This is a genomic window from Paraburkholderia sp. RL17-380-BIE-A, from assembly GCF_046028085.1.
Taxonomy (GTDB): domain Bacteria; phylum Pseudomonadota; class Gammaproteobacteria; order Burkholderiales; family Burkholderiaceae; genus Paraburkholderia.
Genome location: NZ_JARESQ010000008.1, coordinates 1 through 57671, shown reverse-complemented (window position 1 = coordinate 57671; position 57671 = coordinate 1). Strand labels below are relative to the sequence as shown.

General features: G+C 61.5%; 50 protein-coding genes and 1 pseudogene (1 of these 51 running past the window's edge). 17 read left to right on the top strand and 34 right to left on the bottom strand.

The genetic code is table 11. The features are described from left to right. From P0D68_RS15350 to P0D68_RS15330, 5 genes are all read right to left on the bottom strand, one after another. A protein-coding gene (locus P0D68_RS15350; RefSeq protein WP_408297813.1) for an efflux RND transporter permease subunit crosses the window boundary here: on the bottom strand, positions 1–133 show its beginning. It extends 3131 nt beyond the left edge of the window; 133 of the gene's 3264 nt are visible here — the first part of the coding sequence; it begins with the start codon at positions 131–133; the stop codon falls past the left edge of the window. A 367-nt stretch (positions 134–500) separates the two neighbouring features. Continuing rightward, the gene (locus tag P0D68_RS15345) at positions 501–671 is read right to left on the bottom strand and encodes a hypothetical protein (protein ID WP_408183885.1); all 171 of its coding nucleotides are present in this window, start codon (positions 669–671) and stop codon (positions 501–503) included. A 130-nt stretch (positions 672–801) separates the two neighbouring features. Further along, positions 802–1947 (bottom strand): substrate-binding domain-containing protein, encoded by a 1146-nt coding sequence (locus tag P0D68_RS15340; protein WP_091808417.1) that lies wholly within the window; start codon positions 1945–1947, stop codon positions 802–804. An 82-nt stretch (positions 1948–2029) separates the two neighbouring features. After that, positions 2030–3031: an ABC transporter permease gene (locus P0D68_RS15335; RefSeq protein WP_408297816.1), complete on the bottom strand. Its 1002-nt coding sequence runs from the start codon at positions 3029–3031 to the stop codon at positions 2030–2032. Further along, positions 3028–4647, bottom strand: a complete 1620-nt coding sequence (locus P0D68_RS15330) for a sugar ABC transporter ATP-binding protein (protein WP_408297818.1) — start codon at positions 4645–4647, stop codon at positions 3028–3030. The genes P0D68_RS15335 and P0D68_RS15330 overlap by 4 nt, the downstream gene beginning before the upstream one ends. 252 nt (positions 4648–4899) lie before the next feature. On the opposite strand from P0D68_RS15330, the gene deoC reads away from it, so the two are divergent. The 7 genes from deoC to P0D68_RS15295 all read left to right on the top strand — a co-directional run bounded on the left by deoC (position 4900) and on the right by P0D68_RS15295 (position 14352). Beyond that, positions 4900–5910, top strand: a complete 1011-nt coding sequence (gene deoC, locus P0D68_RS15325) for a deoxyribose-phosphate aldolase (protein ID WP_408297820.1) — start codon at positions 4900–4902, stop codon at positions 5908–5910. 16 nt (positions 5911–5926) lie between these two features. Continuing rightward, positions 5927–8317, top strand: a complete 2391-nt coding sequence (locus tag P0D68_RS15320) for an aldehyde dehydrogenase family protein (RefSeq protein WP_408297822.1) — start codon at positions 5927–5929, stop codon at positions 8315–8317. 168 nt (positions 8318–8485) lie between these two features. After that, the gene (rbsK, locus tag P0D68_RS15315) at positions 8486–9466 is read left to right on the top strand and encodes a ribokinase (RefSeq protein ID WP_408297824.1); all 981 of its coding nucleotides are present in this window, start codon (positions 8486–8488) and stop codon (positions 9464–9466) included. A 34-nt stretch (positions 9467–9500) separates the two neighbouring features. Then, the gene (locus P0D68_RS15310; RefSeq protein WP_408297826.1) at positions 9501–10550 is read left to right on the top strand and encodes an ABC transporter permease; all 1050 of its coding nucleotides are present in this window, start codon (positions 9501–9503) and stop codon (positions 10548–10550) included. A gap of 97 nt (positions 10551–10647) precedes the next feature. Then, positions 10648–11652 (top strand): autoinducer 2 ABC transporter substrate-binding protein, encoded by a 1005-nt coding sequence (locus P0D68_RS15305; RefSeq protein WP_091808430.1) that lies wholly within the window; start codon positions 10648–10650, stop codon positions 11650–11652. 66 nt (positions 11653–11718) lie between these two features. After that, the gene (locus P0D68_RS15300) at positions 11719–13278 is read left to right on the top strand and encodes a sugar ABC transporter ATP-binding protein (protein ID WP_408297828.1); all 1560 of its coding nucleotides are present in this window, start codon (positions 11719–11721) and stop codon (positions 13276–13278) included. A 15-nt stretch (positions 13279–13293) separates the two neighbouring features. Continuing rightward, positions 13294–14352, top strand: coding sequence for an ABC transporter permease (locus P0D68_RS15295; protein ID WP_091808433.1), 1059 nt, complete (start codon positions 13294–13296; stop codon positions 14350–14352). Between the two features lie 63 nt (positions 14353–14415). On the opposite strand, the gene P0D68_RS15290 is transcribed toward P0D68_RS15295, so the two are convergent. The 5 genes from P0D68_RS15290 to P0D68_RS15270 all read right to left on the bottom strand — a co-directional run bounded on the left by P0D68_RS15290 (position 14416) and on the right by P0D68_RS15270 (position 19394). After that, the gene (locus P0D68_RS15290) at positions 14416–15141 is read right to left on the bottom strand and encodes a DeoR/GlpR family DNA-binding transcription regulator (protein ID WP_408183878.1); all 726 of its coding nucleotides are present in this window, start codon (positions 15139–15141) and stop codon (positions 14416–14418) included. A gap of 146 nt (positions 15142–15287) precedes the next feature. After that, complete coding sequence (locus P0D68_RS15285; RefSeq protein WP_408297831.1) at positions 15288–15617, bottom strand: antibiotic biosynthesis monooxygenase family protein; 330 nt, start codon at positions 15615–15617, stop codon at positions 15288–15290. 202 nt (positions 15618–15819) lie between these two features. Continuing rightward, a complete protein-coding gene (locus tag P0D68_RS15280; protein ID WP_408297833.1) occupies positions 15820–17259 on the bottom strand; it encodes an MFS transporter in 1440 nt (479 codons plus the stop codon). Positions 17260–17290: 31 nt separating this feature from the next. Further along, positions 17291–18439: a CaiB/BaiF CoA transferase family protein gene (locus tag P0D68_RS15275; RefSeq protein ID WP_408297906.1), complete on the bottom strand. Its 1149-nt coding sequence runs from the start codon at positions 18437–18439 to the stop codon at positions 17291–17293. 7 nt (positions 18440–18446) lie between these two features. Continuing rightward, complete coding sequence (locus P0D68_RS15270; protein WP_408297835.1) at positions 18447–19394, bottom strand: hydroxymethylglutaryl-CoA lyase; 948 nt, start codon at positions 19392–19394, stop codon at positions 18447–18449. A gap of 137 nt (positions 19395–19531) precedes the next feature. Between P0D68_RS15270 and P0D68_RS15265 the strand changes: the two genes are divergently transcribed. Next, the gene (locus P0D68_RS15265; RefSeq protein WP_408297837.1) at positions 19532–20443 is read left to right on the top strand and encodes a LysR family transcriptional regulator; all 912 of its coding nucleotides are present in this window, start codon (positions 19532–19534) and stop codon (positions 20441–20443) included. Between the two features lie 179 nt (positions 20444–20622). Here P0D68_RS15265 and P0D68_RS15260 read toward each other — a convergent pair whose 3' ends face one another. The 9 genes from P0D68_RS15260 to P0D68_RS15220 all read right to left on the bottom strand — a co-directional run bounded on the left by P0D68_RS15260 (position 20623) and on the right by P0D68_RS15220 (position 29461). Beyond that, positions 20623–21054, bottom strand: coding sequence for a cupin domain-containing protein (locus tag P0D68_RS15260; protein ID WP_408297839.1), 432 nt, complete (start codon positions 21052–21054; stop codon positions 20623–20625). Positions 21055–21165: 111 nt separating this feature from the next. Then, positions 21166–21843 (bottom strand): FMN-dependent NADH-azoreductase, encoded by a 678-nt coding sequence (locus tag P0D68_RS15255; protein ID WP_408297908.1) that lies wholly within the window; start codon positions 21841–21843, stop codon positions 21166–21168. 60 nt (positions 21844–21903) lie between these two features. Beyond that, a complete protein-coding gene (locus tag P0D68_RS15250) occupies positions 21904–22341 on the bottom strand; it encodes a carboxymuconolactone decarboxylase family protein (RefSeq protein WP_091808452.1) in 438 nt (145 codons plus the stop codon). 473 nt (positions 22342–22814) lie between these two features. Continuing rightward, positions 22815–23108 carry a hypothetical protein gene (locus P0D68_RS15245; protein ID WP_408183872.1) on the bottom strand — a complete coding sequence of 98 codons (294 nt, stop codon included), beginning with the start codon at positions 23106–23108 and terminating at the stop codon, positions 22815–22817. A gap of 123 nt (positions 23109–23231) precedes the next feature. Then, positions 23232–23420, bottom strand: coding sequence for a hypothetical protein (locus tag P0D68_RS15240; RefSeq protein WP_408297841.1), 189 nt, complete (start codon positions 23418–23420; stop codon positions 23232–23234). A gap of 894 nt (positions 23421–24314) precedes the next feature. Next, complete coding sequence (locus P0D68_RS15235) at positions 24315–25040, bottom strand: aspartate/glutamate racemase family protein (RefSeq protein WP_091808458.1); 726 nt, start codon at positions 25038–25040, stop codon at positions 24315–24317. Then, positions 25037–26254 carry an S-methyl thiohydantoin desulfurase domain-containing protein gene (locus P0D68_RS15230; RefSeq protein ID WP_408297844.1) on the bottom strand — a complete coding sequence of 406 codons (1218 nt, stop codon included), beginning with the start codon at positions 26252–26254 and terminating at the stop codon, positions 25037–25039. Before P0D68_RS15230 ends, P0D68_RS15235 begins: the two co-directional genes overlap by 4 nt. Further along, complete coding sequence (locus tag P0D68_RS15225; RefSeq protein ID WP_408297846.1) at positions 26244–28562, bottom strand: sigma 54-interacting transcriptional regulator; 2319 nt, start codon at positions 28560–28562, stop codon at positions 26244–26246. Before P0D68_RS15225 ends, P0D68_RS15230 begins: the two co-directional genes overlap by 11 nt. Before the next feature lie 569 nt (positions 28563–29131). Continuing rightward, positions 29132–29461 carry a recombinase family protein gene (locus P0D68_RS15220; protein WP_408297848.1) on the bottom strand — a complete coding sequence of 110 codons (330 nt, stop codon included), beginning with the start codon at positions 29459–29461 and terminating at the stop codon, positions 29132–29134. 165 nt (positions 29462–29626) lie between these two features. Between P0D68_RS15220 and P0D68_RS15215 the strand changes: the two genes are divergently transcribed. Next, positions 29627–30220: an SOS response-associated peptidase family protein gene (locus tag P0D68_RS15215; protein WP_408297910.1), complete on the top strand. Its 594-nt coding sequence runs from the start codon at positions 29627–29629 to the stop codon at positions 30218–30220. 92 nt (positions 30221–30312) lie between these two features. Here the strand turns inward: P0D68_RS15215 and P0D68_RS15210 are convergent, their stop codons facing one another. Further along, positions 30313–30879: a TetR family transcriptional regulator gene (locus P0D68_RS15210; protein WP_408297850.1), complete on the bottom strand. Its 567-nt coding sequence runs from the start codon at positions 30877–30879 to the stop codon at positions 30313–30315. Between the two features lie 82 nt (positions 30880–30961). Here P0D68_RS15210 and P0D68_RS15205 point away from each other — a divergent pair, with 82 nt between their 5' ends. Beyond that, positions 30962–31855, top strand: a complete 894-nt coding sequence (locus P0D68_RS15205) for an SDR family oxidoreductase (RefSeq protein WP_408297852.1) — start codon at positions 30962–30964, stop codon at positions 31853–31855. 107 nt (positions 31856–31962) lie between these two features. On the opposite strand, the gene P0D68_RS15200 is transcribed toward P0D68_RS15205, so the two are convergent. Further along, positions 31963–32673 carry a YoaK family protein gene (locus tag P0D68_RS15200; RefSeq protein WP_408297854.1) on the bottom strand — a complete coding sequence of 237 codons (711 nt, stop codon included), beginning with the start codon at positions 32671–32673 and terminating at the stop codon, positions 31963–31965. Between the two features lie 53 nt (positions 32674–32726). Then, positions 32727–33134, bottom strand: a complete 408-nt coding sequence (locus P0D68_RS15195; RefSeq protein WP_408297856.1) for a DoxX family protein — start codon at positions 33132–33134, stop codon at positions 32727–32729. Between the two features lie 1362 nt (positions 33135–34496). On the opposite strand from P0D68_RS15195, the gene P0D68_RS15190 reads away from it, so the two are divergent. The 3 genes and pseudogenes from P0D68_RS15190 to P0D68_RS15180 form a co-directional block, all read left to right on the top strand. Further along, entirely contained in the window at positions 34497–34781 is a 285-nt protein-coding gene (locus tag P0D68_RS15190) for a hypothetical protein (protein WP_408297858.1), read from the top strand. 645 nt (positions 34782–35426) lie between these two features. Then, complete coding sequence (locus tag P0D68_RS15185; RefSeq protein WP_408468618.1) at positions 35427–35675, top strand: hypothetical protein; 249 nt, start codon at positions 35427–35429, stop codon at positions 35673–35675. A gap of 18 nt (positions 35676–35693) precedes the next feature. Beyond that, positions 35694–36182: pseudogene (locus tag P0D68_RS15180) on the top strand (transporter); the annotation flags it as partial. 1510 nt (positions 36183–37692) lie between these two features. On the opposite strand, the gene P0D68_RS15175 reads toward P0D68_RS15180, so the two are convergent. From P0D68_RS15175 to P0D68_RS15150, 6 genes are all read right to left on the bottom strand, one after another. Further along, the gene (locus tag P0D68_RS15175) at positions 37693–38553 is read right to left on the bottom strand and encodes a DUF2092 domain-containing protein (RefSeq protein WP_408183845.1); all 861 of its coding nucleotides are present in this window, start codon (positions 38551–38553) and stop codon (positions 37693–37695) included. A 111-nt stretch (positions 38554–38664) separates the two neighbouring features. Beyond that, positions 38665–40134 (bottom strand): patatin-like phospholipase family protein, encoded by a 1470-nt coding sequence (locus P0D68_RS15170; protein ID WP_408297862.1) that lies wholly within the window; start codon positions 40132–40134, stop codon positions 38665–38667. A gap of 151 nt (positions 40135–40285) precedes the next feature. After that, entirely contained in the window at positions 40286–42235 is a 1950-nt protein-coding gene (locus P0D68_RS15165) for a DUF3604 domain-containing protein (protein ID WP_408297864.1), read from the bottom strand. Between the two features lie 42 nt (positions 42236–42277). Continuing rightward, positions 42278–43306, bottom strand: coding sequence for a HupE/UreJ family protein (locus P0D68_RS15160; protein WP_408468616.1), 1029 nt, complete (start codon positions 43304–43306; stop codon positions 42278–42280). Continuing rightward, complete coding sequence (locus P0D68_RS15155; protein ID WP_408297868.1) at positions 43303–44208, bottom strand: peptidylprolyl isomerase; 906 nt, start codon at positions 44206–44208, stop codon at positions 43303–43305. The genes P0D68_RS15160 and P0D68_RS15155 overlap by 4 nt, the downstream gene beginning before the upstream one ends. 383 nt (positions 44209–44591) lie before the next feature. Further along, entirely contained in the window at positions 44592–45266 is a 675-nt protein-coding gene (locus P0D68_RS15150) for a hypothetical protein (protein ID WP_408468614.1), read from the bottom strand. Positions 45267–45998: 732 nt separating this feature from the next. Between P0D68_RS15150 and P0D68_RS15145 the strand changes: the two genes are divergently transcribed. Then, complete coding sequence (locus P0D68_RS15145; protein ID WP_408297872.1) at positions 45999–46487, top strand: PliI family lysozyme inhibitor of I-type lysozyme; 489 nt, start codon at positions 45999–46001, stop codon at positions 46485–46487. Positions 46488–47088: 601 nt separating this feature from the next. On the opposite strand, the gene P0D68_RS15140 is transcribed toward P0D68_RS15145, so the two are convergent. Continuing rightward, the gene (locus tag P0D68_RS15140) at positions 47089–48237 is read right to left on the bottom strand and encodes an NADH-dependent flavin oxidoreductase (RefSeq protein WP_408297874.1); all 1149 of its coding nucleotides are present in this window, start codon (positions 48235–48237) and stop codon (positions 47089–47091) included. Positions 48238–48308: 71 nt separating this feature from the next. After that, positions 48309–49295: an aldo/keto reductase gene (locus P0D68_RS15135; protein ID WP_408297912.1), complete on the bottom strand. Its 987-nt coding sequence runs from the start codon at positions 49293–49295 to the stop codon at positions 48309–48311. Positions 49296–49608: 313 nt separating this feature from the next. On the opposite strand from P0D68_RS15135, the gene P0D68_RS15130 reads away from it, so the two are divergent. After that, the gene (locus tag P0D68_RS15130) at positions 49609–50523 is read left to right on the top strand and encodes a LysR family transcriptional regulator (protein WP_408297876.1); all 915 of its coding nucleotides are present in this window, start codon (positions 49609–49611) and stop codon (positions 50521–50523) included. A 333-nt stretch (positions 50524–50856) separates the two neighbouring features. On the opposite strand, the gene P0D68_RS15125 is transcribed toward P0D68_RS15130, so the two are convergent. Then, on the bottom strand, positions 50857–51774 hold the full coding sequence (locus P0D68_RS15125; protein WP_091808509.1) for an AraC family transcriptional regulator: 918 nt from the start codon (positions 51772–51774) through the stop codon (positions 50857–50859). 103 nt (positions 51775–51877) lie between these two features. Between P0D68_RS15125 and P0D68_RS15120 the strand changes: the two genes are divergently transcribed. Then, complete coding sequence (locus tag P0D68_RS15120) at positions 51878–52627, top strand: SDR family oxidoreductase (RefSeq protein ID WP_408297878.1); 750 nt, start codon at positions 51878–51880, stop codon at positions 52625–52627. Positions 52628–52823: 196 nt separating this feature from the next. Next, the gene (locus P0D68_RS15115; RefSeq protein WP_408297880.1) at positions 52824–53006 is read left to right on the top strand and encodes an aldehyde dehydrogenase family protein; all 183 of its coding nucleotides are present in this window, start codon (positions 52824–52826) and stop codon (positions 53004–53006) included. Between the two features lie 407 nt (positions 53007–53413). On the opposite strand, the gene P0D68_RS15110 is transcribed toward P0D68_RS15115, so the two are convergent. The 3 genes from P0D68_RS15110 to P0D68_RS15100 all read right to left on the bottom strand — a co-directional run. Beyond that, a complete protein-coding gene (locus P0D68_RS15110) occupies positions 53414–55132 on the bottom strand; it encodes a tannase/feruloyl esterase family alpha/beta hydrolase (RefSeq protein ID WP_408297884.1) in 1719 nt (572 codons plus the stop codon). A gap of 171 nt (positions 55133–55303) precedes the next feature. Then, positions 55304–56614 (bottom strand): MFS transporter, encoded by a 1311-nt coding sequence (locus P0D68_RS15105; protein ID WP_091808516.1) that lies wholly within the window; start codon positions 56612–56614, stop codon positions 55304–55306. Between the two features lie 620 nt (positions 56615–57234). Further along, positions 57235–57671 (bottom strand): 3-hydroxyacyl-CoA dehydrogenase family protein (locus tag P0D68_RS15100; RefSeq protein WP_408297888.1); only part of this gene is annotated, 437 nt, incomplete at its 5' end.

Genomic DNA, 57671 nt, shown 5'->3' with positions numbered 1-57671 from the left:
CCACCGGGATATTGATGTTCGGAAAAATATCGGTCGGTGTGCGCAGTATCGCGAGCGGGCCGGCGATAAAGATCAGCACGGCGAGGACCACGAAGGTATAAGGGCGGCGCAGCGCGAGCCTGACGATCCACATGACGGGTTCCTGAAAAGAGGCCGATGGCGGTACGCGTCATTGCGGTGCGGCTGAGGCCGTGACGCGGGCTTCATGAGTCAGGAGTGTGGCGGGGCGGCGCTGACGGGCTGCCGTCGGTTAGATTACCGTTCTGTTATCGGCGGGCGGGTTCCCGGTGACGGCGATATGGCGCGGCCTCACGCGGGGTTCTGACGGGCAGCCGTCGACGGCGAACCGCCGACGGCTGCGGAAGTGCAGCGGAATCGGGAAATCCATGCGATTGAGCACGACACGGATGATGGCGGCGCGGTTCGCATGGCGCGCTTCGCATCGCGGGGCCGGCGCCGGTGCGGGTTGCCCGGCGCGGACGGCAGGGAAGGCGCCGGTGCTATGAACGGTCGCGACTGCGAGCCCGTGTCGCACCGGTAATCACCGCGACGCCGAGCAGGATCACGGCGACGATGGCAATCGTATGTTGAGCGACGTGCATCGCCATCAAGCCCCAGGCCACGCCGCCGATCAGAATGATCCAGCCAGCCAGATAAATGAGCAGGGTCATCTTTTCTCCTTGTTCGAATCGACTTGGTAGGTCTATCGAGTAGCACGATTCGCGCCCGACGCCGGCCAGCCTCGCCGGCGCACGGACGCTCAAGGAGAACAGCGCGATGCTGCGGTGCGGTTCGCCCCGCTCAGCCGCAAGCCGGCTTGGCCTTCTTGCAGGCGTCGGCAAGCTGGGGCGGCGGATCTTTCTTGAATACCGTCTTATACGACTCGAGCACGTTCGACTGAACCACCGGCAAAGACTGCACGCCGATCCACGCCGGCGGGGTCTGGCCAATGAGCGCCTTCATCATCGCCAGCGCTTCGGCTACGCCCTGGTCGTACGGACGTTGCGAGCCGGTGGCCTTAAGCGGCCCGCCCTTGGCGATCTCGATCGCGGATTGCAGGCCGAGGTCGACCGTCGTCACGGGAATCGTCACGCCTTGTGCGCGCATCGAGGTGAGCGTGTCCAGTGCCGGTTGGTCCCAGACAGCGAAGAGCCCCTTCACGTCCGGATTGCCGGTCAGGAAGTCGCCCGCGATCTGCCCGACTTTCGACGGGTCCGTGAAAGCGACCTGCTTGATCTTGATGTCCGGACGGTTCTTCTTCAGCCAGTCGTTGACGGCCTTGGTGCGCTCGGTCGTGCTGAAGTAGTCCACGCCGAAATTCACGAGCCCGACCGTCGCGCCTTGCGGCACGCACGAGGCGAGCACTTTCGCCGCGATCTGGCCGTTGCCTTCGCTGTCCGCCGAGATCATCGCGGCGTATTGCTCGGGATGCTTCAGGCCGGTCGGCACGTTGTCCATGAACACGAGTTTGATGCCGGCCGCGGACACCTTCTTGTAGGTGGCGGCCGTTGCCGTGCCGTCCACCGGAATCGAGATGATGCCGTCCGGGTGGCGCTGGATCGTGTTCTCGATATCGGCGATCTGCTTGTCGACCTGATACTCAGCGGAGGCCGTACCGATCACTTCCACGCCGTATTTTTTCAGCGTATCGGTAATGCCTTGCACCTGCAGTTGCGACCAGTCGAGATTCATGGTCTGCATGGAAATGCCGACCTTGAATTTGCCGGCTTTGATTTTGGCGATGTCGGCGTCGGTCAGCTTCACGGCATCCACCGACGCGGCTTTTTCGCCGTTCGGCCCTTGCCCCACGATCGTCTTCGGTCCGATCGATCCGGTGGGCAGGCTGGTCACACACTGCGCGTAAGCGCCCGAGGAAGCCAGACATGCGACGGCCGCCGCCGCCATGACACTGGCTAACGCTTTGCTTGAACCACGATGTTGTTTCATGTCTCTCCTCCGTTGGTCTTCACGTCCGAACTACGTCTGCTCGCGAGCGGCCGCCGTGACGGCATTACTGCGCTACCGCTCGCTATTTCCTGGTAAACGCAACCGCCGCGACGATGATCACGCCCTTGATCACCAGTTGCAGCGACGAACTGACGCCGAGCAGCACCAGTCCGTTATTGAGCGTGCCGATGATCAGACTGCCAAGCAGCGTCCCCAGCACGAAGCCGCGGCCGCCGAACAGACTGCAGCCGCCGAGCGTGACGGAGGCGATCACATCCAGTTCCATGCCTTGCACCACATCGGGCCGCGCCGCATGCGAGCGGGCGGAAAGCACGAGCGCGGCGAGCCCGGCCAGCATGCCGGTGAGAATGAAGGCGAGGGTGGTTACGCGCCGCGTGTTGATGCCCGAATAGAGCGCGGCGGTCGGATTGCCGCCCGCCGCATAGATCTGCCGTCCGAACACGCTGTAGTGCAGCAGCAGAATGCCCGCGATCACGGCGAGCAGCGTCCAGATGATCGGCACCGGCACGCCGAAAATGTCGCCTTCGCCGAAGATCGCGATAAACGAGTCGTTGTCGATGATCACGGGCTTGGTGGTCGTGACCATCAGCGCGAGTCCGCGCGTGGCGCTCAATGTGCCGAGCGTGACCAGAAACGAAGGAATGTTGACCCGCGTGGTCACGATCCCATTGATCGCGCCGACAATCGCGCCGGTGCCGATCCCGGCGATCGCGCCGATCACCCAGTTGTTGCCCAGATAGGTCATGGCGAGCGCGGCGGACATGCCCGAGAGCGCCAACGTGGATCCCACCGACAGATCGATCTGCCGCGCAATGATCACGAAGGTCATGCCGATCGCGATGATCGAGACGAGCGCGGTTTGCCGGCCGATATTCAGGAAGTTGTCGATAGACAGGAACCATGGCGACGCGAAGCTGAACACCACCAGCAGAATCGCGAACGCAGCATAGAGCGCATAGGGCCGGTCGCCTTGCAGCAGGGCTCGCGCGATGCGCCGCATACGGCTTTTCTGCGGCGGCGATGCCTGCCGTTCGGACGTCAGCGGCGAGACGGATTCGTTCATATTGCTTGCGCCTCGATGGAAGAACGGGACAGTTGGATCAGGTGATGCAACGCTTCGGCGTTGGCGAGTTCGGCGCGCTCGACGGTCTTGACGATCGAGCCGTCCGCAACAATCGAGATCCGGTCGCACAGGCGCAAGAGTTCATCCAGGTCCGACGACACGACGAGCACGCCGGTTCCGGCCCGGGCGGCGTCATTCACCACGCCGTAGATTTCCTCGCGCGCGCCCACGTCCACGCCGACCGTTGGTTCGTCGAGTAGAAGGACCCGCGGGCGCGGGTGATTCCACTTCGCGAACACCACTTTCTGCTGATTGCCGCCGGATAGAAACTTGACCGCGGTGGAAGGGCCGGGCGCCTTGACGGACAGCTCCTTCATGGAGCGCTTTGCCTGCTGCACAGCCGCCTGACTGCGCAACCATCCCCAGCGGGAAAAATGCGGCAGGCGCGGCAGCGTCAGATTGCGTTCGATCGAATGATCGAGCACGAGCCCTTCGAGATGACGGTCCTCCGGCACCAGTGCCACGCCGAGTTGAATGGCTTCGGCGGGCGTGATGCGCGAACGCGCGCGACCGTCGATCTCGATGGCGCCGGCGTCGACCGTGCGAAGGCCAAAGATGGTTTGCAGAATCTCGGTGCGCCCGCTGCCGATCAGCCCCGCGAGCCCGTGGATTTCGCCGCGGCGAAGCAATAGATCGACGTGACGCAGCCGGTCGTTGCTGACGTTCGATAGCTTGAGCACGGGCGCGGCGGTGGCATCGGCTGCTTCGTCGTGTACCGCCGACGCGCTGGCCGGTTCCGCGGCAATCGCGCCATCGCCCACGGCGGTCTTCTGCCGTGCCTGCAACGCGGCATGACCGGAGCCGACGATCGCCGCCACCAGTTGCTTCATATCCGTTTTCGAAGTCTCGAACGTGCCGGCATTGGCGCCGTCACGGAACACGGTAACGCGCTGCGAAATCCGGAACACCTCGTTCAACCGGTGCGTCACATAGATCACGCCCACGCCGCGCGCCGTGACCGCGCGAATCGCGTCGAACAGAATCTGCTCTTCGCCGCCGGTCAATGCGGAAGTGGGTTCGTCGAGAATCAGGACCCGCACTTCGCCCATCAAGGCTTTGCAGATCTCCGTCATTTGCCGGTAGGGGAAGGGCAGCGCGCCGACCTGTGTCTTCGGATCGAGCGGGATGCCATGCGAGCGCAAGAATTCGCCCACCGTGGCCATGAGCTGGCGGTTCTTCACAAAGCCAAGGCGTGTGCGGGGCTCGCGGCCCAACATGAGATTGGCGCCGACGGAAAGCGATTCGACGAGACTCAGGTCCTGATAGACCACGGCGACACCCGCATCGCGCGATTGCGCCGGCGAGTCGAACGCGACTTTCTGTCCGGCGATTTCGATCACGCCGTCGTCATACGCATGCACGCCGCTGAGGATCTTGATCAGCGTGGACTTGCCCGCGCCGTTTTCGCCGAGCAGCGCATGGACTTCGCCGGGAAACACTTCGAGGTTGACGCCGCGCAGCGCTTGCACGCCGCCAAATCGCTTGGTGACGCCCGCAACACGGATCAATGGAACCCGAGGCGATGACGCGGCCGCGACCGCAACCGGCTCACTCATCTGGCATGTCTCCTTCGTCCACGCGACGACATTCTTTTCTTTATCTAACGCTAGCCGGCCGACAACCGTGTTGTGATCTTCGCATCATGAATATGGTGCGTCAATAACATTGGCGGGCACCAAGCGCGTTTATCCGCTTGTTGATGTCATGATTGCTCGCAAAGCTTGTTATGATTCTATCAATCGTTGTAGCATAAGTGCGAACAAATTGCCGGCGGCTGTTGTGCGTCGCATCATATTTTCGGATGTCTTATGCCAGAAGCTCCATTGCAGTCTTCCTCGGTCGTCGCGCTGCGCGGCACACCGCTCGTCCATCCGGTGCGCAATCCCGGCATGCCGTTCGACGCCTCGTGGCTCGACGGCCTGCGCGTCAATCAGTCGGCCGTGGAACGGCGCACCGCCACACTCGGCACGCGTCGCAGCGTCAAGAAAGATGCACAGGCGGCGTGGCTGCTGAAGGCCATCACCTGCATCGACCTCACCACGCTCAACGGTGACGACACCGAGGGGCGCGTGCGCCGCCTCTGCGCGAAAGCGCGCCAACCGGTGCGCGCCGATCTGCTCGAAGCGCTCGGCATTGCGCCGCAAGGCATCACGACGGGCGCGGTGTGTGTCTATCACCGCTTCGTTGCGGCGGCAGTCGATGCGCTGCACGGCAGCGGCATTCCGGTTGCGGCGGTCTCCACGGGTTTCCCCGCCGGGCTGATTCCGCATCCACTGAAGCTGAAAGAGATCGAAGCCTCGGTCGCGGACGGCGCGCGGGAAATCGATATCGTCGTTACGCGTGAATATGTGCTGACCGGCAACTGGCAGGCGCTCTACGACGAAGTGCGGGACTTCCGCGCGGCCTGCGGTCCGGCGCATCTGAAGGCGATTCTCGCCACCGGCGACATTCGCACGCTCTCGAATGTGGCGCGCGCCTCGATGGTCTGCATGATGGCCGGCGCCGACTTCATCAAGACCTCCACCGGCAAGGAAGGCGTCAATGCGACGCTGGATGTGTCGCTCGTCATGGTGCGCATGATCCGCGAGTACCAGGAGCGCACCGGCGTGCTGATCGGCTTCAAGCCGGCGGGCGGCGTGTCGACGGCGAAGTCGGTGCTGTCGTATCAGATCCTGATGAAAGAAGAACTCGGCCGTGCGTGGCTCGAACCGGAACTCTTCCGGATCGGCGCATCGAGCCTGCTGGCCGATATCGAACGCCAGCTCGAACATTACGTGAGCGGCCGTTACTCCGCTTTCAACCGTCACCCCGTAGCCTGAACAGAAGACCGATCCCATGAGCGTAGCCGAGTATTTTTCATCGATGGAGTACGGTCCCGCACCCGAGGACGATCAACCCGCGCGCGCCTGGCTGGCGCAGCATGAGGGCAGTTTCGGGCATTTCATCGGCGGTGCGTGGCATGCGCCCGCAACCGATGAGCGCTTCGCCTCGCACGCACCCGCCACGGGCGAGCAGCTCGCGGATATTGCCCAGGGCGATGCGGCCGATATCGACGCCGCAGTCGCCGCCGCGCGCGCCGCACAGCCTGGCTGGTTCGCGTTGGGCGGCGCGGGACGCGCGCGCCATCTGTATGCGCTCGCGCGCATGGTGCAGCGTCACAGCCGGCTGTTCGCCGTGCTCGAAGCGCTCGATAACGGCAAGCCGATCCGCGAAACGCGCGATATCGACGTGCCGCTCGTCGCGCGCCACTTTCTGCATCACGCGGGTTGGGCCCAGTTGCAGGAGAGCGAGTTCGCCGACCAGGCGCCGCTCGGCGTAATCGGGCAAATCGTGCCGTGGAATTTTCCGCTGCTCATGCTTGCGTGGAAGATCGCACCGGCCATCGCCATGGGCAATTGCGTGGTCCTGAAGCCAGCCGAATACACGCCGCTCACCGCGTTGTTGTTCGCCGAACTCGCGCATCGCGCGGGCTTGCCGGCCGGCGTGCTGAATGTCGTCACCGGTGACGGGCGCACGGGCGCGGCTTTGGTCGAGCATCCTGACGTGGACAAGATCGCCTTCACCGGTTCGACCGAAGTCGGCCGGCTGATCCGGGCGGCCACGGCTGGTTCGGGCAAATCGCTGACGCTCGAACTCGGCGGCAAGTCGCCCTTCATCGTGTTCGACGACGCGGATCTGGACGGCGCGGTGGAAGGCGTCGTCGACGCGATCTGGTTCAACCAGGGCCAAGTGTGTTGCGCGGGCTCGCGGCTGCTGATGCAGGAAGGCGTCGAAGCGCGATTCATCGCGAAACTGAAACGGCGCATGGAGACGCTGCGCGTGGGCTCGTCGCTCGACAAGAGCATCGACCTCGGCGCGATCGTCGATCCAGTGCAGCTCGAGCGCATCCAGTCGCTGGTGGAAACCGGCCGTCGTGAAGGCTGCTCGGTCTGGCAGTCGCCCGAGACGACGTTGCCGGCCGGCGGCTGCTTCTATCCGCCGACGCTCGTGACCGGCGTGGCGCCGGCGTCCACGCTGGCGCAGGAAGAGATCTTCGGACCGGTGCTGGTGACGATGAGCTTTCGCACGCCCGACGAAGCGATTGCGCTCGCCAACAACTCGCGCTACGGACTCGCCGCGAGCGTGTGGAGCGAAACCATCGGCCGCGCGCTCGATGTCGCGCCGCGCCTGGCGTGCGGCGTCGTCTGGATCAACGCGACGAATCTGTTCGACGCGTCGGTCGGCTTCGGCGGTTATCGGGAATCGGGGTATGGCCGCGAAGGCGGACGTGAGGGCATCTACGAATACCTGAAACCGCGAGCCTGGCTCAATCTTCCGGAGCGCCGCACAGCGCGCAGCGCGGGCGGCACCACCGCCTCGCTCGACCCGTTGTCCAATGTCACATCGATTGACCGCACCGCGAAGCTCTTTATCGGCGGCAAGCAGGCGCGGCCGGACAGCGGCTATTCGCTGCCGGTTCACGCGCCGGACGGCACGCCCGTCGGCGAAGTGGCCGCGGGCAATCGCAAGGACATCCGCAACGCGGTCGAAGCAGCACGCGCCGCGCAGAAGTGGTCGCAGGCGAGCACGCATAACCGCGCGCAGGTGCTGTTCTATCTGGCGGAAAACCTGGCCGTGCGCGCGGACGAATTCGTGCGCCAGCTCATGGTGCGAAACGGTGCGACGGAGGGCGCGGCGCGAGCGGAAGTGGACGCTTCGGTACAGCGTCTCTTCACTTACGCCGCGTGGGCCGACAAGTTCGACGGCGCCGTGCATACGCCGCCGCTGCGTGGTGTTGCGCTGGCCATGCATGAGCCGCTCGGCGTGATCGGCATTGCCTGTCCCGACGAAGCGCCGCTGCTCGGTTTCGTCTCGTTGGCGGCGCCCGCGCTGGCCATGGGCAACCGCGTGGTGGTGGTGCCGAGCGAGGCGTCGCCGCTCACGGTCACGGATTTCTATCAGGTCGCCGAAACCTCGGACGTGCCCGGTGGCGTGCTGAACATCGTCACCGGCGAACGCGGCGCGTTGCTACCGGCGCTCGCCAAGCACGACGATGTGGATGCGCTCTGGTGCTTCGGCAGCGCGGCGGATTCGACGCTGGTGGAGCGCGAATCGATCGGCAATCTGAAGCGGACATTCGTCGATCATGGCCGCCAGTTCGACTGGTTCGACCGTTCGAGCGAAGGCCGGCCGTTCCTGCGTCAGGCTGTGCAGGTGAAGAACATCTGGATACCGTACGGCGACTGACAGGCCGCCGTACCGACACGCTGAACGACATGCACGCCAACCAGAAAATGGAGGAGACAACGTGCTGAAGAATCTGGATCTGCAGTTCCATGCCGAGGTGCCGCGCGCATCTCTGGCGCCGCAAGACATTCCCTTGAACCCGGCTGTTCAGGAGCAAGGGGAACGCGCATGAATACGTCTTCGCAACAAAACGGACGCGTCGTCATTCTCGGCATCTATGTGACCGATCTGACGTTTCGCGCCGGCCGTATGCCGCAGATCGGCGAGACCATCGCGGGCTCGGCGTTCGCGATGGGGCCAGGCGGCAAGGGTTCGAATCAGGCGGTGGCCGCCGCGCGCGCCGGCGCCGACGTGGTGTTCTGCACCCGCATCGGCGACGACGCGTTCGGCGCCATTGCGCGCGCTACGTGGGCCGCGGAAGGCATCACGGCGCGCGCCTCGGTGATCGAGGGCGTCTCGACGGGCGCGGCGCATATCTTCGTCGACGACAACACCGGCATGAACGCGATCATCGTCGCATCCGGCGCGGCCGGCACGATGGAGCCCGCCGATGTCGACGCAATCGAAGCCGATATCGCCTCTGCCCGTGTTTTCGTCACGCAGCTCGAACAGCCGCTCGAGGCCGCGCGGCGCGGGCTCGAAGTGGCGCGCCGGCATGGCGTCATCACCGTGTTCAATCCGGCGCCCGCGTTGCCGCTCGACGACGGTATCTTCCCGCTGTGCGATTACATCACCCCGAATGAAACCGAAGCGACCGCGCTCACCGGCGTGCCGATCGCGAATGCCGACGACGCCCGGCGCGCCGCCGACGTGCTGCTCGCCAAGGGCGTCGGCACCGTCATCGTTACGCTGGGCGAGGGCGGCGCGCTGCTGCATTCGGCGACGCAATCGATTCTCGTGCCCGCGTACTACTGCGGCCGCGTGGTGGAAACCGCCGGCGCGGGGGATGGCTTCACAGGCGGCTTCGCGGCCGCGCTCGCGCGCGGCGACGACGCGGTCACCGCATTGCGATTTGGTTGCGCGCTCGCCGGCATTTCCGTGACGCGTCCGGGCACGGCGCCTTCCATGCCGACGCTCGACGAAGTGAACCAGGTATTGAAGCAGCCGACGCAGCCGAACCAGCCGGCCGGCATGTCCCAGGCATCCTGATCGATTGCGAAGGTTGAAGGAGCGTATCGTCACCATGAAGTCAACGTTCACCGCTGGAAAACTGTTCGGCGACCGGCAACTGAATTTTCTGCTGATCGTCAACGTGCTCGTCGTGCTGGTCGCGACGTGGCTTTCGCACGGCCAGTTCGTCGATATCGACAATCTGCAGTCGATGGGCGGGCAGTTGCCCGAACTCGGCCTGCTGGCGCTCGGCATCATGCTCTCCATGGTGTCGGGCAACGGCGGCATCGACCTGTCCGGCGTCGGACTCGCCAATCTGTCCGGCATGGTCGCCGCACTGATCGTGCCGCGCTTCGTCAGCGGCGACGACTCGCCTGCGCTCTACACGTCGCTCTTCTGCGTGATCGTGGTGACGATGGGCCTGCTCGGCGGGCTGCTGAACGGCGTGGTGATCGCACGGCTCAGACTCACGCCGATTCTCTGCACGCTCGGCACGCAGTTGCTGTTTACCGGCTTCGCGGTGGTGCTCAGCAATGGCGCTTCCGTACATGTGGATTACGTGGACCCGTTGTCGAATATCGGTAACGGTACGGTGTTTCAGGTGCCGATCGCGTTCTGCATCTTTATCGCGGCCGTGATCGTGCTGGGCTGGCTGCTCAAACGCAGCCCGTTCGGCCTGCGTCTGTATCTGATGGGCACCAATCCCAAAGCGGCGTTCTATGCCGGCATTCCGCGCGCGCGGATGCTGATCATGACCTATGCCATGTGCGGCGTGCTTGCGTCGCTGGCCGGGCTGATCAGCGCGACGCATACGTCCAGCGCGAAATGGGACTACGGCAACTCCTATCTGCTGATCGCGATCCTGATTGCCGTGATGGGCGGAGTGAATCCCGCCGGCGGGCACGGCCGCATCATCTGCGTGTTTTTCGCCGCGACGGTGCTGCAGTTTCTCTCCAGCCTGTTCAATCTGATGGGCGTATCGCAGTTCTTCGGCGATTGCGCGTGGGGGTTTCTGTTGCTGCTGTCGCTCGCGTTTGCGGGCGGCGAACGGGTGCGCGCGATTTTCGGCTTCGGCGGTGGCGCGGGCGCAGGTGCCTCGGCGAATGCGGCGCCCAAGCGTTAGCGGGCGCCGGACAAAGGTTTCAGTACACGGCGGACAACGAGCCCTGGCTGTCCGCGACGGTGAAATGGGCGACATCGAACCAAAAAGGAGACATCGCATGAAATTGACTCGACTGGGTGCCGCGCTCGCAGCAGGCGCATTGACGATTGGCGTCATCGCCGCAGCGCAGGCTGCCACCAACGAGACCATCGTCACGGTCGTCAAGGTGACCGGCATCAACTGGTTCAACCGCATGGACGACGGCGTGAAGCAGTTCGCCAAGGACAACCCTGGTGTCAACGCTTATCAGACCGGCCCCGGCCGGGCGGATGCGGCCCAGCAACTGAAAATCATCGAAGACCTGATCGCCAAGAAGGTGACGGCGATCGCCGTGGTGCCCTACGATCCGCCGACGCTCGAACCGGCGCTCAAGAAGGCGATGGATCGCGGCATCAAGGTGGTCACGCATGAAGCCGACAACGCCAAGAACACGATGGTGGACATCGAAGCGTTCGACAACACCGCCTACGGTGCCGGCCTGAACGAACGGCTCGCCTCGTGCATGCACGACGACGGCAAATGGGCCGTGCTGGTCGGCTCGCTCGGCAGCCGCTCGCAGGTGCAGTGGGCGGACGGCGGCATCGGCAACGCCAAGGCCAAGTATCCGAAGATGAACCTGGTCGAGCCGAAGCTCGAAACCAACAACGACGGCGAACGCGCCTATGAAGTCGCGAAGGAAGTGCTGCGCAAGCATCCGGACCTGAAGGGCTTCCAGGGCTCGTCGTCGCTCGACGTGATCGGCATTGGCCGGGCGGTGGAAGAGGCGGGTATGCAGGGCAAGATCTGCGTGTACGGCACGGGCCTGCCGACTGAAGCCGGAAAGTTCCTCGAAAGCGGCGCCATTAATGGCATCGCATTCTGGGATCCGAAGCTCGCGGGCATCGCCATGAACAAGGTCGCGCAGATGCTGATCGACGGCAAGACGGTCGAGAACGGCGCCGACCTCGGCATTCCGGGCTACACGAAGGTGACGGTCGCGAAAGGACCGGGCAAGGGCATCATCGTGCGCGGTCAGGGCTGGGTGAACGTCGACAAGACGAACTACAAGCAGTATCCGTTCTGATCGGGCTTTGGCTTCATGTGTCACGGCGTCCCGCAAAGGGGACGCCTCAACTTGCGACTCGTCACCATGAATCAAGACGCAACCTCACCGAAGTCACCGCAGTCCGACACGCCGCAACCGTTTCTCCAGGTTGTCGGCGTGCACAAGCGCTTCACCGGCGTGTATGCGCTGCGCGGCGTGAGCCTGTCGTTCGAGCGCGGTCAGATCTATCACCTGCTGGGTGAAAACGGCTGCGGCAAGAGCACGCTCATCAAGATCATCTCCGGTGCACAGCCACCTGATGAAGGCGAACTCGTGATCGAAGGCGTGCGGCACGCGCGGCTCTCCGCGCTCGAATCGCTCGCTGCCGGTATCGAAACCGTGTATCAGGATCTTTCGCTGCTGCCCAATATGAACGTGGCTGAAAACGTCGCGCTCACCTCCGAGCTGGCCACGCACGCGGGCAAGCTCGCCCGCACCTTCGACCGGCGCGAACTGGCGCGCACGGCGGCACGCGCGCTCGAAGCGGTCGGGCTGCCGGGCAGCGCGGAATTTCAGGCAACGCTCATCGAGCAATTGCCGCTCGCCACCCGGCAACTCGTGGCGATTGCCCGCGCGATTGCCAGCGAGGCCAAGTTCGTCATCATGGACGAGCCCACCACCTCGCTCACGCAGAAGGAAGTCGACAATCTGATTGCCGTGCTCGCCAATCTGCGCGCGCAGGGCGTCACCGTTCTGTTCGTGAGCCACAAACTCGACGAGTGCTACGCGATCGGCGGCGAAGTAATCGTGCTGCGCGACGGGCAGAAAATGGCGCAAGGGCCGATCGCGCAATTCACCAAGGCGCAGATCAGCGAGCTGATGACAGGCAGGCATCTGTCGAGCGAGCGTTATCGCGAAGGCGCATGCGAGCGCAACGTCGTGCTCGACGTGCGAGGTTATACGCGCGCCGGCCAGTTCAGCGATGTGTCGTTCTCACTGCACGGCGGCGAGATTCTCGGCATTACCGGCCTGCTCGATTCGGGGCGCAACGAACTCGCGCGTGCGCTGGCGGGCGTCGCGCCGGCTCAATCCGGGCAGGTCACGCTCGACGGCAAGGCCGTTTCACTGCGCACGCCCTCGGACGCGAAAGCACATCGCATCGGCTATGTACCGGAAGACCGCCTGAATGAAGGGCTTTTTCTCGACAAGTCGATTCGCGACAACGTGATCACCGCGATGATCTCCAGCCTGTGTGACCGCTTCGGCCAGATCGACCGCACGCGCTCACAGGCGCTCGCGGAACAGACCGTGAAGGATTTGCAGATCGCCACGCCGGGCGTCGACAAACCCGTGCAATCGCTGTCGGGCGGCAACCAGCAGCGCGTGCTGATCGGCCGCTGGCTCGCCATCGACCCGCGCGTGCTGATCCTGCATGGACCGACGGTCGGCGTCGACGTCGGCTCGAAGGACATTATTTACCGCATCATGCAGCGCCTGTCGCAACGCGGCATCGGCATCATTCTGATCAGCGACGATTTGCCCGAACTGTTGCAGAACTGCGACCGCATTCTGATGATGAAGAAAGGGCGCGTGGCAAGCGAATACCAGGCCGACACGCTGAGCGAAGCCGATCTGTATCACGCGTTGCTTTCCGAAGCCGCATAAAGGACGTTTCCACTCATGAACTCGCGCATCGATTCGCGCCTGAACCAGACCATGACCACCCCGACCGTTGTCGAAGTCGCTCCCGAGGTCAAGCCGCCGAGTTTGCGGACCAGGCTCGCGCGCAATCCCGAATGGTTCACCGTCGCGTTGATCGCGGTGACGTGCCTGGTTGTCGGCGCGATCAATCCGCGCTTCTTCCAGTTGGCCACGCTGTTCGATCTGTTGCACTCCGCCACCACGATGTCGCTGTTCGCGCTGGGCACGCTCGTGGTGCTCGCCTCCGGCGGGATCGACGTCTCGTTCACCGCGATTGCCGCGCTGACCATGTACGGCATCACCAAAGCCGTGTTCGCGTGGTGGCCGGATGCGCCATTCGCGCTGATTCTGATCACGGGCGCGCTCGGCGGCATCGTACTCGGCGTGGTCAACGGGCTGCTGGTGCATCGGCTGAAAGCGCCTTCGCTGATCGTCACGATCGGCACGCAATATCTGTATCGCGGGCTGCTGCTGACGTTTATCGGCACGACGTTCTTCATGAATATCCCGCACAGCATGGATCATTTCGGCCGCATTCCGCTGTTTTTCTATCACACCGCCGACGGCTTACGCGCCGTGTTGCCGGTATCGGTGGTGGCGCTGGTGGCGGCCGCGGTGCTCACCTGGTGGCTGTTGAACCGCACGATGATGGGACGCGGCGTTTATGCAATGGGCGGCAGCCTCGCGATTGCCGAACGGCTCGGCTACAACCTGCGCGCGATCCATCTGTTCGTATTCGGCTATACCGGCATGCTCGCCGGCATTGCAGGGATTCTGCACGTGTCGAACAACCGGCTTGCGAATCCGTTCGATCTGGTGGGCTCGGAGCTCGATGTGATCGCCGCGGTGATTCTGGGCGGCGCGCGTATTACGGGCGGCACCGGCACGGTCGCCGGCACGTTGCTCGGCGTGGTGCTCGTCACGCTGATCAACAGCGTGCTGATTCTGGTGGGTGTGCCGAGCACCTGGCAGAAGGTGATTATCGGCGCGTTTATTCTGATCGCCGGTACGCTCTTCGCCTTGCAGCGCAAGAATTGAGGACCGGGCTGCGACCTGTGCGTTGCGCGGTCGCGGCCCGCGATGCACGGGCCGCAAGTGCGCTTATCGGCGCTTGCGATGCTCCTGGCCTTTCTCGGTGATGATGGAATCGAAGTCGTCGACTTGCGAAAAGCGCACCGCCTTGACTACGCCTAACTTGCTCTGATCCACCACCAGATGCCGTTCGACCGCGCTTGCCATGGCTGCCTGCTTGAGCGCGACCTCATGGAAATTCCAGCAGGTGACGCCGCGCGCAGTGTCCACGCCGCCGGCGGAAATGAACGCCTTGTTGATCCCCATGCGGCGCAGCATCTCCAGACTTTCTTCACCCGCGAACGAATCTGACGAGGGCACGTAGACGCCGCCCAGCAGAATCATTCGTACATTCGGTTTGCGCCGCAGAATCTCCGCGACATTCAGCGAATAGCACACCACCGTGACGTGCCGCTCGACCGGAATCAGCCGGGCCAGCGTGGTGAGTGTCGTGCCGCAATCGATGAACAGCGTTTCGTTATCGCCGATGAGTCCCGCCGCGACCGCCGACGCTTCGGCCTTGGCCTGCGCGAAGTGATCTTTTTCTTCTTCGAGCGAGTAGCCGGCGTTATTGGGTACGTCGGTCGCGCTGACGATATAGCCGCCAAGATACGTGAACCGTTCCGGACTGCCTGCGATGTCGCGCCGGACAGTCATTTCCGAAACGCCCAGCAAGCCAGCGGCGTCGCGCAGGCGCATCACGTTTTGCCTTGCCAACGCATCGGCAAGGGCGCGGAGGCGGTCGGGTTTCAGCATGGGGATCCTGTCGCGCGATGTGTGGGTGGGCGTTATGTTTTGTTCGATTTGATGAAAGAATTATAACAAGAGGAGGTGCGCGCGGCGAGCGCGATGTGAGATCGGTGAGAGCGGGAATTTACGTCCGCGGCACGTGCGTGGTCGCGTTATTTCTTTGCTGACGACCCGAGAAGATGTTCGAGAGCGCCGTCTCCATAGGTCCGCATCACTTCGGAAATAATCACCTGGTATCCGTTCAGCCAGTTCGACTGAGCAGCTTTTGCCTCCAGATGCGCCGGATGCTGAATCAGCATTTGAAGCGCATCGAGCGATTGCCAGTAATACACGTTAGACGTCAAACCGGTGGCGCTGTTTTCCCACGTTTCTTCGCCCAGGTAGCCCGGTATCGTCTTCGCGACTTTCGCGATTTCCTGATCAAGACGATGAAACGTGTCGTCGAATTGCTTCGTGGCAAAAATGAACGTGGATGAATACATGCTGCTGATCCGACGGAAAAGGTTGTGACGCTACGTCTCGGGGTTCGTGCCGAAGAGCTCGAAGCGGGCGGGCCGACTGTGGCCTCAGCGCACCTTGCATTGTAAGCGGGGGCACCTCCACCTCACCGGCGACGTGACTCAACAGGGTGCCGTGGCGATTGACGACGATCGCCACAATCCCATGAATCGCGCCTTTCAATGCTCAATGGTTGATTTCTTCGAGCCGCAGTCCGTTGGTCCTGGGGCCGAACGCACCGATCGAAATCATCACAGCCGCCATGCACACGGTGATGCCGGTAAACACGCCTGCCACGCCAAAGTCACGCAACAGGAAGGCGATGATGAAACCCGACATCATGGCGCCAATACGGCTGGCCGAATACACAATGCCATTCGCCCGGCAGCGCACCGCGGTCGGGAACAACTCGGACTGGTAAGCGTGATAGCACACCGAGATCGTCTGCCCGGCGAGGCTGATCAACACACCCAGCACAATCAGAGGTCCGACCGATTTCATCTGGCCGAACATCAATCCGAACACGATAACCGCGAGCGCTCCGCCGACAATCAGCCATTTGCGCTGCACCTTGTCCGCGTACAGCATGGCGAGCATGGGACCGACAGGCAGGGCAATCGCGATCACGAACGAATACAGCAGGCTTTTGGTCACGGTGATGCCTTGCCCGATAAGCAGCGTCGGTACCCAGTTGGCAAAGCCGTAATAGCCGATCGCCTGGCAGAAGTTGAAGACGATGAGCATGATCAGACGCGAACGGTAAGGCGGTTGAAGCAGCTCGGCAAGCGAGGCACGGCGATGCGCGGGCTGTTCAACGGCAGATGCGGGAGGCGGCAACGCACGACCCAACTGCTTCACGGCCTTCGCCTCCATCGTCGCGACAATGCGCTCGGCTTGCTCCTCACGACCATGTGACGCGAGCCAGCGCGGGCTTTCCGGCACGATGCGGCGAATGAACCACACGAATATCGCGCCGATCGACCCGACGAGCACGACACAACGCCAGCCGTCGATGCCGAACACGGTGGTCGGCACGAGCCAGTAGGAGAGGATCGCGGCCACCGGCGCGGCGGCGAACATGACCATCTGGTTGAAGGCCATCGCGCGGCCACGCATATGCTGGGGGACGAGTTCGGTGACGTAACTGTCGATCGTCACGATCTCGATTCCCACGCCGATGCCGGTGATGAAACGCCACAGAATGACGCCTTCGGGCGTGGTCTGGAATGCCATGATCGCCGAGCCCACGGAGTACCACAGCAGCGAGAACGTGAACACGGCGCGGCGGCCATAACGGTCGGGGAGCCAGCCAAATCCGAACGTACCGACGAAGAGGCCCGCGAACGTGGCCGCGATAAAGCCCGCAATCCCCTGAAAACCGAAGAACGCAGCCGTGGTGGTTTTCAACAGGCCGCTCTTCGCCATACCCGGCGCGATATAACCCGTGAAGATCAGGTCATACACTTCGAAAAACCCGCCGAGCGAGATGAGGAACACCATCAGCCAGATATAGCGGGTGGCGGGCAAGCGGTCCATCCGCGCGGAAAGTACTGCGGCGGTACGTGAGTGCGCTCGGGTATCGGTTGTTACGATGGGCGGAATATCCGTAGTGATGACGCGTTGCATGACTGTCTCCTTGATATGTCCCGCGGTTGTCTCAAGCCGCTGCCCGGCCGGTCAGGCGGGCGAGGATTTCCTGCGTATGCTCGCCGACACGGGCCAGCGCCTGACGCACGCCGGGGCGGCGTCCACCCATCAGCAGGGGCAGAAGCACGACCTCCGTCATGCCGTCCTCGGTTTCCATCGGCACCAGACCGCCGCTTGCCTTCAGATGCGGATCGTCGAGCAACTGGTCGGGCCGCATGATCGGCGCGTAAGGAATGCCGGCGGCTTCGAGCTTCAGCGAGAGTTCGCCGGCGCGGTGATGCTTGAGGATTTCGCCAAGGCGAATCAGCAGTTCAGGTCGCACCGCGACACGTAGCGCGTTGTTGGCGAACTGCGGTTCGGCAGCGAGATCGGGCCGTTCCAGTACGTCACACAACGTGATGAACTGCTTGTCGCTCACGGCGCCGATAAAGAGCTGTTCGTCGTCGGCAAGTGTGAAAACGTCGTAGACGCTCCATGCCGAAACGCGCGAAGGCATGGGCGGCGGCGGCTCCTTCGTCATCGCGTACTGCTGCATGTGCTGACCGCTCAGGAACACGCAGTTCTCGAACAGCGCACTCTGGATTTCCTGACCGCGTCCCGTCGTATCGCGCTCGCGCAGCGCGGCCAGTACACCGATCGCGCCGAACATGCCGCCCATGATGTCGTTGACGGAAGTGCCCGCGCGCAGCGGTCGGCCCACAGGTCCTGTCATATAAGAGAGACCGCCCATCATCTGCACGACTTCGTCGAGCGCGAGGCGCTTTTCGTACGGCCCCGGCAGAAAGCCTTTGTGCGACACGTAGATCAGATTTGGATAGATCTTCGAGAGCGTTTCGTAGTCGAGTCCGAGTTTCGCCATCAGGCCCGGCCGGAAGTTTTCCAGCATCACATCGCACTGGCCGATCAGTTCAACCGCGGCGGCGTGCCCATCAGGCGTATTGATGTCGAGCACCACGCTCTTCTTGTTGCGGTTGAACGAGCGGAAGAAGCCGATGCCGAGTCCCGGCAGCTTGCGCGTCTTGTCGCCGCCCGGCGGCTCGATCTTGATGACTTCCGCGCCGAGGTCGGCGAGGATCATGCCGCAGGTCGGGCCCATGACCATGTGCGTGAACTCGATGACACGCACGCCGGCGAGAGGAAGGGGATTCGGAGTATTCATCATGACCTCAGGCGTTGAGTGATGCGCTCGCAGCGTGCGCGAAAGTTTTCGGCAAACCCGAAAGCCACAGGGCGCCGTGCAGTGTTTCGCTGGACAACCATTGCGCGACCTTTTCCCGCAGAGCAAGCAGGCGGGGCATATCGATGCCGGTGGAGATGCCCATATCGGCAAGCATGAACGCGAGGTCTTCGCTGGCGGCGTTGCCGCTTGCACCCGGCGCATGCGGGCAGCCGCCGATACCGGCGAGCGTCGCGTCGAAGCGGGCCACGCCGGTTTCGAGCGCGGCGAAGACATTGGCGAGAGCGAGACCGCGCGTGTCGTGGAAATGGCCGCACCAGAATTTGTCGCCGGCAATGGCGCGAGCCTTGCCGAACAGTTCGCGCACGGCAGCAGGGCCGCCGTAGCCGACCGTATCGGCAATGCTCACGCGATCCGCGCCGGCGTCGAGAAGCCCTTGCATGCAGCGCAGCACTTCGGCCTGATCGACCGCACCCTGGATCGTGCAGCCGAATGCAGTACCGATGCCGCCTTCGATCAACGTCTTCGAGCCGGCGGCGTCACGTGCCGCACGAATGCGGGCGACTTCGGCGATCACTTCGTCGGGTGTTTTGCGGAGGTTGGCGAGGCTATGAGCGTGACTGGCGGACAGCGGCACCAGCATCAGATCGGCTTGCGATTCGATCGCGCGTTCGGCGCCCTTGAAGTTCGGCACGAGCACCGAGACGAGCAGGCCGGGTAGGGTTTTCGCGTACGCCACCAGTTCGGCGGTGTCCGCGAGTTGCGGCATGAGTTTGGCGGGAACGTACGAGCCGACTTCGATTTCGCGCTGACCGGCGGCATAAGCACCGGCGATCCATTCGATCTTGCGCTCGGTGGAAAGAATGGTCTGAATGCTCTGAAGGCCGTCCCGCAAGCCAACTTCGCGAATGACGACGCTCGAGGGGAACGAGGACATCGGTGTCTCCTGAATACCTGCCAGTCATGGGTGCTGGCGATGTCGTCACTCTAGACTTTCCACGTTTGCCATAAAGAGGTATTTTGGAACGGGTGAGATTCCCATATGGAAAGTAAAGGGCAGGTGAGGAGACAGGCATGCGAGACATCGATCTCAAGACGCTGCGGCTATTCGTGGCCGTCTGCGAGCACCGCAACATGGGCCGCGCGGCGGAAGAAGAACATATCGAGCCGTCCGCGATCAGCAAGCGGATCGCACAACTGGAGACCGACCTCGGCGTGCCGCTGCTCACGCGCTCGCGCCGCGGGGTCCAGCCGACGCCGGCAGGGCTGTCCCTGCTGGAACACGCGCGCAATGTTCTGTTCACGATGGACCGGATCGCCAGCGACGTCGCGGCGTTCGGCAGTGGCCTCAGGGGGAGCGTCAGTGTGTGCGCGACGGCCTCCGCGATCGCCGAGGTACTGCTGGACGACATCGCGTCCTTCATGCGCGAGCCGGATAACCAGAACATCCGTGTCGACGTGGAGGAGCATCTGTCCATCGATCTTGTTCGCCAACTCCGGGAAGGCGCGGCGGCCGTCGGCGTGTGCTGGGACAACGCGGACCTCGAAGGCTTGCAGCATCTGCCGTATCGGCAGGACCGGCTGGCGCTGGCCGTCTATCCCGGGCATCCGCTGGCCGGGCTCAAGTCGGTGCGTTTTGAGCAGACGCTCGAGCATGATCACGTCGGCATGCCGCCCTCGACCGCGGTCCATACGATGTTGCAACGCGCGGCCGCGAAAGCGGGGCACACGGTGTCGTATCGCGTGATCGTGTCCAACTTCGACGCCGCGTTCCGGGTGGTCGCCGCGCGACTCGGCATCAGCGTCGTACCGCTCGAAGTGGGGGAAGCCTACAGGCGGATCTTCGACATCGAGACGATTCCGCTGACGAACTCGTGGGCGCTGCGCCAGTTCGTGGTGTGCTTTCGGGAGCTGGGTGCACTGCAGCCCGCCGCGCGGCGCATGGTCGAGCATCTTTCGAATCGGGCGACGTCCGTGGTTTCCTGAAGCAGGTCAGCCGAGCGTCAGGTTCCGACTTTGCATTGCTTCGAACCGGTGGTGCCGATGGCAGACGTCCCAGCGTGGTCCCAAAGGGCTTCGCACTGACGTCCCGTCTGAAGTGAGAGGGGGCGCGAGCGATCCACGCGTCTATACGTATCGATCGCCGGCGCGCTGGGTCGCTCCGGTCACTTCCGGTCGAACGTGACGAGGTCTTTGTCTTTCGAATCGGCGACGAAGACAGCCAGCAATCTGGCCGGTTCCGTAGCACTGGCGTTTTCACTCTCGGTGTGATGAACGCCGGGTTTTTCGGTCCAATGTTCACCCGCGTGGTAGACCTTTTCCTCGCCGTTGTTCACCTGGCTGCGAATGGCGCCGGACAGCACATAACCGACCACGAAAGCCTGACCGTGCCGATGCGCGGGCGATTTGCCGCCCGGCGCATAGTCGACGATCAAGGCTGTCATCTTCTTGCCGGGGACGTTGGCGATTGCTTCGGCGAAAGCGGGTGTAATCGTTTCGCGCGGCGCAGCCGGTTCCCCGGCGAACAGGTCGTGCGATACGGCCGTGAGGGAAAGGCCGGCGAATGCGACGGCCGCGATAAGTGTCCTGGTGTGCATTTCAATACTCTCGAATTCGATAAAACATTAGTATCCCGAATCGATGTCGGCATTCATCTGCGTTCTGATCGGGTGGGCATCAACGCATCAACGCATCAACGCATTAAGGCATTAAGGCGTCATGGCTTCCGTGGCCGTTTCCGTTGTGCGAGACGTTGCCGATTTCGCCCACGTCGCAGCCACTGCCGACAACTCGGAACGTGCCCGCTCGAGTGCCTCGGCTCGCGCCTCCTGGTTGGAGAACTGCAGCGGCTGCGCATCGACGAAGGTGGGGTCCGCGACGCCAAGGAAGCCGAAGGCCGCTTTTAGCGCGGGCGTCAGCGCGTCCATCGAGGAATAGGGCGAGCCCGGACGCAAATCCGCGCCGCGGCTCGTGATGAACAGAACCTTTTGGCGCCCGAGCTGGCCTTCGATGCGGCCGTCGGCGGTATTCACATAGGTCACGTTGGTGCGCGTCACGCTATCGACAAACGCCTTGAAGGCGGAGGGCATCGACCAGTTGTACATGGGCATGGCGAAGACGAGCGCGTCGGCGTCGAGCAGGCGTCGGCACAATGCATCGGAGCCGGCCAGCGTCGCGCGCATGGCAGCGGTGCGTTCGTGCTCCGGCGTGTAGGTGGCGATGGCGAAAGCTTCGCTCACATGGGGCGGCGTATCCACCGTCACATCCAGATAATCGATGTCGAGCTCCACGCCTTCCTCGCGCAGACACTCGATAAAGAACCGGCTCAATGCGCGGGAGTTGGATCGCTCACGCTTGGCGCTCGCATCCACGTGCATTACTTTCATCATTGCTCTCCTTGGCTGGATCACTCAAAAATGGTTGCGGCGTGCGCTGACTGGATGTGCTTACGCTGGCAGCTTGCGGAACGCGATCGCGAAGCGGTTCCATGCGTTGATCGCCGAAATCAGCAGGGTCAGGTCGACCAGCTCCGCGTCGCTGAAGTGGGGGCGCACGGCGGTCCACACGGCGTCGGGCACATGGTCGAGCGAAACCAGGGTCAGCGCCTCAGTCCATTCGAGCGCCGCACGTTCGCGGTCGGTAAAGAAGGGCGTTTCGCGCCACACCACCACGGTGGCCAGGCGCCGTTCGGTTTCGCCGCCATTGCGAGCGTCGGTCGTATGCATATCGACGCAGTACGCGCAGCCGTTGATCTGCGAGGCGCGCAGGCGGACCAGTTCGGTCAGGGATTTTTCGAGCGCCGACTTGCCGATGCGCTCTTCGACGCCGATTAGCGCCTTGATCGCGGCGGGGTTGGCTTTGTAGAAATCGAGACGTTGTTCCATGATTCGCTCCTGAGTGGGATGAGGCGCATCCGGTGATGCGATGGGGGAAGATTAGTCCGCGAATTGGACTCATGGAATAACCAATTTTTAACAAATTCAGGTAACCACTTCTGGCTGTGAGCGTTGAGCGCGCCGAAACGGCCGCCGACATCCCCACCGGCGGTGCGCCGCGTGCTGGGGATCCAATGAAGCAATGTTTGGCGCGGGATGGGAGGTGTCCAGTTACTGCCCAGATCCGGCGATAGCGCTGCTCGCAGCGCCTGACATTGAGGCGCTTATTTCTTGCAGGCTACGGTGGCAGGCTGGTGGCTATACGAGCTAGCTGTGCGCAGGAATGAGCGCGGCAACAGCGACAACAGCGTGGACAGTTGAGCGCCCGTTTTGCCCTTCGGCTGAGTGACAGGTGCCATGCTGGCGCGGTGGTCGCTCGTGTCCGCACGGGCGCCGTTGTTCGGATACGTAAAGCGATCCGGTCATGGACTGCGGTTCAGCAAGACCGACGCAACATGGTGCAACGCGCCGTTAGCATAGGACGTGACCACGGAAAGGAGTGATCCGTCGATCGCACCGGAAATTTCCCTGTGAATACACGCCAGAATGGCCGCGACCAGCAGCACGGAGCCGACCCGTTTAAGGGACTTCCGATGCTGGCCCGATGGCGCAGTGGCGTCTTCCGTCGCTTCATCGGAGATACGATGAGCAAGATATCCGAATCCCTTCATGATGGTCGGCAGATCGGTTGCAACACACCAAGTGTCTGCAATCATGCGCGCGCGTCGAACCAATTTTTTCGCATATCGATAGCAACGCGCAGTCCTGTCGATTCGGACTGTCGCACGGCGCGACGCCGGATCGGCCGCGACGCGCCCCTCGGATAGCGACAGGCTCGCTCAACCGCTCAGTTGCGCGACGCGTTCGGACAGGCGTGCAATCCGGGAGTGATAGAGCGGCGCGTGCGGACAGTTCTTTAGATGCTCGACGCGATCGCGCCAATAGGTAGGTGAGAAGGGCTCTTTCGGCGCGCAAGCGACTACGCGTTCCAGATGAACGAGTTCTCGTTCGAACAGGTGGTGGTGCATGCGATGAATCCCCGTGGAATGGCCAAGGTATTCCGCTCGCAACGTCGCTAACAATCTGACGTTGCGTAGGGCTGCTAATACTGGAATGCGAATGCCGCAGTGGGACCGTCTCGCTGCGTGAAAAATGGGCCGATCTTCCGCGCATGCCGCAGGTCGATCGAAAGGACGAGCCGCCGTTGCTTATCTCCCGAAGAGGGCAACGACGGCCGAACCCCGCAGCGGTTCGTCCGATGCATGGCCAGACGAATCCGTTATTTCGGTGTCACGCATTGCGACGCTCTTCTCTGCGGAAGTGTTCGGTCGCCCTACATGGACACACGACAGCCACTACTACAACAACAGCACAACCCTCTCTCAATTTGCATCCAGCGATTCGTGTCGCTGGCGTTGATCGTCGCGTCAGCAATCGGGTTCGATGTCTCGAACACGTTGCCGCGCGCGATCTTTTTGGTCTCTCAGGCTCTCCCCGGCTACTCGGACGTTTGATTTCGCGTTCCCAGGATGCAGGTGGAACGTGGTCATGGTTGCGTCGCACTGCTACCGCCTGTCCGGGGTTGATCTCCAGGCGATGGCTGAATCGGAACTATTAAAGCAATGACCGTGCCAGGGTGAAACCCGCATAGGGGCAAGGACCTGCGACAGTTGGACGCGTGACATTGGACATTTGCGTCCATAGACTTGGGCGAAATTGGACGATTTCGTCCAATCAGGGGTTCACGACGAATAAACGGGCGAATTCGTCCGCGCGGAACGAAATCGGCCGGCATCGAGGAGAAATGGGGGAGGCGGGCAGGAGCGCTCAAGGCGAGCGTGGCGCGCGCGGCAATCGCATAAAGCGGTCTATGGGCCGATTACGCAATTGCCGCGCCCGAGGGGCGCGGGCAGACGCGCCGCTTACGACTGAAGGCTGACCTTGCTGTAGGTCAAACGGCTGGGGCGCACTTTCATCCGCACCAGCGACACGAGGAAGCTGAAACCGGCCTGATTCGGATCGATCACCGGCACGTAGACGCCCAAGGCCTCGCTAAGCAGCGTGGATACGCGGCTCGCCACGTCCACGAAACCCGTGCAGCCGAGCAGAATCGCCTGCGCGCCGTCTTCCTTGATCGCGGCCATGGCCGCTTCGAAGGTGCGCACCACCACCACGTCGATGTTTTCCAGTTGCGCGACAGGGCAGTCGATCGCCCGGATCGAGGCGAACGTGTCCTGAATCCCGTAAGTCTGCGGATGAGCACGCTGCATCGCGACCGTGCTTTGCAGAATCGTGACGATGGAGAACCGCTGACTGAGCGCGAGCGCCGTGAAAGCCGACGCCGGAAATCCCCCGATGATCGGAATGTCGATCACCTCGCGTGCCGCTTCGACACCGCACATGTCGAAGTCGGTCAGCCAGATGCCGTCAAAGCCGTCATTCGCGATCGACTGGGCGAGTTCGACCACCGGCATGCCGTTTTGCAACCAGTTGGTCCGGTTCTCGATATCGGGATGTCCCTGCGTAATGTTGCGAATCTCGACCTGCACGTCCGGCGGCAGGACCGGCGCGACGGCTTTCATGATGCGGTCGTTGTATTGCGACGTGGCGACGGGCACGAGCACGCAGATGCGAAGTGGGGCGCTCACGATGCTTCCCCCTTGCGTGCGGACTGGAGCGTTTCGAGCGGCACATACGGCCCGAGATAGCCAAGCTTGTTGAGCTGTTCCATGAAGCTGTCGAGAATCAGGCCGGGTTTGCGCAATTCCGCTTCGGCACGCCAGGCGATCAGCGTCACGGGGCGCTTGCCGATTGCCGGGTTCAGCGAACCGTCGTCGTTCACGAGGTCGCCATTGCTGAAAATCGACTGACCTTCGCCGCCGACGAAATACGCGACGCTGTCCGGCGCCAGCACGATCGGCTGCGCACATGCGCTGTCCCACGCGAGCAGCGACTCGTTCTGGTAGATCACCGTGTAGGTACGCTGCCCGGCCTGAATGCGAATCTTGCCGACATCGAAGCCGCCGCTCGTATCCACTTCGGCCGATACCAGTTCGCCGGGTGTGGAGATCGCCCGCGCGGCAAGGTCGCAACGCTCGGCGAGATAGTCGATCATCTGCTGGGCGCTGCCGATCTGCCCGGCCCGCACCGCGCGGCCAAGCTCCAGCGCGCGCTTGAGCGTGCCGCGAATCGGCGTTGCGCGGCCGATGTCGCACGCATTCATGACCCACATGGCGAGGCCGCCGAACTGACCGAATTCGGGATCGGCCACGACCGGACGCATCATCTGTTCGACGATCGCCGACACGTCGCGCTGATGGGTCGGTCCGCCGTTGCTGTCGTTGCGCGGCGTCACGTCGAGCTCCACGCACAGGCCGCCCTGGCTCACGAGAAACGCCGGGCGCGGATCGATCTCGGCGGCCGCGAAAGTGAGCATTGGCAACGACGGCACGGCGCGGCCGGCGCCGTCGGCGTCGATGACCGCCAGCCCGAGTTTCGCCGCCACGAGCGCCGCCACCGTAAAGCCCAGCGCGCCGCTTTCCGGCGGCATGACATAGGCGAGCTTCACGGATTGCGATGCAAGCCGCTTCTGGACGTTCTGCACGGCCGTCACCGGTCCGATCGGATAGGTGGCTGAATTGATGGCTTCAGGCGCGCCGAGATAGGCGACCATGACCGCCGCGCCTTCGGTGGCCTCGTCCACCGAGACGACCTTGACCGTATCCGTCGGGTAATAGTCGCCTTTTACGAAATGCTCGGCCAGGTGTCGCGCCGATACGATCGTGCCGCCGCCGCCGGAGCCAAAGAACGCCGCGCCCAGAAGCAGCGGCTCCAGATCTTCCCGTCGTAATTCATAGGCCATTCAAGATTCCTTTATTGTCGATGTTGAAAGACGCTTCCTGCTGAAGTTTGGCGAGCAGATCCATGGCGCTGATGACGCGCGCGGTCGGGTCCCCCGTCAACGAGCGCAAGCCGCGCTCGAGGGTGTCGATGGCTTCGGCGTTGCGGCCGGTGGAGCGCAGCAGATCGGCGAGATAGCGCGCGGCGTCCACGCGTGCGGGCACCGAGCCGAAGGCGAGGGCGGTGGACATGGCGGTGCGCAGACCCAGTTCCGCGGCGTTGACGTCGCCGAGCGCCCATTGCGCGCGGGCTCGGGTGACGAGGAGTTCGCCCAGATAAACCCGTTCCTGGCGGGCGAGCGTTTCGTCGATCGCAGTGGCGAGAAGCGCCTCGCACTCCTTCGCGCGGCCGGCGCGCAGCAGCAGTTCGCCGTGCTGCCACGTCTTGAACGAATAGAACAGCGCGCCGCCGTTGCAGAGCATGTGGTTGTCGAAGCCGTCGATCATGACGGTTTCCGCTTCGTCGGGGTGGCCGAGCGAACTGAGGTGGCAGCCGCGAAGCACCTGGCCGACGCCTCGATAGAACGCAAAACCGTTCGCGATCGAAACCGATTCGAGTTCGCTCGCGAGATCGCCGAGGCGGCTTTCGTCGTCGAACAGGCAGGCGAGCCAGGCCGCGCCCTGCAGGTTGACGGCATGAGCCAACGCGTGCGCGCCGGGCTCGGAGGCGCGCAGGATCAGCATGTCCATGGCGCGCCGCGCTTGCCCGAATGCGCCGATCTGATAGGCGGCGAGGCCTTCGAAAGTCAGTGCGAGACTGGCGAGGTCGATTCCCTGCGAACCGGTACGGGCGTCTTCTCGCCCCACGCCGAGCAGATTGCCGCGCGCGAGACAGGCCAGCGCTTCCTCACTGTCGCCTAGCCAGAAGAGGGTGTTGGTCATCGCGACGTGGGCTTCGTCGAGCGAGACCCGGTCGCCGCCGTTCTGGGCGCGCTCCAGCATATTCTGCGCGGTGGCGCGCGCCTGCTTGAGCTGAAGCGTCGTCAGTTGCGTGGTCCAGATGCCGAACTGGATCGCCGCGAGTTCGGCGGGCGCGCAGACGCCTTCGCCGATGGTCAGTGCGGCGGCATAGCAGGCGGTGGCTTCCGCGTACAACCAGCCGTGCACGCTACGCAAGCTCATGCCGAGCAGCCGATAGGCGTCAAACTGAAGACGGCGCACGGACTCCTGTTCCTGGGGCGTTTGCAGCACGTCGAGGCAACGGCGCAACAGCGGGATGGCTTCGGCGAACTTCGATTCTTCGATCAGCGCGCTGGCGTGCTCGAGACACTTGCGCGCTTCCCGATGATGTTCCTCGCGTGACTTCAGACGCCGCTCGATAGTCTTGCGGCCCACGCCCAGCAAGGTGGCGGCCGCGCTTTTGTTGCCGCTGGTGCGTTCGAGCGCGCGGTCGATCAGGAGGTCTTCAGCGACTGCGAGCTTGTCGCGGCCTTCGAGTTGCAGCAGCATGTCGGCAAGGCTTGCGCGCGACACCGGCCCGGTCGTTTCATTGGCAAGAAACGGCTCGAGCGAATCGACGTCGATGAGCGTGTTCTCGGCGAGCACGCTCAACTGGCTGATCAGGTTGCGCAACTGCCGGATGTGGCCCGGCCATGCGTGCTGGGACAGCCGGCGGATGGCCGCCGGCGAAAATTCGAGGCGACGCGTGTGCTGCGCCGCGAAGTGAGTGACGAGAGCCGGAATGTCCTCGATGCGCTGTTCGAGGCCGGGAACGGCGAGTACGAAAACCGCCAGTCGGTAGAACAGGTCTTCGCGGAACAGACCTTCGCGCGCGAGTTCGCGCAGGTCGCGGTGAGTCGCGGCAACGACGCGGCCCGCGAAATGCACATTGGTCGACGAACCAATCGGGCGGAAGGTTCGCGTTTCGAGTACCCGCAGCAGTTTCGGCTGCAGTGCGAGTGGCAGCTCGCCGATTTCGTCGAGCAGGAGCGTGCCCTTGCCGACCTGCTGGAAAAGTCCCTGACGGGTTTCGCCCGCGCCGGTGAACGCGCCTTTGACGTGCCCGAACAGTTCGGCTTCGACGAGATTTTCTGGAATCGCGCCGCAGTTGACGTCGACGAACGGCTGATCCTGGCGCTGGCTGTGCGCATGGACGCGGCGAGCGACCAACTCCTTGCCGGAGCCGGTCGGCCCGAAAACAAGCAGCGGATGATCGGTTGGCGCGACCCGATCGATCATCCTGACCAGTTGGCGAAAAGCTGGCGCGGCGCCCACGAAGGCGCCGGAATCAGCCTTGTCGTGAACGAATGGGACGACAGGGGGTGGACTCATTACAAAATACGCTCCACATAAACCGCGCGTGGCGCTACGCGGAAATTGCCGTCGAAAAGACGGGACGGACGGTCAAACTTCGCTCGGGAGTCTTCCGAATGCGTTGTCGGAACCGTCTGCCGCAAAAAAGACAGAGTATGACGGCTTGTCGCCGATCGTGCCCCTTGGAAATAAACCGGTGCGCCAGTGCGTCTGCGGATCAGATGCGTGTTTGCCGCGACGCGAAAATACGCCCGGCAAGATGACGATTACGTCACCCGGATAACGGCTATGCAGCGTGGGTACTTTAGTGGAGCTGCGGTTGCTGGGCTGGTGGATGGGAGGATGTTGGATTGGGGGAGATTGTTGAAAGAAGAGGATCAACGCAAACTTGATATTAAATTGCTCGTCGCAGAAGCCTTGTGCCACCGCGATCGAGACCGAATTGCATGCAAGCTTTAGGTGGAGATGGCGCGGCGTTCGAGTGCCCCCCAAGGGCAATCCACCTAAAGTTGGATGTAATCGCCTTGAAGGAAATTTCTCCACCTAATGAGGTCTGAATTGGCCTCATACGTATGTTGCATGTCAGTTCAGAGCGTCGGAGCTAGACTGCCTTGAAATCGACCCCATCGCGAGATGTCGAGCACAAGCACAGTGTCGAAATCACGGTCCGAATTGCGCACGTCAATAAGCAGGCGCACCAGTGCTGATCGTTCACGGAGCGTGAGGCCGCTCAGCCCTGCATCCTCGTGGGTACGCACGACCTGGATGCCGTGCACTTTCGCATACTCGGAAATCGCCTGCTTTTGCGCATCCGGGGAGAATTGCTGCTGGTCGGTTGACATGCGTATGTACTGCGCCGCGGCGTGCGCGCGGGTTGGCATCGAGCAGATGGCTGAAGCGCTTTCGACGGTTGTCATCGCGCGTAACCCTCACAGCAAACCTTATTGATAGAGGCGCAATTTGCTAAGTCAAGCCGTATTGTTCGTCACGCACGCCCGCAACCAGGGTTCCGTCCAGTAGACCCTTAGGCGGCGGGGCACGGACGACGCGCTTTGCGCGAACAAATCAACTGGAGGTCCAAGGTGTTTTACTCGGCTCAAATCAAGGCGGATTATCAAAGGTTTGTGCGCACCTTCGGCGCGTTGATGGATATTGCAGAATTCACTCGGCTGTTCTTCGAGCGTGCGGAAGGTGTTAGCAGAGCCAAGGTACCTAAGGCGATGGAAGACGCTTTCAGGTCTCCGCACACTAAGGCCGAACGTGAAATCAAGGTCCTTATCGACCAGTTCAACGCTGACCAGACAACCAAACTTGAACAGGACCTGTTTTATGAAAATGTCAGCAAGGCCAGGATGGAAGGAACGCTATCCGAATCTCATGAGCGAGACGCGAACGTTGTTCTGGAGTTTCGCCCGAGCAACGGCGAGCTGATGCATGCCGCTTGTTTGTGGTCTCGATGGAGCGCCCCCGGTGAGCCAGATTTGCTCTCATTTGCGGCCATCACTGACGAGCCGCCGCCTGAAGTCGCTGCGGCCGGTCACGACCGGTGCATTATTCCTATCAAGCCGGAAAACCTGGATAACTGGCTCAATCCGGACGCGTCGAATTTGGAGGCAATGTACGCGATACTCGATGACAGGGACCGGCCGGACTACGAGCATCGACTTGCGGCGTAGTTATTAACCCGGCGAACATCGGTGGTGGCGGGGTCGGCGCGGCGGTGCGCATCTCAGTAGCCGTGGAGCAAGACCGCGACTTCGAGGTGACGTCAGAGTGAAGTCAGCCTCCGCAATCGCACAAGCGATTCGCTCACGATCTCGCCATATTCACGCTCGTCAGCGTCGGCAATCCACTGGCCGAACGCGACCCGGAAAACCGCAATGCCCGCCTCGGCGACGAGGCTCGCGTCTGCCTCCTGCACACCGCGCAAACGCAGGGCGTCGGCGAGTGCGCCTGACAGCGTCGCCAGTTTGATCAACTCCCGCTCGTGCAACTCTGGATTGGCGGCGATCACCGCATGGCGCACGCGCGCGTAAGGCCGGCGCTCGGCGGTGAAAAATTCACCGGCGGTTGCGAGAGCCGCGGCAACCGCGTCGATAGCCGATGCGTCGGCCGGTGCTTGCGCGGCCGCTTCGACCATCGTCTGCTGCAACTGCTCGGAGCCTTTGAAAAGGACCTCTCGTTTGTCGGTGAAATAGCGAAAAAACGTACGCGGCGTCAGGCCGGCACGCTGTGCGATGGCGGCCACCGTCGTGCCCTCGAAACCGACTTCCTTGAACAGCTCGATCGCGGCGACAAGAAAGCGCTGCTCTGCGTTGGGTTCCCAGCGACCCATGATCCCTTCCAGAAACGTGTTGACACTGTGTGACATCATAGCGCTATACTGATGTCACTTAATGACATCAACGGAGCATGCCATGCGAATTCTCGTCACTGGTGCGTCGGGTTGGATTGGATCCGCGAGCGTCACGGAACTCATCGACGCCGGTCATCATGTGCTCGGCCTCGCTCGTAGCGATGAGGCTGCCGCGAAGATCGCCGCGCTCGGCGCGCAAGTGGTGCGCGGCGGCCTCGACGATCTCGACGGCCTGCGCGCCGCGGCCACGATGGCCGAAGGCATCGTGCATCTCGGCTACAACCACGACTTTTCGCAAATGGCTGCGGCGGCCCAGACCGATCGCGCGGCCATCGAAACATTCGCGGATGTGCTCAGCGGCACGGGCGGACCGCTGCTGATCGCGTCCGGCACCCTCGGCCTCGCGACGGGGCGCGTCGGTATCGAAAGCGACACGCCGCGCCCGGACGGCCACCCGCGTCTCGCCAATGCAGCGTATGTGCTCGGGCTGCGGGAGCGCGGCATCCGTTCGATGGTGGTGCGCTTTGCACCCACGGTGCATGGCGCCGGTGGGGATCACGGATTCGTTGCGGTACTCGCGAGAATCGCGCGCCAACGCGGCGCGTCGGCTTATATCGGCGATGGGCAGAATCGCTGGCCCGCAGTGAATCGGCTCGACGCCGGCAAGCTGGTGCGCCTCGCGATCGACAAGGCGCCGGCCGGCCCCGCGCTGCACGCGGTCGCCGAAGAAGGCGTTACCACCCGCGAGATCGCCGGCGCGCTCGGCCGATTCCTGGACGTGCCGGTCGAGTCGATTCCCGCCGATCAGGCGCAGTCGCGATTCGAGTGGCTCAGCATGTTCTTCGGCGCCGACATCCCCGCATCGAGCGCCCACACGCGCTCGCTGCTCGGTTGGGAGCCAGTTCATCCGACGTTACTCGAGGACATCGCGGCGGGACACTATCCGGGGCAGTGATCGGGACTTTGGCCGGTGCCACGCGCGCCAATCAAAATATCGAGCGCACGACGAATTGCACTGGCGCGAGCCTGTTCGTTGCGCGCATGCGGCTCCGAAGAAGCGAGTCAGCGGCCGCGCGCGTGCCACGCGCACGAAGCGAGCACGCACAGCGCCACGAGCGGCAACAGCAGCGCCCAGAAAGAGGCGATCAGAAAGCCCGCAGCACCTGCGCTGGCGCCGATCGCGAACCCCGCTACGGGCGGCAGGGTTCGCAAGAGCCGAGTGCGCGCAGTCTGACGGCTCCTGGTGTCGCTCCGGGAAGTGAGCAAGTCGAAGGCGTCAATTACGGCTTGAGTCACGTTGCCCGTCATCACCGTGTTCGCGACAACCGAGCGCGCAGTCAGGCGTCCGTGGGCGTTCTGCACGCCCATCGCGGCAGCGCCGAGCAGGCCGCAAGCAATTGAAATCGGCGTATCCGGACTGGTGATGGGCGCTGCGACGACGCCGGCCGCCATGAACCCGGCGAGCAGCACGGCCTGCATCACATACAGCGCAAACGCGCGTGTGCCGTGACTGCGCGGCGACAGCAGGTTGTACAGCACGCGCGCCGCGATGATTCCGCAGACAAACGCGGGAAACGCCAGCCATTTGATCAGCAGGCCCTGACCGGCACCCGCCAGCCCCGAGCCAATGAGAATGAAGTTGCCCGTAACGTGCGCCGTGAAAAGGCCGAATAGAGCGATAAAGCCGAGCGTATCGACGTATCCCGCGATCGACGCGAGCCAGGTGTCCTCACCCGGCAGATGGTCGAGTGCTGGAGCGGGTGAGTCGCGCATGAGTGTCGTCTGGGGCATGGCGTGGTAGGGGCTGGGAAATGATGCGACGCGCGTCAGGCTTGTCCGCGCGCGGGTGCGCGCGGACGCATGGTGACCCGATAACGTCCCGCCCCGCCGATGGCGACGGTTCCGAACATGATCAGAAGCATCCATGCGAACTGGGCTTCGAAGAGCGTCCATTCGCGATGCACGAAGCCGAGTGCAATCAACGTGATAGCCAGAAGCGGCAATGCGGCGAGGCGCGTCGCGATGCCGGCGATCATCAGAAGCGGGCACGCCACTTCGGCGAAAAGCGCGAACCAGAAGGTCAGCGTCTTACCCATGTGAAGCGGATCGTCGATCGCGTTTAACTCCTGCGAGTAGTGCAAGGCTTTCGGCAAGCCATGCACCAGCAACACGAGGACGCTGGCGCTCACGCGTAGGAACAGCAGCGCGGCATCGGTCGGCGAAAAGCGCGTCACGGGTGAGTGCCCAATGTGGTCGAGGTGGTCAAGGTGGCGGAAGTGGCACGTCGCACACGAGCGGACCGGCGGGGCAGGTTCATGTCGATTCTTTGACGGTTCGGGGTGGCACGGCGGCTGTAGTGTCTCAAGCCGAGAGACTACAGAACGCGACCCTGAAAGTCCTGATGCGCGCATTAACCGTTCTTAATTTTGCTTTATCGCGCGCTGGCGGGGCGTCACCATGCCGCCGCCAAGGCCATCGCATCAGAACATGTCGATGAGACCGCGTTTCGGCGTGCAGAAGTCGGGCACTCATAATGCTCGGGTTGCATGGGCGAAAGCGCAAGCGGAGAAACCGTGCCCGCCCGGCATTCAGACTCCTCAATCAGGTATGCCGTGGCAGGACTGCTGTACCGAATGAAAGGGTCATCAAAAGGAGAAGCGGATGCTTCGAGTCGCCATTGAGTTGTTGCCCGATGGACTGGAAAGCGGAAAGGGCATCATCGCGACGGTGGACATCGCACGGGTGAGTGGGGGCGCTCGCGGATTACTGGGTCATCCTGAAAGATGCGGTTCTCGGTGAGGTAGGGGACGCGCTGTTGTGCGCAGTTATCCGAGATGGGCGAGCGGTGTGTGGGACCTCGTTGCGCGCTGTCTCCCCGCTGCACTAAACGAAAGTCGCGAAGAGTTGCCACCAAGACCTGAGAAACCGGAGGTGACTGTTCGAATGAGCGATGCAGGCTACCGTACGTACGTCTGGATGAGATTCCCGACCCTGCATGACATTCTTCGACCAGACGCTGGCCGGTTCGGGCATTCCTGATCACGGCTGCGCTTAGGCGCACGGCTGGTTCGATTTTCTCAACGGCCAACGCTGATGCCAGAGCTACTAACCGGCCACCAAGGGACATTCGGATCTATCGTCGCCCTCGACGCTCGAGCGTCGCCTGCACACCCGCAAACAGCCGTTACTCTTAAAGCTGACCAGCTGACCAGCTGACCAGCCGACCGAGGCCTCGCAAAACGCACGCGGCGATCGCTGACTCAAATTTTGAGTCAGCGAGACCTTCGCTCCCGGGAGAGACACATCTTCCACCAGACCAGCATCGGTCATCGTGATCGCATTGACGGGTGAGGTCGCCGTTGTGGTAAGGAGCGAACCGTTTGCGCCGACTTTTCACCACCGCGACTGACCCTTGTCGGCGGAGCACGCGTTGTGAGGATTGCTATTGCGAACAGTGCGAGCCGATGGTGCTCGCAGTCGCGGCGCTACCGTCGTCCCTCCCTTTCAGTTGCCCGGACAACGCTAGCGATGCACTACCATTCAATCACGCACACACCAAAACAACGGTCTTGTGCCGACCATGTCCGGAGACGACTATGAAAATCTTGGTGATACTGGCATGTGTAGTACTTTCTTCTAGTGCATTCGCCGAGTGCAGAACAAGCGCCACCGGGCGCACAGTCTGCGACAACGGGCAGAAAGCCGGCGGCTATAACAGCAATACGGGCACCGCCTGGAAGTCTGAGAAGGATTCGGGCGGCGTAACCACCACCCAGTCGAGCAAGGGCGGAGAAGCCAAGACCAAAAATGGCAAGGGCGTATACAAGAGCCCAAGCGGCAAGACGTGCGTCAAGACTGCGAATAATAAGGGATGTAATTAAATGATATTGCTACTCTTCGACCACCGCTGTCAGGGTAGCTTTGGCATTCTGATTGGTCTATGGCGGAAAACAGCTCCGCTTGATAAGGCAGAAACCTGGGCAGGTTCAGGTGACGGTTGAGCACGTTCGTGTATCGGAAGAGCGCGAGCAGACGGTGGCCAGGAAGAAGCAGAACATGGCCTGGAACAAGGGTGGGCTTATCTATCGGAGCGAAGTGGAAAACGGTGCTTGAGGACTATAGCGAGTGGCGTTCGATACTATCCGACCGTTCACCGCCAAGGTACAACTGACATGACAATGATAGCGTCACGGGAACTTCGCGTGGGCGCTATTAAGCTGCCGGTACCGCTGTTGCTGCCCCGCCGGGGTGTGGGGTCGGCCAGGATTCCGCCCCCGACGTCAAAACGCGCGCATCTGGCTCGCGCATCGAGCCAAAAATGGTCGCGCCGTACGTCGCGCGCATTTTGCAAGCGGGTGCGAGGAACTCATGACAATGCCGGGAGCGTCGATTGGCTCACATTGCGCAGTCCATGCCGGACACCCTGCGGATTGAGGTTTGACAAAAAGAAAAGAAACATTTGGCGCTTTCAGTCTTGGTGGGCGGGCATAGCGCTTGTGTGGTCCATAGTTGCGTCCGCGCAGGAAATGGAGCCGCGCAGCTATTCGGCCGTCCCGGTTGGAACGAACTTCGCGGTGGCGGGCTATGCTCGATCGACCGGCGACGTATCGGTGGACCCTTCGCTGCCGATCACCGATCTTCAAGCCCGAATCAATACGTATTCACTAGGCTATTCTCACAGCTTTGGCGTCGCGGGACATCTCGCCAGCATTGCGGTGTTGCTGCCGTATGCCAATGCAAACCTGACGGGGAATGTAGCAGGCGTGCCTGGCTAGGCTTGGCGTTCGGGGCTAGGCGATGTACGGTTCCGGATTGCCGTGAATCTGTTGGGTGGTCCCGCGCTCACGCCAGAGGAATTTGCCCAACGTAGCCCGAACACCATACTGGGTGCCAGCCTGAGCGTGGTGGCGCCGACCGGCCAATATCAGTCCGCCCGTATCATCAACGTGGGTTCGAACCGATGGGCGTTCAAACCTGAGCTCGGATTGTCCCAGCCAGTCGGCAACTGGTTTGTAGAAGGCGCCGCTGGGGTGTGGGTGTTCACCGACAATACGGACTTTTTTGGTGGCAAGCGACGAAGCCAGTCTCCGCTGGCCGTGCTCCAATGGCATGGAGGCTACACGTGGCGGCCCGGACTGTGGATTGCCGCAGACGTTACGTATCTCACGGGCGGCCGGACCAGCATCAATGCAGTCCAGAACCAGGATCTGCAAAGCAGTACTCGCGATGGGATCACCTTGTCGGTTCCTCTTGCTGCGCAATGGTCAACCAAACTCGCATGATCGCGTGGGCTAACGACTCGCATCGGCAGAAATTTCCAGACCGTCGCGGTCGCGCTCCAATACCGTTGGTTCAATCGCTGACTGAGCGTGGAAATTCGTGTCGCCGCTATTTCCCGCCACGGCGGACGACTTCCCGGCTTGTGGGTGATAGATCCACCTCGAGCTTTCCTCTGATACCGAACAGGCGCTGGTACGAGGGGACGCATGATGATCCGTCCCGGGACGGGGACAACCGGGCAACCACCGTGTGCTGCAGAAAAAGATTGTGTGGATTTATTTAGATATTCAGATTGGCTTCACGTCCTTCTCCGCCGACTGCGCGAACGACACATCTATCGCACAAATCGCAGCCTCGGGCGTGCGCGATGCACTCACGGGTTTGGCAGAGGAAACCTTGCCAGATTAGCAGTTCTAGCGATGCCCTGTATGCCTTTCCTGTTAGCGGATTCGCCGATCAAGTGTCCACAACGGCGGCGGTAATGACCGTTGACACTCGCTTCACTCCCGTTGAGGTGGTCCGGGGCCGATAACCGGAGAGGTCCGGTAAGGCCGACCGCCGAGGGCAGCATCCCCGCCCAGGAGGGCACGTTGGTCCGTGCTTTCATGCTGACATTCGAGCGTCGGCCTCGTCCCGGCCTGCGGTCAGCGCCGGCCGTGCCGCGAGGCGACCGCGATCAGTATCCGGGCGGCGGCGGAACTGGCGTGTACACCACGCCGCTGCTCCCATATCCCGCCGCGTACCAGGTCGTGCCACACTTATAGTACGTCGCCTCCTTAACGGCGACGGGGGCTACGTTGCACGGCGGCGCGACAGGTGCGGGTGTGGGCGCAGGCGAAGCGACGACGACGGTGGTAGTGGGCGCGGGTGGCGGTGTGGTTGCGGCAGCGGCTGCACCGACCACCATTGCCCCAGCCACAAATCCGGCCGCCGCGGAGCCGCTGTCCCAGTCGGAGTCGGAGCAGTTGTTGCAATTACCATTGTAGTTGTTCTGCACATTGGTCACGTTCGTAGCACGCGTGTTCTGCATCTCCTTGGCGGTGGACTGTCGCGCGCTCTGGTTTTGGCTGCTAGTTTGTGCCGCCGCGGTCTGTCGCGCGCTCTGGTTCTGGCTCGACGTAGCCTGGCGCTGGGCCTGGTTCCCGCTCGTGCTCTGCTGTCGGTTCGCCTGATTCTGGCTGGAGGTTGCCTGCATCGAACTCGCCGAACTCTGGCGCGCACTCTGATTCGCACTTGAAGTTGAAGTCGCTGTAGCCTGGCGCGAGGCCTGCCCCTGTTGGGCTGTCGCCCGCTGGTTGCCGCCAGATCGCGAAGCGCCTTGCGCTGCGGTTGTGCCGCCGGAGGACAAAGCTCCAGCCGATGCCGCCCCGCCGCGGGAAAAGCCTCCATCGCCGCCACCACCACGAGCACTGCCGCCTCTTTCGCCTCGTGCGTCTGCTTGATTCATCGAGCCCACCGCGAGTACTGCGGCGACCAGTGCCGTGACGGCACCATCCCATGATCCTGTTTTCATCACTTGACTCCCTTCTTCGCAGACGACTGGCGAGCCGTTGGCGACGCACGCGGAAGCTGCGCTGCGAACGCGACCTTTTGCAGGCCATCGGGAATCTGAGCCGAGAACGTCGCATCGTTCAGCCCGGGCGCGAGATCCCAGCCGACAAATTCCGCCCAGAACTGAGGCTGGCCCACCGCCTTTTTGTAAGTCAGTACGATTCGCTGCAGCAGAGGCTTGTCGCCATCTGATATCCACACCTGAAAATCCACCGTGTCGGTACGCGCGGCCAGATGATAGGACGCAGTGCCGTAGATACTCGTCTTCTCCACATAGTCCACCGATCGTACCCGGGCTTGCAATTCTTCGGGCAGCCGGTTCAACAGCAGCGCCGCGAGCGGCAGGCGCATGCCGAGATCCCTGACGAAATACACGATGCTCTCGTCCAGCGTGCCTGGTTGCGGCGTCGTTGCATAGACTTTGCTCGCGAGGTCGACGAGAACGATCTCTTTCCCGGTGAGCACAACGAGCGTTTTTGCGCCATCGCTGCGCTCGCTTTCCACGCGCATGCGATCGGGCCGGCTCAACGTAACGGTGCGGTATTCGCCGAATTCGATCTTCTGCCCGGACGGCTGCACGGCATCGTACCCGCTGCGCACACCGACGCGAAAGCTAGGCGTCCCGCCAAGGAACTCCGCCATTTTCATCAGAATCGCACGTGCCTGGGTTTGCGCAGCGGTCTCGGGCTCGGCTACCGCGGCACGCGCCGCTGGTTCTTTCTGCGCGGGGGCGGAGTAGGCGGCAGGCGCGGCGGTCAGTACCGTCGCCGCGATGCATAAGCCCCTGGCTGCACAGCGCCACGCTTCAATGGTTAATCGCATGAACTGACTCCTTCTAACAAATGCATTCCGGTCCGACCGGCGAGGACCCAGAAGCCGCAGCCCGGTCGAGGGGAGCGGCTACAACAAGCGCACGGGGCGTTCCAGCGAGCGCTACTTCGCGGCGGGTACCGTTGCTGCCGCCCCGGTGCGCGTCGGGTCACTCACGATTTTGCCCCCAACGTCCTGCAGCAGCCGCTGGAATTCGGGCGACGCCATGATGATCTTTCCCGCAGCGGCGCGCAGGCGGTCGACGGCCTCGGCCGACAGGGAGAACGACGTGGGCTGCTCATTCAGGTAATCCAGTTCTGTCTGGTCCGTCAACTGGGCGAACGACACGTCGATGGCATAGATCGTCGTGTCCGGGGTACGCAATGCCTTTGCTATGGCCATATCCTTGTTGGTGGCATAGACAGGCGCCTCGCGGATCCGGCGCATGGATTGCCACTGTGCCTGCTTGTCCCTCAACAGTTCAGTCGCCTCGTAGGAATAGTGGTCGATCGGAACGCCCGCCGCTTTCACCAGTATCTGCAGCGTGCCCGGCGGGGATTCAGACGTGTCCCATACGGTCTTGGGCGTAGATACCGAGTTGACGACAAAAACGATGATCCTGCGGATATGATCGAGTGGCGTGGACTGACCGACTGACTGCAGCGCTTCCATGATCTCCAGCGAATCCAGCACGCTCCGCATGCCGACGTTGTCCGAAACGCCGCCGTCCACGACGTGGATGTATGGCCGGTTGACGCCATCCCCGAACTCCGCCTCCTCCTTCAAATGGCGGGTCGCGCGTGCCGCTGGCCGCGGCGGGTCGACGGAGTCGACAAACGGCTTGATCCAGGCGGGTGGCGCGTAGCCGCACGTGCCGCCGTAATTGTTCAGCGTAATGGGCGAGAGCACCACCGGTACTGCCGACGATGCGGCCGCGGCACGGGAAAGGCGTATCGCACTCAGATCCGAGCAGAGCACGTCGAAGGTGGCCTGGGTAAATGGCAGACGGGCCCCGGTGGAAATGTCAGTGGCCGATGCGATGATGAACGGGCCTTTCCCGCGATCAAGATCGCCAAACGTCGCGCCGTTGAACAGGATCTCGTCGTATAGATCGGCCGCCAGTTCCGAACGACCCCAGCCGCTTGACCACAGTGACGGCCAGTAGGTCGGGTTTAAAGTGCGTGAAGTGATCGCCCCCTGCACGTCGCGTTTGAGAAAGCGCTGTTCGTAGTCGTCGAAGAGCTTGTCACCGTAGAGCCCGTAGGCGAGCGCGGTAAAGCTGCCGCCCGACACGCCAGTGATTACGCCGACATGATCAAGCAGGCGTGACTTGCCTTTAGGTCCGACGACCTGGGTATTCCGTAGAAACTCGAGGACGCCGTACGAGAACGCGGCAGCGCGTGTGCCGCCGCCCGAAAAGGCAAGCACCACCAGGTTTTCGTCGGCCGTCGAATACTGCGGGCGCGTGACGAATCGGTAGCCGGTATTCGGATCGGCGTGGGTAATCGGCGGGTTGATCGGACGGCTAGCGCAGCCGCCGAGCAGGAGCAACAACGCAAGTACCAGCCATGGTGGCGTCGGCAATCGAATCACGTGTCCTCCGGATCGCTTCATACAGCATTCACTTCTATCGGTTCCCCGGCGCTCGGATCTTATGTGCGTCGGCTTCGGGTTTGCTTCGGGTTTGCTTCCGCCGCTATCACGCCGAGGGCGAGCCGCTCCTGAAAGTAAGCGAGCCAGCTCTTCAGGACCGCGGCGTGTACCAGATCGGCGATGTGTAGGCGCGCTCCTGGATAGTCATTGGTACTTCGGGCGGCATCCTGACCTTGAAGTACTTCGCGTCATAGGCGGTCCAGCGCGGTGTCGGGATTTCGATCACGCGGGCATAGTAGAAGGCTCGCAAGCCGGCGTCGAAATCCGGATCACGCCAAACCGTGATGAGTTCTGGATCGCCGATGGAGTTGCTGTAGGTGGCGTTGGGCACGTCGACGGTGTTGCCCACGGCCGGCAGCTTGCCGTCGGCACCAGGGGTTCGCTTGTCCGACCACACGACGTCGTAGACCTTCTCCTGCAATTCGCCCTGCCGGTCCAGCCAACCCTTCACAATCTGGATGCGGTCGAGATTGGCGCCAATCGGATCCTTCAGCGCCGCTACCATGAAGGTCGGCGCCTTGCCCTTCGGCGCGTCGCGCAGGTCGCCGCCCATCGGCACGCCCTTGTGGTAGCCGATCGCGGCCGGCATGCGGGTCCTCGCGTCCAGGGCATCGAAATCGAAGCCTCCGAAAAAGCGCACCACCATGCGAGGACCCGTGGTCGCGTAAACCTCCTTGCGCTGCATGGCGTCGAAGATCGATTCGCGGGTGTTCTCGTTGGCCCACACCGCCGCATAGCCCGACGAACTCTGCTCCCAGCCCATGATGACAGCCTTGTCGGTCTTCATGAAAGGGTGCATCGCGCGGTCCTTGCCTGGTTCGGAGCTCGAGGTCTTGCCGAAGAAGTTGTCTTCCTCCACGGCCGTAAGTCCGGTATGGGCATCGGTCGAGCCGACCATGCCGAACTTGTACGGATTCACACCCAGCTTTTGTTCGAGCTTCAGGCCGGTCTTTAAGGCCGAACGTGCGTATTCGTACTGCAGCATCTCCGGCTTCTTGAGTTCGCTGGAATCGAGGTTGCCCTTGTCCCAGCGTTCGAAATTGGCAAACTCGTCGTTGGGAGACAGGAAAGGATGGGTTTCACCATCGCCCTTGATCTGAGTCGCTTCATAAAGCCGCTCCCAGCGCGCCCGCGTCTCCGCGTAAGCGCGATCGATCGGCTTGCCGCCGAACGACTCGATGACGGGGAACATGCGTCCATTACTCAGGTTGCCGTTGTGAGCAATGGCCAGCACATTACCGCCGGTCTTCTGCTCGTAGGCCGCCATCCATTTCCACAGATCGCGCGGGTTGTCGCTACCGAGCGGAGGAAGGACAGTGAAAGGTTCAACCATGCTGGCGCGCCGGCCATCATCGCGAAATATCACGTTGCGGTGCAGGTTGTTGCCGCCCGTGTTGGAGGTCCATTCGTAGCCAATGAATGCGGTGAAGCGGCCCGGGTCATTCGCCTCTTCCGCCGCCTTGATCGTCTCGCGCCAAGCCGAGCGGTAGGGTGTGCTGCCAGGGCTGTACAGCAGCGCTGGCGGAAACTTTCCCTGCGAGAAAGCGACGATGATCTCCATTGCAGCGTCGCCGCCCTTTCCCTCCTGCACCATGTCGTACCACCGGCGTCCGGTCGGATCGGCCAGCATTTCCGGCTTGCCGGCGAGCAAGTCGGGGAAGAAGCCCATGTTGTCGGAGTGATCGGTTACGACGAGGAAGTCGAGCGGACGCGATAGCTTCGCGCGCTGCCCGCTGGAAGCGGTGACCTCTTCGCCCTTCGCAAAGCGGTAGGCCTCTTTCGGCCCGAGACGAGCGCCGAAAGCGCCGGCGTCCATCGAATACGATGTATGCAAATGGGTATCGCCGAAGAATGGACGCGTCGGAAAGCTGCGGCCCGCGTAGGGCGAGTACGGGGCATTGGGAAAGGCTTTCTCTGCGGCTTCATGATCGAGGGTGCCGACGTCAGTAGCCGACGGGTCAGCGGCTGCCGCGCTCCACCCGAGCGGCAGAGTGGCGAAGGCGACCATCGCGGCAGTTGCGCCAAGCTTACGCATGCTCATGGTGCTCTCCAGCTATCGTGTTGCTCGTCATGCATGCATGCGTCAGAACATTGCCACCCGCTGGATGACCCAGAACATGGCCAGCGTGCCGATGGCATAGGACGGCAGCGGGGCCAACCAATGCAGCGCTGTCCAGCGCATCCGGCGGGTAAGCGCCATTACGGCGAGCACGGCTGCGATAAAGCTCAACTGCCCAGCCTCCACACCAACGTTGAAGGTCAGCAGCGCAAGTGGGATGTCAACCTGCGGTAGCCCAACCTCGGCCAGTGCGCCAGCAAAGCCTAGACCATGCAGCAAACCGAAGACGAACGCCACCAGCCAGGGCCGCCGGGCGGTGAAACCGGGGCTTGAGGCGACGGCTGCACCCCGCCGGTGGCGCTGCGCGATTTCGTTGGCTACGAATACGATCGACAGCGCGATGACGGCCTCCACCGGTGCCTGGGGCACGTGCACGATGCCGAGCGTGGCGAGCGCGAGTGTGATCGAATGGGCGACCGTAAATGCAGTTACCGTCTTCACCAGCCTCACGCCGCCCTTGACGATGAGCACCAGTCCCAACACGAACAGCAGGTGATCGACACCTGTCAGAATGTGCTCGACGCCAAGCGCGAAATAGCTGGCCGCCACGTCCCAGGCTGACGTGCGGTCAGCCACGACCAGAGCCGGCCGGGTCGGTTTAAGCAATTCGGTCTGCACCCGGCCGTCGAGAAACTGGATGCGCACCAGCACGTCGGTCATCGTAGTAGCCAGACCATCAATTTCGATACGTTGACCCGCAAGGCCGCCTCGACAATCCACTAGCCGGCGGTCGATCGCGAAATGGCCCAGTAGCTCACGGCTGGGCGTCGAAGCATCGATGCAGCGATCCGGCCAGACCGGAGCAAGCCCGAGCACCTGCTCGCCCACCTGTGGGAGCTTGAGGAGTACCGCAAAGCGTGAAGGTGTCGACTCCGTGATCTCGAGATAGGCCGGACGCACTTCGTGCGCCAAAATCGGCATCGCGTGCGCACACACAGCCGCCGCGAGTAACAATCGGATTGCCCACGACGACAGCAGGCCGTCCGGCTTCATGGCTTCGGTGTGTCGTTCACGACGACACTGTAGCGGGCGCGCAACCGGGCCATGGCTTGCGCATTGAGCTCACGCTGCTGTTCTTCGGCCCAGTCGGTTCGCAAGCGGCGGTCGAGGTCGGCGGCGTCTTCGCCCGGCGGCTCGCTGCAAGCTTCCAGTCGCACCAGATGCCAACCGTAGCTCGATCGAAACGGACCGGCCCAAGTCCCTACCGATAGCGCCGACGCGGTGGTGACAGCGCTCGCGAACTCCGGACCGAAAAGATCGCGCAACTGCTTCTGGCTCCGTGCGGTCTGGCGCAGGTCGAGTAGCGAGGGATCGCCGAGGTTTTTCGCTCGGATGTCGCCTGGAGCATCGCGCAGCCGCGACAAGGCCTCCCTGGCGTCCAGTTCGGCGCGCTCATGACGGCCTGCTGTGCTGAAGTAGACGTGCTCGAAGGTCCAGCGGGGACCTTGCGAATAGCGATGAGCATTCTGGCTTCGATATCTCGCCAGGTCCTCGGCGGTCGGTTCGCGCAGTGCGGCGACATCTTGCAACAGGAACTGGGTTTTCTGCGCAAGGCGGCGCCGTATGACTGTATCGTCCCGGTCCAATCCGAGCGCGAGGCCTTCACGGTAAAGGACCTCTTCATTGATGCGGTCGTTGAGCAGCGCCTGCATCTCAGCCGCGCTCGGGGACCGGCGCCATTGCGCTGTAAAACCCAGCCGCAGGTGATCGATGTCGCCCCGCATAAGAATTACTTGGCGCGAATCATCCGACGCCGCGCGCTTTGACTGCAGCAGCGCGAAGACGCCGAACAGCACGGCGCCCAATATCAGGAAGTGGACAAAGGGCTCCCTCAGCGGCCGCACGGTGAGCATCCGAACATATGCCCTTGTCATTGCTTCCTCTGCCTTTTCCAAGGGTTAGTCTTTCGCAAGGCAAACCGTACTAGGTGCTGGCTGCCAATTTAGTTCGGCCTTGCGTTTCGCGCCTGCCGCTCTCGACCGCCAGCTCGGTCGGCATCAACCGGAGTTAACCGATGCACAAGGCCGCCGGGCTGCTTTTGCGCCGCGAGTCGTCCCATGCACGAGTTGTCTCAGAGAAAGCAATTACTTTCGCACTCTAGATGCAATACTGCGTTCTCGCCATTGGACTTTGGTCCTACGTCCGTCGGATCTTGACGGACCCCGAAGAACTCGTGCAGGCTGGCCAGCCGTATGCAGACGATTAAAGTCCGACGATGACGAACCCGGACGGCTGTGTTTAAGGCGTTAAAGCGAAGGACTCGAAACTGTGCTTTGCGCTAGAACCGGAACGTCGCACTCAGCGCCGGGCCATTCAGTCGCAGCGTCTGCACGAGCTGGTCACCCGAGCCGTAGAGCGCGAGATAGCGATATGACAGAGTTATGTCGCCCCACTTCATTGCGTAACCAACGCCCGCTATCGCTTGCCAGGTGACGTCCGAGGTGCCGGTGCCCACGTCGAGGTAGAACGGCAGGTACCAGCGGCCGTCGCCAGTCAGCGACACGCGAGCGCGCACGCCGACAAAGCCGTCATAGATATCCTGCCGTTGCGACATATGGAATGTGGGATTGAAACCCGCTCCAGATCCCCCGAGACTTGCATTGACCGAAGCGTCGAGCGAGCTGCTCACACCAAGATAACGCACGCCCGCAATCGCATCGAAGGTCGCTCGCGGAAGTACCGCAATCGTGCGGCCGCCGCCCAACTGGATCAGTGTGCCCTTGAAACTCGTTTCGCCGCTACCTTCTGATTCGCGTTCCAGATTTCCGCTACCCCTCGTCTGTACAGTAGTAGAGTGGCGTCCAAAATTCAGGTAGATCGCGTCGACGAAAATACTCCAGTCGCCCTTGCGCGCTTCGCCTTGCAGCATCGCGGCGAATCGCAGGTGCTGCAGGTAGTTGTACGGACCGGTCGACGCATCGGCCTCCCCGCCATCCGGCAACGAGAATCGCAACGACCCGCTCGCATTGGCTAGCCAGAGGTAAGGGGTCAGGGCGAATTGCCAGTGATTGTCAGCGTCCGCATGCGGGGGGGGCTTGCGCCCGCAACGCTGGGCTCATGAGCACGGCGCAGGTAAGCGCACCATGAAAAAAACGACGGCACATTACAGACCCCAGCTGATTGAACTTTCTAGATCCAAGTCTAGTAGCAACCCTGAGAGGGGAACATCGGACCTTGGCCCTATGGCGAGTTAGCGGCCGAAGCCGCTGGTTCCCGCCAGTCATCAACAAATGACCCAGTATGGCAAATTCAGACGAAAAGCTTAAAACCCTTCGGGCGCGGCGCCGTCGTCAATACGATATCGCCTGGGCCGGATTCGTTCCCGCCCTCTCGATAGCAGCGCCCGGATGACGCGCGAATTCTTGTTGGCAGCGGAACGCAGGTAGTTGCGCGCGCGTCGTGCGATCAACTGCTGCAGCCCGACGCTCTGTGCGTCAGTTTTACCTTTGATCCAGCTGAGCACCGCTCACGCACCATGAATCGACCGTCAGCAGGAGTGTTGTGGTTGTGCAGTTGCAACTGTATTCATCCATATCGCCGCTACTGTATCGTGTCGTGAGGGCTCGTCGTGCGTCATGGGTTCCGCTCTGACCAATACAACGAGACATTGAGGGTACTCTGTCAGGTCGCCATCTGCCAAAAGAGGCACCCCCTTATCAGGTGGTAGCAAAGGTCGACTCCGTCCATGAAACGTTCCGCCAGCGTTGCTCTGTTCTGTGCCTCGCTCTCCGCCGCCCCGGCCTTCGCCTCCGGCGACTGCAAATTCCTGAAAAAGGTCGCTTTGCCCGAGAAACAAACCGCCGTGGTAGCCACTGGCGATCTGGAAGCCTGCTCACTCGGCAGTTATACCGTGCGTATCTACTCATCAGGAAATGTCCAACCCGGCGATGACACGACCTTTTACAGGTTCGGCCTCCTGCACGAGCGCGATGGGACAGTTGAAGACGCGTTTCTGGCCAACCTGGGGCCAAGTGCGCCAACATCCTTGATCGTCAAGATGCGATCAGTGGGCAGCGGCGGCTATGTGAGCGCGCGCGCCTACGTGGTTGACAAGAACGGCATTCATCCGGTGGCCACGGTAGGCGACCAGCAACCGCAGACCGATGTTGTGGCTGCTCTGAAAAAGCAACTGGCGACGAGATCGAAGTCACGGGCCGGCTTGTCGACAAACTGAAAAGATAGGACCGGTCACAAGGCGAAGACGATCTGGCGCATGCTGACTATAAGTCTCGCTAAAAAAACGTCGTCGAACGGCACCCATGCACGGCTTGCCGGTTTCGGCAAACTGCGTGTCCGCTTCGTGGTAACGGTCACGCTCAAGTGACAGCACGACAGCGAACAGCGAACGCCGGACCATCTATAGGGTCGACTCCGGCCTCGCTCGTAGCGGTCATTCGCTGAGCGCGGGATACGACGCGGCGCGGATGAGCTATAACGGCCGAGTACCAGCCAACCTACCCTATGAGCGAACGGCCGTTGTATCTTGGAAACGGTCATTGAGACAATGCCGGGCCGAGGGGCTCTTGTGGGTCGGTTACGGAAGTTCGCAGCTGAGTCGGGGCGCTCAACCGTGGACCGGGGGATGAACTTCCGGGATCGGCCAATATGCGACGGTCAGCTCTCGAACCATCTGTCCGCTTGAACGTCCGTAGCGACGCTTCAAGCGGACACAGGCTGGCATTGCTGATGGCGCTTCATTGATCTCAAAGGCATGGACCGCAGGGCAACCTGTAAGGCGGCGGCAGCGAAGCTGTTTGGCATGCGTTTCACCACCGTCAAGCTTCCTCGGATAGTTCCGGCGAATTCTCGGATATGCTGAACCAACCTGGCGTTGCATCGATGACAGCCCATAGCTTTTGCGGGATCCCAACGCGCGGAACATCGTTAGCGGAAACTGAAAGGCGGATGGTTTCATCACGACCCTCACGCGCCTGCACCATCCAGTCTGGGTTGATTACGAGGCCCTGACCTACGGCAGCAAGCGCGAGCCCCATCTTTATCCCGGCTTCGGCCTGCTCCGGTGTCCTGATGCCGCCTGCCGCAATCAATGGGACACGGCCGTTTATGTGATCCTGCAGGATGTGAACGATTGGCCTGTCGTAACTGCCGGTGGCGGGTATTTGATCCAGCGCACAGCCGAGCGAAGCGTGGATATAAGTCGCTCCGGTATCGATCAGGCACGTGACCAACTGGAGGGAATCACTGATGGCCAGTCCTCCGTCTACGGTTTCTTCTACTGATATCCGATAACCAAGCGCGAAGGGACGATCGGCATGATCTGCGATGGTTCGCTTCACAGCCGCCACAACTGCGAGTGGGAACCGCATACGGTTTTCTAGCGAACCGCCCCATCGGTCAACGCGTCGATTTGAATGGGGGGAGAAGAAGTTCTGGATCAAAAAGCCGTGTGCGCCATGAAGCTCAATGCCATCGAAGCCGGCAGCGATAGCGCGTCGCGTGGCGGCAGCGAACGCCTCAATAACCTCCAGGATTTCCTCTTCCTGAAGCTCCCGCGGTACGAGGGCTGAAGCAAACGGGCCTGCGTCACCTTCAACGTCGCTTGCTGCTACTACGTCGCTGACGAGCGTCGGCAACGTCTTCACGCCAGCGTGAAAAATCTGCAGGATCGCATGGGCACCGCCGCTTTTAGCGGCCTTCGCTAGTTTTTTCAGACTTGGAATGAAGCGATCCGCGTACGCGGCAAATTCCCCATTGAAGCCAACCCCATTTTCCTGCACATGCGTGCAGCCGGTGATGACCAAACCGATGTCCTTTACCCGAAGGCGGTAATAGGCATCCTCCTCGTCGGAGACGGTGCCATCGTCGTTGCTAGCCCAGGTTGTCATTGGGGCCATCGCTACTCGATTGCGTACGGTCAGGCCAGGCGCCAGCACTACTGGCTCAAAAAGCTTGCTGTATTTCACGTAACTTTACTTTAGGTTCTGGTGGCTCGGGAACACGGTGGCGGAACGTTGACCACCACCGCGTTTTGAAATCAAACCGTATAGTCGATCTGGCTCATGTGTTCTTTGCCCATACGGTCGCCGAAGACAGGGTATTTCGAAAGCTTCGTGTCGATTTCCTGAATGTCAGTGACCGTAAATTGAAGGCGCTGGGCACCGAGGTTTTCGAGTAGATGTGACTCTGTGCGCGTCCCCGGAATCGGAACGATATTGGGTCCTTTCGCGAGCAGCCAGGCCAGCGACACCTGCGCCGGTGTCGCCCCTTTAGCGGCTGCGTACTCTTTGAGCCACTCGACGATGGGCATGTTCAGCTTCAGGAATTCCTTCGAAAACCGAGGGAACCCAGCACGGAAGTCGTTCTTTTCGTCGAACTTCGTGTTGGTGTCGAAGGCGCCCGTCAGGAACCCCTGGCCCACCGGTGACCACGGCACGAAGCCGATTCCCAGTTCGTTGCATGTGGCCAGTACGCCATTGAGTTCGACATTGCGGGTCCACAGCGAGTATTCCGTCTGCACCGCGGTAACTGGTTGCACGGCATGCGCGCGACGGATTGTTTTCACACTAGCTTCGGAAAGCCCGAAATGCAGCACCTTTCCTTGGGTGATCAGGTCCTTCATCGCTCCGGCGACATCCTCGATCGGGACGGCTGGATCGACGCGGTGCTGGTAATAAAGATCGATGCGATCGGTTCGCAGGCGTTTCAAAGACTCCTCAACAACTTTGCGGATGTGCTCTGGGCGGCTGTTCAGCGCAATCGTTCCGTCAATAGCGAAGCCGAATTTCGTGGCGATCTGCACCTTGTCACGAAACGGCGCAATCGCTTCACCGACGAACTCCTCGCTCAGGTACGGTCCATAGACCTCGGCGGTATCGAAGAATGTGACGCCATGCTCGAAAGCCGTCCGGATCGTCTTCACAGCTTCGTCTTTCGGAACGGGGGCATTGTAGTTACCAGCGAAAGTCATGCAGCCAGCGCCGATTTCCGAGACCTGCAATCCGCCTAATGAGCGTTGTTTCATACCTTGTCCTTTTACGGGTTGAGTATTGGGTTTGCCATGGGGATACGACTTGCCGATACCAAGGGTGAGTTCGGCCGCAGCGACGGCGCCCAGCGCAATTGAACGCCTTACGAATGTGCGACGGCTGTCGCTTTGGAGAGTGTGACGATGCGTTGTTTGGGCCAGCAATCCAGCAGTTTCGTCGCTAACAAGCATGGTTATGCCTCGTGATGTGTGCGGGTGTGACGGTCCGCTGGGTGCATACTGCCAATCTAGCACCGGGAAACTCATACGATTAGATGGCACAATCCTCTTGCCGTTATAGGAAGGGGTTATGAATATGAAGGAGAGCCTGGACGACCTTGCCGCGTTCCTGTCAGTCGCCGCAAATAAGAGCTTTACGCGGGCGGCTGCGCAACTGGGCATCTCGCAGCCTGCATTAAGCGCGAAGATTACGTCTCTCGAAGAGAGATTGGGCGTCCGACTTCTGACGCGCACGACTCGCAGCGTTTCCACGACCGAGGCAGGCGAACGGCTGCTCAGATCGATCTCGCCTCACTTCGAAGGTATTGCCTCTGGCCTTGCCGATCTGAACGCGCTGCGGGACAAACCAGCCGGGAGCCTGCGGATCACATCCGTCGAGCACGCTTCGCAGAAAATTCTGGTGCCGACGTTGGCGAGGCTGCTGCCTGACTACCCCGATATCAGCGTGGAGGTCATCAACGATTACAGCCTGGCTGACATCGTTGCAGAACGGTTTGATGCAGGGATTCGTCTTGGCATGCAGGTAGCGCAAGACATGGTCGCCGTGCGCATTGGCCCAGACTTTGAACAGTGCGTGGTCGGCGCACCCACGTATCTTGAACGGTATGGCACACCCACGAATCCGGACGATCTGACGGAGCATCGATGCATTTCCCTACGCCTTCCGACTTCTGGCGGCGTCTGGTCGTGGCCATTCGTTAACAAAGGGAACGAGCTGAAAGTACGGCCTGGAAGCGAGTTGTCGTTCAACACAATCACGCTTCAGTTGGACAGCGCCCTGGCCGGGCTCGGCCTTGCATACTTGCCGGAAGACGTCGTGAGCGACTATGTCGCGGCCGGGAAACTCGTGCGTGTCCTCGCCGACTGGTCGATGCCGATGTCCGGTTATCACCTCTACTATCCGAGCCGGCGCCATCCGAGTCCGGCATTTACTGTTCTCGTTGATGCTTTGAGATTTCGAGCAACAGTAGCCCCGGAGAGATAGACGGGAGAACCTGTGCGTCTCGCAGGCACTGTGGGTGCACCTCGATGGAAAGAGGTGTACACCGTCGAATAATCAATACGCGTAAGGCAGTGGCAGCCTGGCTATATGAGTCGGTGCGTTTTCAAGACGCTTCGCTCACGACAAATCAAACGGAGCGTCGGTGCTTCCTACGGCGCAGGCGACCGTCCGTTATAGCTTAAAAGCCGACCTGGATGCGGCGTGTCGCCGATCGTCCCCTGTGGGTCGACGAGGGCTGGTCGCCGTGGGCCCAGGGCCGGAGGCCCGGCCAGGAAGCGTCACTCGTTTATCCCCTCGCTCAGACATTCAGATGGCTCAAGTGTCGTCGGTGGCCACCTGCTCCTCGCGCGCGTATTGTGCAGGCGGCCGCCCGACGTGCCGCGTGAAGGCGACGCTGAAGGTGCTGGCGGAGCTGTAGCCAACGCGCTGTGCCACTTCGGCGACACGGCCTTCATTGCGGCGTAGCAAGTCCTTCGCGAGCGCCATGCGCCAGGTGAGCAAATATTCCATGGGCGCCATCCCGACCCTGCGGTTGAAGCGTTCAAAGAAGGTGGAGCGCGACAGGGCGGCTTCCTTCGCGAGTTCAGCAACCGTCCACGCGCGGGTAGGGTGTTCGTGCATCACGCGGATCGCGGCCGCGAGGCGGGCATCGGATAACCCGCGAACCAGCCCCGGCGACGCAGTCGTTTCCGCCGCGGACCGCAGCGCCTCGATGAGCAGCACTTCCAGCAATCGTGACAGCACGACCTCACGCGCAGGCCGCTGCGCACGTGACTCTTCGCGTACCAGTTGCACAAGGGTGGCGAGCCGCTCTACGCCGCGGACGTGCACGATTTGCGGTAGCAGAGAGACCAGCAGCGATGTGTCGGGTGAACCGAAGCTGCAGTGGCCGACCATCATACGCAAATCCACCGAGCCGTCCGGCTCGCCGATTCCGAATTCATTGTTGCCCAGCGCGATCGGCGCGAGCGTTTCAACTCCCAATGGTGGCGGCACGAGGCTGGACATCGCGACGTCATAGGCCGCGGGAATCAGCACGAAATCTCCCGCGACGAGCTCGATGGGCTCGCGTCCGTCGATCTGCATGCGGCACGCGCCCTCGAGGATCACGTAGTAGAGCGGCTGACCGCTATCCGAGCGGCGCACGCGCCATGAACCCGCACCCAGAACCAGCTTGGAAAAACGCGCGCCCGGCTGCAGCAGCGTCACTACTTCGGCCAATGGATCGATCATCGTCGGACTCATGCAAATGAAATTCGGATTCTAGATTGTAGTGAGTACGGTCCCAGCGGTCTATCGTAAGGGGATACGCAAACCACCTCACCCAGGAGTTCTCATGAAAACTGTCCTGATCACCGGTTGCTCTTCCGGATTCGGCCTCGAAATCGCCCGTTATTTTCTGACCCGTGACTGGCAAGTCGTGGCCACGATGCGCACGCCACGCGCTGACGTGCTGCCGCGTTCAGATCGCTTGCGCGTGCTGGCGCTCGACGTCACAGATCCGGAAAGCATCCGCAAAGCTGTCGTGGCGGCTGGCCCGATCGACGTGCTCGTCAACAATGCGGGCTTTGGCGCGGCTTCTCCCGCAGAACTGATCCCGATGGCGACAGTGCGCGACATTTTCGAGACCAACACCTTCGGCACGATCGCATTGACGCAAGCGGTGCTGCGCCAGTTCCGGCAGCGTCAGGCTGGGGTTGTCGTGAATGTCACGTCGAGCGTCACGCTGAAGGCGCTGCCCCTAATCGCGGCTTATAGCGCGAGCAAGGCTGCGGTTAACGCATTTACAGAGTCCACGGCGCTCGAAGTCGAGCCGTTCGGCGTGCGGGTCCGGCTGGTACTGCCAGGCCGCGCGCCCGACACCCGGTTCGGCGAGAACGCGCGAACCCGCATACACGGTTTCGACCACGTGTCATACGCGGATCTCGCCGGCAGAGTTGTCGCGGGGTTGCAGGACGCGTCTTCGCCCATCACCCGGGCAGCGGACGTCGCCGAAGCCGTGTGGCGCGCCGCGACGGACCCGTCATCCCCAATGCGCATCCCGGCCGGTGCGGATGCCGAGGCATGGGCGGCTGAAGTTCGCTGACCCGGCGGGACGGATAGAACGAGGCTTGCACGCGCGCGAGTGTGTAACGAAAAGGAGATTGCCATGCAGAACAAACCCGTTGCTCTCTTAACCGGGGCGAATCGAGGAATCGGTCTTCAGATTGCAAAGGATCTCGCGGCACTCGGCTTGACTGTGCCGCCAGGCGGCCATCATCGACGGCCAATTGGATGATGCGGTGAAAAAGGGTGCATCGATCGTGCTCGGCGGCAGGAGCGAGCGCGTGGACGGCGCGGTATGGATCGATCCGACTATCGTGACTAACGTCGACTACACGATGACGCTGATGACGGAGGAAACATTTGGCCCGATCGTGCCGGTCATGTGTTTTAGCGACGACACCGAAGATGTTCGACGGTGAGAAAACCGCGTTCAAGAAGTCGGCAATGGGCGGCTCCCGTTATGGCGCCACGAGTATCATGCGATACGTCCGCAAGCGCGCGCTGCTCGCGAATGAAGGGGAGGTCGCTTCCTTGGACAAGCCCGTCGAAAGCGGAGTGTGAACTGCCTGAAGAGACGCGATGGGTGGAAGTCGATGTCGGATTTCGCCCGCCAATATTGTCGCGGCTTCACTCCTCGACGATGTTGAATCAGGTTACCAGGGCGTGCCAGGGTAGGTTCGAGTGAGAAGGGCCCGTTGCCGCTCGGTCCCTTCGCCCATGCAAATATCCGCTGTCAGCCCCCGCCGCAGGAAGGTTCCCTTTTGGCAGTATCCCGTCCCGCGCGCAATATTCAGCCACGCGGGAGGAAGTGTCCAATTTTTAACAGTTAGTTCAGATAGCGGGGAGCAGGCGTCTGCACTCCCCCACGCTGCGCGTCCTTGCACACAAAGCTGCTCGCCTGGTTTGCATCTCCGCCTTGGTAGACAGGCAGTTGCGGATAGGCGCAAAGGGGGCGCTGCATCACCGGCTGGGGATTTACTCCCGTACTGTACTTACTCGCGACTAGCGGCCCAGGCGGCGTCTTGTTTTCAACCCAATCGACGAGCTGTAATAGAACGTCATGTGTTTTGTCAGGCGGAAGATAGGTTGCGTAAGACTGCCCAAACTCGCCTACGCCCGGTCCCCCGCCGACTGAAGCGCAGTGTCCCATACCTGGCGCTACGTAGTACCGGAAAAACCCTTGCGTGCCGGCCAGATCGCCGCCCTGATCCCGCACAACGCGTTCGTAGTATTCAATCTCGGACGGAAAGGGAACTCCCGGGTCCGCACTACCGCCGTACATGATCAGCTTTCCACCGTTTGACTTGAACTCATTCAGATCAGCGCTGTTCGCGTTCAATGGCGGTGCAAGCAATGCGTCGACCGTGTCCATGTTGTGATCAAAATCAAACGACAGATAATCGTAACCTGTACCGAAGGTCCAGACGAGGTCGTAGAGCTGTTGAGCAGGCCATGTTGTAGCATCCTCCTGATTCACAAGCGATAACGGCAGGTTCTCTGTGCCAAATGGCATACCAGAAAAAATCCGTTCGCCTGTCGAGGGGTTAGTCGGCCCTGCATAGGTCGCCTTTAGCGCCGTCAGTTGTGCGGCCGTGAGGCATGTGTCGTCATCGCTGTTTGAACATTTCGGCAGTGTGTCCGGGTTAAAGTTGCACTGTCGCGGATCCGTGAGGAAGCCGTCGGTCGGTGCGCCGCCATCTTTTCCAGCACACGCCGCAACGACGCTCCTTGTCACCATGTCCAGTTTCCCCTGACTGACTTTGGCGCCTGGCGCGTTAAGAGCCTTGAGGTTCCAGGAGAACATCGCGTTCAGGTGCGTACGATTGAATGCGGGCGCACCGGCGATAATGCCGTTGTAGTCGTTGGGGTATCGTTGAGCTATGGAAAGCGCCTGCTGTCCGCCAGTGGAGCACCCTGAAAAATAAGATGTTTTGGGACCGGTCTTGTAGTATGCACTCACAATTGCCTTCGCGGCGATCGTCATTTCGTGATTTGCGCGGTATCCGAAATCATTCCAACGTTCCGGATGTCCCACCATATTGTTGATATTAGGGGACGTCCCCAAGTCAGTATTTGCCGACGCGAAGCCGCGCTGAAGCCCCATGGCGATTCCTGTGCTGTATGCAATAGAACCGGCACCACCGCCGTTACCTGTGGCTAGGAATCGGCTGTTCCAGCCGGCCTGTGGTAGCCAGATTTCCACGTTGATATGCGAATCTGGCGTCGGTTGCATCAGTGCTGTCACGCGGCAGAAAGCCGGAAGCCCTGTGATTGGGTTGTTCTGGCCAGGCGGGGTGTAACTCCCGGTTGCTATCGACTGCGCACTTTGCACAATACCAGCGGGGATCGCGACATTGGTAAGTGTTTCACACGGCACCTGTGCGCTGGTTGTAGGCGTGATCGTTGAATTGTTGTTGGAATTGTTGTCAACGTGACCGCCACAGCTCGATAGTATTATCGACGCCGCCGCCAGGCATGACACCATCGAAATACCCTCAAGTTCTCTCGCTGTCAGGCCAGTTTGCTCACAGTCTCTGATTGTCATCCCTGTCTCCATAAACCATATCATTAAGCGGTCTGTCGATCTATCCAATTAAATAGGATGCCAAACTACAATGATTTAAGTGATTGATTTAATCGACTCCTAACCGGAAGTTACTCAAGCGCAGTCGAATCTTCGCTTGGCATCCTAATTTCGTCTCCGCTGGTCGCTATATCAGGAAAGCGAAATGTTCCTTGTCTCCTTCATCGCAAGCATGCCGACAAGTCCGACTGCCGACGCAATCGATACGTAGAAGCCTACCCACGAGAGACCGCCTTGCGCGGCCAGAAGTTGGGCGATGTAAGGAGCCACGGATGCGCCCAGAATCCCCCCGAGGTTATATGACACCCCAGCGCCGGTATAGCGGACGTTGGTTGGAAACAACTCAGGTAGCAAGGCGCCCATTGGCGCGAACGTCGCTCCCATCAAGAACAGCTGGACTACGAGGAACAACAGGATAAGACCGGTCGAACCGCTTCCAAGCAAAGGGTTCATCAGAAACCCGGAAGCAATCGCAGCGAGGATGCCAGCAATCATCACCGGCTTTCTTCCAAGACGGTCTGAGGCCCACGCCGAAAGCGGTGTTGCCAGAGCCATGAAAGCCACCGCGATACAGAGAAGCCCAAGGAAAGTCTGCCGTGGAATATGTAGAACCGACACTCCGTAAGAAAGGGAAAATGTTGTCGCGTTATAGAACAACGTGTAGCACGGGACCATGGCAAGCGCGCCGAGAATGGTGGGCAACCAGTGGCGCGAGAGCAATTCTGCCACTGGGACTTTCACGCGCTCACGCTTCTCGATCGCAGCCCGGAAAGCAGGTGTCTCCGCAATCTTGAGACGCACATATAGACCCAGCACAACCAGTACTGCGCTTACAAGGAACGGCACCCGCCAGCCCCAGCTCTTGAACTGGACATCGGTAAGAGTAAAGGAGAGTGCGAAAAAAAGTCCGTTTGATGCGAGGAATCCGATCGAAGGTCCAAGTGCGGGGAACATTCCATACCAGCCTCGCTTACCAGTCGGGGCATTTTCAGTGGCGAGCAATGAGGCTCCGCCCCATTCGCCGCCCAAGCCTATTCCTTGACCAAAGCGAAGCACGCACAACAGGATGGGCGCGACGCTGCCGATCGAGTTGTAGCCAGGAAGAAGGCCGATCAATGTGGTCGAGATTCCCATCACCACAAGCGAAACAACCAACGTCGACTTTCGACCGATGCGGTCGCCGAAGTGACCGAATAGAAATGATCCGATGGGGCGGGCGATAAAAGCGATCCCGAACGTCACGAATGCGGACAGCGCCTGAGCTGTTGCTGAACCGTGCGGGAAAAACACTGGCCCAATGACTAGAGCGGCCGCCGTCGCGTATACGTAGAAATCGTAGAATTCAATGGCGGTTCCGATAAAGCTCGCGAACAAGATTCGCGCGCTGCTGTTCTGAGACTCGGCAGCCTTTATCTCGGCATTCGATAACGGTGAGGTCGACATTGCGTTTGTCTCCGGTGTATGTCGCGCTAGTTTTAACGTCGACCGAATGCTAAGAATTTCGAGCGCACAGTCGCACTGGCATCGCATTCTGTGTGCATTTTATAGGCGAATCGCGTGATGCATGAATGGAATTTTGATCGGGATTGACGCTGATAGGGTAATCGTGAATCTTCGTCCTAGGTGTCCGCTTCTAGGCTGTTGACAAGACATCGGGGGCCCCTGAAATGGGGTTTTGTGTCAGAACGAGTAGGGTGGGATTGTCGAAAATGAAATTTATGATTTATATATGCAGCGAACGTTTGCACCTAGATCCGCCACGATCCAACCAGTTTGGGGGCGTGTGTAGAGCAAAGCGCAATCGTTACCCGTAAGACTCGGGCCCGGCAGTAATAGAGGCTGGCGGACTTGTTGAAGGGTGGCCCTTGCCCTTGCTGGTCGTAATGGCGTGTAGTCAGCTCCAGCCCGTCTGGAGCAATTTGGGCGTGGACTGCAGCAACCGGCGCCTGTCCTGCGGAAGAGCTGACAGCGTGACGAACCCATAGCAAAGGGATTCCAACAGGAGCGGTCACGAGACCGCTCCGAACTGCATGGCGATCGGTCGGCGAGCTGTTTCCGTTCTCTCAGTCGGGAACATTCAACAGAATGGCCAAGGCGGCGCGACGCGCCAGCCACACGCCAGGGCGGTAACGCGGATCGCCATATACATCCATCAGACCCTTCAACACTGCAAAGATCCGCTTTGCGCCAACGGTGTCGCCGAAGGCGAGGGGACCTAACGGGTAGCCAAGGCCCAGGCGAACCGCAGCGTCGATATCGTGCGGTGTGGCGATTCTTTGCTGGGCAATCTCGCAGGCGGTGTTGACGACAGAGGCGACGATACGTTGTCCAATGAAGCCTCCAGAATCGCGGATGGCCCGTGACGATGCAGCCGGGTCCATATCCATCAATCTGACTTTCAGGCCGGCAACTGCGGCAATCTGAGCGATACCTTGCCCCATAGCCCCGGAACCCACTATGCCAATCCGAGGATTTTGGAAGTCTCGCATATTGACCTCAG

Bases quoted from the DNA above. Each gene is read 5' to 3' on its own strand.
- P0D68_RS15260 (WP_408297839.1), bottom strand. From the start codon at position 21,054: ATGCACACCAGGACACTTATCGCGGCCGTCGCATTCGCCGGCCTTTCC.
- P0D68_RS15290 (WP_408183878.1), bottom strand. From the start codon at position 15,141: ATGCTGAAACCCGACCGCCTCCGCGCCCTTGCCGATGCGTTGGCAAGG.
- P0D68_RS15225 (WP_408297846.1), bottom strand. From the start codon at position 28,562: ATGAGTCCACCCCCTGTCGTCCCATTCGTTCACGACAAGGCTGATTCC.
- P0D68_RS15185 (WP_408468618.1), top strand. From the start codon at position 35,427: ATGGAGCCGCGCAGCTATTCGGCCGTCCCGGTTGGAACGAACTTCGCG.
- P0D68_RS15345 (WP_408183885.1), bottom strand. From the start codon at position 671: ATGACCCTGCTCATTTATCTGGCTGGCTGGATCATTCTGATCGGCGGC.
- P0D68_RS15220 (WP_408297848.1), bottom strand. From the start codon at position 29,461: ATGACAACCGTCGAAAGCGCTTCAGCCATCTGCTCGATGCCAACCCGC.
- P0D68_RS15270 (WP_408297835.1), bottom strand. From the start codon at position 19,394: ATGTCCTCGTTCCCCTCGAGCGTCGTCATTCGCGAAGTTGGCTTGCGG.
- P0D68_RS15125 (WP_091808509.1), bottom strand. From the start codon at position 51,774: ATGATCGATCCATTGGCCGAAGTAGTGACGCTGCTGCAGCCGGGCGCG.
- P0D68_RS15130 (WP_408297876.1), top strand. From the start codon at position 49,609: ATGAATATGAAGGAGAGCCTGGACGACCTTGCCGCGTTCCTGTCAGTC.
- P0D68_RS15245 (WP_408183872.1), bottom strand. From the start codon at position 23,108: ATGATTGCAGACACTTGGTGTGTTGCAACCGATCTGCCGACCATCATG.
- P0D68_RS15110 (WP_408297884.1), bottom strand. From the start codon at position 55,132: ATGACAATCAGAGACTGTGAGCAAACTGGCCTGACAGCGAGAGAACTT.
- P0D68_RS15160 (WP_408468616.1), bottom strand. From the start codon at position 43,306: ATGAAGCCGGACGGCCTGCTGTCGTCGTGGGCAATCCGATTGTTACTC.
- P0D68_RS15230 (WP_408297844.1), bottom strand. From the start codon at position 26,254: ATGGCCTATGAATTACGACGGGAAGATCTGGAGCCGCTGCTTCTGGGC.
- P0D68_RS15120 (WP_408297878.1), top strand. From the start codon at position 51,878: ATGAAAACTGTCCTGATCACCGGTTGCTCTTCCGGATTCGGCCTCGAA.
- P0D68_RS15310 (WP_408297826.1), top strand. From the start codon at position 9,501: ATGAAGTCAACGTTCACCGCTGGAAAACTGTTCGGCGACCGGCAACTG.
- P0D68_RS15300 (WP_408297828.1), top strand. From the start codon at position 11,719: ATGAATCAAGACGCAACCTCACCGAAGTCACCGCAGTCCGACACGCCG.
- P0D68_RS15285 (WP_408297831.1), bottom strand. From the start codon at position 15,617: ATGTATTCATCCACGTTCATTTTTGCCACGAAGCAATTCGACGACACG.
- P0D68_RS15295 (WP_091808433.1), top strand. From the start codon at position 13,294: ATGAACTCGCGCATCGATTCGCGCCTGAACCAGACCATGACCACCCCG.
- deoC (WP_408297820.1), top strand. From the start codon at position 4,900: ATGCCAGAAGCTCCATTGCAGTCTTCCTCGGTCGTCGCGCTGCGCGGC.
- rbsK (WP_408297824.1), top strand. From the start codon at position 8,486: ATGAATACGTCTTCGCAACAAAACGGACGCGTCGTCATTCTCGGCATC.
- P0D68_RS15145 (WP_408297872.1), top strand. From the start codon at position 45,999: ATGAAACGTTCCGCCAGCGTTGCTCTGTTCTGTGCCTCGCTCTCCGCC.
- P0D68_RS15250 (WP_091808452.1), bottom strand. From the start codon at position 22,341: ATGGAACAACGTCTCGATTTCTACAAAGCCAACCCCGCCGCGATCAAG.
- P0D68_RS15165 (WP_408297864.1), bottom strand. From the start codon at position 42,235: ATGAGCATGCGTAAGCTTGGCGCAACTGCCGCGATGGTCGCCTTCGCC.
- P0D68_RS15330 (WP_408297818.1), bottom strand. From the start codon at position 4,647: ATGAGTGAGCCGGTTGCGGTCGCGGCCGCGTCATCGCCTCGGGTTCCA.
- P0D68_RS15280 (WP_408297833.1), bottom strand. From the start codon at position 17,259: ATGCAACGCGTCATCACTACGGATATTCCGCCCATCGTAACAACCGAT.
- P0D68_RS15210 (WP_408297850.1), bottom strand. From the start codon at position 30,879: ATGGGTCGCTGGGAACCCAACGCAGAGCAGCGCTTTCTTGTCGCCGCG.
- P0D68_RS15320 (WP_408297822.1), top strand. From the start codon at position 5,927: ATGAGCGTAGCCGAGTATTTTTCATCGATGGAGTACGGTCCCGCACCC.
- P0D68_RS15200 (WP_408297854.1), bottom strand. From the start codon at position 32,673: ATGCGCGACTCACCCGCTCCAGCACTCGACCATCTGCCGGGTGAGGAC.
- P0D68_RS15275 (WP_408297906.1), bottom strand. From the start codon at position 18,439: ATGAATACTCCGAATCCCCTTCCTCTCGCCGGCGTGCGTGTCATCGAG.
- P0D68_RS15265 (WP_408297837.1), top strand. From the start codon at position 19,532: ATGCGAGACATCGATCTCAAGACGCTGCGGCTATTCGTGGCCGTCTGC.
- P0D68_RS15340 (WP_091808417.1), bottom strand. From the start codon at position 1,947: ATGAAACAACATCGTGGTTCAAGCAAAGCGTTAGCCAGTGTCATGGCG.
- P0D68_RS15240 (WP_408297841.1), bottom strand. From the start codon at position 23,420: ATGCACCACCACCTGTTCGAACGAGAACTCGTTCATCTGGAACGCGTA.
- P0D68_RS15335 (WP_408297816.1), bottom strand. From the start codon at position 3,031: ATGAACGAATCCGTCTCGCCGCTGACGTCCGAACGGCAGGCATCGCCG.
- P0D68_RS15305 (WP_091808430.1), top strand. From the start codon at position 10,648: ATGAAATTGACTCGACTGGGTGCCGCGCTCGCAGCAGGCGCATTGACG.
- P0D68_RS15205 (WP_408297852.1), top strand. From the start codon at position 30,962: ATGCGAATTCTCGTCACTGGTGCGTCGGGTTGGATTGGATCCGCGAGC.
- P0D68_RS15255 (WP_408297908.1), bottom strand. From the start codon at position 21,843: ATGAAAGTAATGCACGTGGATGCGAGCGCCAAGCGTGAGCGATCCAAC.
- P0D68_RS15105 (WP_091808516.1), bottom strand. From the start codon at position 56,614: ATGTCGACCTCACCGTTATCGAATGCCGAGATAAAGGCTGCCGAGTCT.
- P0D68_RS15135 (WP_408297912.1), bottom strand. From the start codon at position 49,295: ATGAAACAACGCTCATTAGGCGGATTGCAGGTCTCGGAAATCGGCGCT.
- P0D68_RS15175 (WP_408183845.1), bottom strand. From the start codon at position 38,553: ATGCGATTAACCATTGAAGCGTGGCGCTGTGCAGCCAGGGGCTTATGC.
- P0D68_RS15190 (WP_408297858.1), top strand. From the start codon at position 34,497: ATGAAAATCTTGGTGATACTGGCATGTGTAGTACTTTCTTCTAGTGCA.